The sequence below is a fragment of the Sporosarcina sp. P3 genome (genome assembly GCF_002743415.1).
GTDB lineage: Bacteria > Bacillota > Bacilli > Bacillales_A > Planococcaceae > Sporosarcina > Sporosarcina ureae_A.
Genome location: NZ_PDZE01000002.1, coordinates 346,029 through 403,699, shown reverse-complemented (window position 1 = coordinate 403,699; position 57,671 = coordinate 346,029). Strand labels below are relative to the sequence as shown.

At 42.0% G+C, this 57,671-nt stretch carries 60 protein-coding genes and 1 other RNA gene (1 of these 61 only partly in view); 9 read left to right on the top strand and 52 right to left on the bottom strand.

The features are described from left to right. The first annotated feature begins 157 nt into the window (after positions 1-157). A complete protein-coding gene (locus tag CSV61_RS04165; protein ID WP_099638211.1) occupies positions 158-616 on the top strand; it encodes a chemotaxis protein CheX in 459 nt (152 codons plus the stop codon). Positions 617-675: 59 nt separating this feature from the next. Here CSV61_RS04165 and CSV61_RS04160 read toward each other — a convergent pair whose 3' ends face one another. The 3 genes from CSV61_RS04160 to rnpB form a co-directional block, all read right to left on the bottom strand. Further along, the gene (locus tag CSV61_RS04160) at positions 676-2,577 is read right to left on the bottom strand and encodes an ATP-dependent DNA helicase (RefSeq protein WP_099638210.1); all 1,902 of its coding nucleotides are present in this window, start codon (positions 2,575-2,577) and stop codon (positions 676-678) included. Positions 2,578-2,639: 62 nt separating this feature from the next. Further along, on the bottom strand, positions 2,640-3,767 hold the full coding sequence (locus tag CSV61_RS04155; RefSeq protein ID WP_099638209.1) for a THUMP domain-containing class I SAM-dependent RNA methyltransferase: 1,128 nt from the start codon (positions 3,765-3,767) through the stop codon (positions 2,640-2,642). A gap of 141 nt (positions 3,768-3,908) precedes the next feature. Next, positions 3,909-4,284, bottom strand: an RNA gene (gene rnpB, locus CSV61_RS04150) — RNase P RNA component class B. A gap of 483 nt (positions 4,285-4,767) precedes the next feature. Here rnpB and CSV61_RS04145 point away from each other — a divergent pair. Both CSV61_RS04145 and CSV61_RS04140 read left to right on the top strand, forming a co-directional pair. Continuing rightward, positions 4,768-7,032 (top strand): ATP-binding cassette domain-containing protein, encoded by a 2,265-nt coding sequence (locus CSV61_RS04145; protein ID WP_099638208.1) that lies wholly within the window; start codon positions 4,768-4,770, stop codon positions 7,030-7,032. A 39-nt stretch (positions 7,033-7,071) separates the two neighbouring features. Further along, complete coding sequence (locus CSV61_RS04140; protein ID WP_099638207.1) at positions 7,072-7,746, top strand: DNA-3-methyladenine glycosylase family protein; 675 nt, start codon at positions 7,072-7,074, stop codon at positions 7,744-7,746. Positions 7,747-7,805: 59 nt separating this feature from the next. Here the strand turns inward: CSV61_RS04140 and gpsB are convergent, their stop codons facing one another. The 3 genes from gpsB to CSV61_RS04125 all read right to left on the bottom strand — a co-directional run bounded on the left by gpsB (position 7,806) and on the right by CSV61_RS04125 (position 9,961). Next, positions 7,806-8,105 (bottom strand): cell division regulator GpsB, encoded by a 300-nt coding sequence (gene gpsB / locus CSV61_RS04135; RefSeq protein WP_083036176.1) that lies wholly within the window; start codon positions 8,103-8,105, stop codon positions 7,806-7,808. 77 nt (positions 8,106-8,182) lie between these two features. Then, positions 8,183-9,457, bottom strand: coding sequence for a ribonuclease H-like domain-containing protein (locus CSV61_RS04130; protein WP_099638206.1), 1,275 nt, complete (start codon positions 9,455-9,457; stop codon positions 8,183-8,185). A gap of 282 nt (positions 9,458-9,739) precedes the next feature. Beyond that, positions 9,740-9,961, bottom strand: a complete 222-nt coding sequence (locus tag CSV61_RS04125) for a transcriptional regulator (RefSeq protein WP_099638205.1) — start codon at positions 9,959-9,961, stop codon at positions 9,740-9,742. A gap of 126 nt (positions 9,962-10,087) precedes the next feature. Between CSV61_RS04125 and CSV61_RS04120 the strand changes: the two genes are divergently transcribed. Further along, on the top strand, positions 10,088-10,534 hold the full coding sequence (locus CSV61_RS04120) for a DUF4385 domain-containing protein (protein WP_099638204.1): 447 nt from the start codon (positions 10,088-10,090) through the stop codon (positions 10,532-10,534). 311 nt (positions 10,535-10,845) lie between these two features. Here CSV61_RS04120 and CSV61_RS04115 read toward each other — a convergent pair whose 3' ends face one another. Further along, positions 10,846-12,135 (bottom strand): DUF2254 domain-containing protein, encoded by a 1,290-nt coding sequence (locus CSV61_RS04115; protein WP_099638203.1) that lies wholly within the window; start codon positions 12,133-12,135, stop codon positions 10,846-10,848. A gap of 182 nt (positions 12,136-12,317) precedes the next feature. Here CSV61_RS04115 and CSV61_RS04110 point away from each other — a divergent pair, with 182 nt between their 5' ends. Then, positions 12,318-12,521, top strand: coding sequence for a helix-turn-helix transcriptional regulator (locus CSV61_RS04110; protein WP_099638202.1), 204 nt, complete (start codon positions 12,318-12,320; stop codon positions 12,519-12,521). Further along, positions 12,521-13,201 carry a DUF3169 family protein gene (locus CSV61_RS04105; RefSeq protein WP_099638201.1) on the top strand — a complete coding sequence of 227 codons (681 nt, stop codon included), beginning with the start codon at positions 12,521-12,523 and terminating at the stop codon, positions 13,199-13,201. Before CSV61_RS04110 ends, CSV61_RS04105 begins: the two co-directional genes overlap by 1 nt. A gap of 73 nt (positions 13,202-13,274) precedes the next feature. Here CSV61_RS04105 and CSV61_RS04100 read toward each other — a convergent pair whose 3' ends face one another. The 8 genes from CSV61_RS04100 to CSV61_RS04055 form a co-directional block, all read right to left on the bottom strand. Beyond that, positions 13,275-13,643: a DUF488 domain-containing protein gene (locus CSV61_RS04100; RefSeq protein WP_099638200.1), complete on the bottom strand. Its 369-nt coding sequence runs from the start codon at positions 13,641-13,643 to the stop codon at positions 13,275-13,277. Between the two features lie 231 nt (positions 13,644-13,874). Beyond that, on the bottom strand, positions 13,875-14,228 hold the full coding sequence (locus CSV61_RS04095; protein WP_099638199.1) for a hypothetical protein: 354 nt from the start codon (positions 14,226-14,228) through the stop codon (positions 13,875-13,877). Positions 14,229-14,937: 709 nt separating this feature from the next. Further along, positions 14,938-15,126: a DUF4177 domain-containing protein gene (locus CSV61_RS04085; RefSeq protein ID WP_099638197.1), complete on the bottom strand. Its 189-nt coding sequence runs from the start codon at positions 15,124-15,126 to the stop codon at positions 14,938-14,940. 325 nt (positions 15,127-15,451) lie between these two features. After that, positions 15,452-15,634 carry a hypothetical protein gene (locus tag CSV61_RS04080; protein WP_099638196.1) on the bottom strand — a complete coding sequence of 61 codons (183 nt, stop codon included), beginning with the start codon at positions 15,632-15,634 and terminating at the stop codon, positions 15,452-15,454. Between the two features lie 89 nt (positions 15,635-15,723). Next, a complete protein-coding gene (locus CSV61_RS04075; protein ID WP_099638195.1) occupies positions 15,724-15,921 on the bottom strand; it encodes a hypothetical protein in 198 nt (65 codons plus the stop codon). 679 nt (positions 15,922-16,600) lie between these two features. After that, positions 16,601-18,796: a 5'-nucleotidase C-terminal domain-containing protein gene (locus tag CSV61_RS04065; protein ID WP_158233776.1), complete on the bottom strand. Its 2,196-nt coding sequence runs from the start codon at positions 18,794-18,796 to the stop codon at positions 16,601-16,603. A gap of 166 nt (positions 18,797-18,962) precedes the next feature. Continuing rightward, entirely contained in the window at positions 18,963-21,227 is a 2,265-nt protein-coding gene (locus CSV61_RS04060) for a DEAD/DEAH box helicase (protein WP_099638192.1), read from the bottom strand. Continuing rightward, positions 21,220-21,597, bottom strand: coding sequence for a YppE family protein (locus CSV61_RS04055; protein ID WP_083035617.1), 378 nt, complete (start codon positions 21,595-21,597; stop codon positions 21,220-21,222). Before CSV61_RS04055 ends, CSV61_RS04060 begins: the two co-directional genes overlap by 8 nt. A gap of 201 nt (positions 21,598-21,798) precedes the next feature. Between CSV61_RS04055 and recU the strand changes: the two genes are divergently transcribed. Together recU and CSV61_RS04045 are read left to right on the top strand one after the other, a co-directional pair. Then, positions 21,799-22,410: a Holliday junction resolvase RecU gene (gene recU / locus CSV61_RS04050; RefSeq protein WP_099638191.1), complete on the top strand. Its 612-nt coding sequence runs from the start codon at positions 21,799-21,801 to the stop codon at positions 22,408-22,410. Positions 22,411-22,434: 24 nt separating this feature from the next. Continuing rightward, positions 22,435-25,155, top strand: coding sequence for a transglycosylase domain-containing protein (locus CSV61_RS04045; RefSeq protein ID WP_158233775.1), 2,721 nt, complete (start codon positions 22,435-22,437; stop codon positions 25,153-25,155). Positions 25,156-25,203: 48 nt separating this feature from the next. Here the strand turns inward: CSV61_RS04045 and CSV61_RS04040 are convergent, their stop codons facing one another. From CSV61_RS04040 to CSV61_RS03975, 14 genes are all read right to left on the bottom strand, one after another. Continuing rightward, positions 25,204-25,539: a YpoC family protein gene (locus CSV61_RS04040; RefSeq protein ID WP_099638189.1), complete on the bottom strand. Its 336-nt coding sequence runs from the start codon at positions 25,537-25,539 to the stop codon at positions 25,204-25,206. Beyond that, positions 25,536-26,183 carry an endonuclease III gene (nth, locus tag CSV61_RS04035; RefSeq protein ID WP_083035613.1) on the bottom strand — a complete coding sequence of 216 codons (648 nt, stop codon included), beginning with the start codon at positions 26,181-26,183 and terminating at the stop codon, positions 25,536-25,538. Before nth ends, CSV61_RS04040 begins: the two co-directional genes overlap by 4 nt. A gap of 8 nt (positions 26,184-26,191) precedes the next feature. Further along, a complete protein-coding gene (locus tag CSV61_RS04030) occupies positions 26,192-26,899 on the bottom strand; it encodes a DnaD domain-containing protein (RefSeq protein WP_083035612.1) in 708 nt (235 codons plus the stop codon). 44 nt (positions 26,900-26,943) lie between these two features. Beyond that, on the bottom strand, positions 26,944-28,137 hold the full coding sequence (locus tag CSV61_RS04025; RefSeq protein WP_099638188.1) for a pyridoxal phosphate-dependent aminotransferase: 1,194 nt from the start codon (positions 28,135-28,137) through the stop codon (positions 26,944-26,946). A gap of 34 nt (positions 28,138-28,171) precedes the next feature. Further along, positions 28,172-28,651 (bottom strand): hypothetical protein, encoded by a 480-nt coding sequence (locus tag CSV61_RS04020; protein ID WP_099638187.1) that lies wholly within the window; start codon positions 28,649-28,651, stop codon positions 28,172-28,174. Positions 28,652-28,693: 42 nt separating this feature from the next. Next, entirely contained in the window at positions 28,694-31,495 is a 2,802-nt protein-coding gene (gene dinG, locus CSV61_RS04015; RefSeq protein ID WP_099638186.1) for an ATP-dependent DNA helicase DinG, read from the bottom strand. 301 nt (positions 31,496-31,796) lie between these two features. Continuing rightward, positions 31,797-32,180, bottom strand: coding sequence for an aspartate 1-decarboxylase (panD, locus tag CSV61_RS04010; protein WP_083035608.1), 384 nt, complete (start codon positions 32,178-32,180; stop codon positions 31,797-31,799). Further along, on the bottom strand, positions 32,173-33,054 hold the full coding sequence (gene panC / locus CSV61_RS04005; RefSeq protein ID WP_369824281.1) for a pantoate--beta-alanine ligase: 882 nt from the start codon (positions 33,052-33,054) through the stop codon (positions 32,173-32,175). Before panC ends, panD begins: the two co-directional genes overlap by 8 nt. Beyond that, positions 33,051-33,890, bottom strand: coding sequence for a 3-methyl-2-oxobutanoate hydroxymethyltransferase (gene panB, locus CSV61_RS04000; RefSeq protein ID WP_099638185.1), 840 nt, complete (start codon positions 33,888-33,890; stop codon positions 33,051-33,053). Before panB ends, panC begins: the two co-directional genes overlap by 4 nt. A gap of 246 nt (positions 33,891-34,136) precedes the next feature. Beyond that, complete coding sequence (locus tag CSV61_RS03995) at positions 34,137-35,120, bottom strand: biotin--[acetyl-CoA-carboxylase] ligase (RefSeq protein WP_099638184.1); 984 nt, start codon at positions 35,118-35,120, stop codon at positions 34,137-34,139. Then, a complete protein-coding gene (locus CSV61_RS03990; RefSeq protein ID WP_099638183.1) occupies positions 35,098-36,270 on the bottom strand; it encodes a CCA tRNA nucleotidyltransferase in 1,173 nt (390 codons plus the stop codon). Before CSV61_RS03990 ends, CSV61_RS03995 begins: the two co-directional genes overlap by 23 nt. Continuing rightward, positions 36,267-37,406, bottom strand: coding sequence for an N-acetyl-alpha-D-glucosaminyl L-malate synthase BshA (gene bshA / locus CSV61_RS03985; protein ID WP_099638182.1), 1,140 nt, complete (start codon positions 37,404-37,406; stop codon positions 36,267-36,269). Before bshA ends, CSV61_RS03990 begins: the two co-directional genes overlap by 4 nt. A 25-nt stretch (positions 37,407-37,431) precedes the next feature. Continuing rightward, positions 37,432-38,232, bottom strand: coding sequence for a 4-hydroxy-tetrahydrodipicolinate reductase (dapB, locus tag CSV61_RS03980; RefSeq protein WP_099638181.1), 801 nt, complete (start codon positions 38,230-38,232; stop codon positions 37,432-37,434). Continuing rightward, positions 38,229-38,567, bottom strand: a complete 339-nt coding sequence (locus CSV61_RS03975) for a nucleotide pyrophosphohydrolase (RefSeq protein ID WP_199173579.1) — start codon at positions 38,565-38,567, stop codon at positions 38,229-38,231. Before CSV61_RS03975 ends, dapB begins: the two co-directional genes overlap by 4 nt. 175 nt (positions 38,568-38,742) lie before the next feature. On the opposite strand from CSV61_RS03975, the gene CSV61_RS03970 reads away from it, so the two are divergent. Then, complete coding sequence (locus CSV61_RS03970; protein ID WP_099638180.1) at positions 38,743-39,615, top strand: YitT family protein; 873 nt, start codon at positions 38,743-38,745, stop codon at positions 39,613-39,615. A 38-nt stretch (positions 39,616-39,653) separates the two neighbouring features. Here CSV61_RS03970 and CSV61_RS03965 read toward each other — a convergent pair whose 3' ends face one another. From CSV61_RS03965 to spoIVA, 23 genes are all read right to left on the bottom strand, one after another. Then, positions 39,654-40,328, bottom strand: coding sequence for a zinc metallopeptidase (locus tag CSV61_RS03965; protein ID WP_099638179.1), 675 nt, complete (start codon positions 40,326-40,328; stop codon positions 39,654-39,656). 60 nt (positions 40,329-40,388) lie between these two features. Next, positions 40,389-41,000 carry a lipoprotein heptaprenylglyceryl N-acetyltransferase LhaT gene (gene lhaT / locus CSV61_RS03960; RefSeq protein WP_099638232.1) on the bottom strand — a complete coding sequence of 204 codons (612 nt, stop codon included), beginning with the start codon at positions 40,998-41,000 and terminating at the stop codon, positions 40,389-40,391. 91 nt (positions 41,001-41,091) lie between these two features. Continuing rightward, positions 41,092-41,859 (bottom strand): menaquinol-cytochrome c reductase cytochrome b/c subunit, encoded by a 768-nt coding sequence (locus CSV61_RS03955; RefSeq protein WP_099638178.1) that lies wholly within the window; start codon positions 41,857-41,859, stop codon positions 41,092-41,094. Positions 41,860-41,910: 51 nt separating this feature from the next. Further along, positions 41,911-42,585: a menaquinol-cytochrome c reductase cytochrome b subunit gene (gene qcrB, locus CSV61_RS03950; RefSeq protein WP_081244540.1), complete on the bottom strand. Its 675-nt coding sequence runs from the start codon at positions 42,583-42,585 to the stop codon at positions 41,911-41,913. 22 nt (positions 42,586-42,607) lie between these two features. Then, positions 42,608-43,111 (bottom strand): Rieske (2Fe-2S) protein, encoded by a 504-nt coding sequence (locus tag CSV61_RS03945; protein WP_099638177.1) that lies wholly within the window; start codon positions 43,109-43,111, stop codon positions 42,608-42,610. A gap of 351 nt (positions 43,112-43,462) precedes the next feature. Beyond that, entirely contained in the window at positions 43,463-43,912 is a 450-nt protein-coding gene (locus CSV61_RS03940) for a DUF2487 family protein (RefSeq protein ID WP_158233774.1), read from the bottom strand. A gap of 85 nt (positions 43,913-43,997) precedes the next feature. Further along, entirely contained in the window at positions 43,998-44,558 is a 561-nt protein-coding gene (locus CSV61_RS03935) for a ReoY family proteolytic degradation factor (protein ID WP_083035596.1), read from the bottom strand. A gap of 1 nt (position 44,559) precedes the next feature. Then, positions 44,560-45,822 carry a tetratricopeptide repeat protein gene (locus CSV61_RS03930; protein WP_099638176.1) on the bottom strand — a complete coding sequence of 421 codons (1,263 nt, stop codon included), beginning with the start codon at positions 45,820-45,822 and terminating at the stop codon, positions 44,560-44,562. 27 nt (positions 45,823-45,849) lie between these two features. After that, positions 45,850-47,145: a 3-phosphoshikimate 1-carboxyvinyltransferase gene (gene aroA, locus CSV61_RS03925; RefSeq protein ID WP_099638175.1), complete on the bottom strand. Its 1,296-nt coding sequence runs from the start codon at positions 47,143-47,145 to the stop codon at positions 45,850-45,852. 15 nt (positions 47,146-47,160) lie between these two features. After that, positions 47,161-48,273 (bottom strand): prephenate dehydrogenase, encoded by a 1,113-nt coding sequence (locus CSV61_RS03920; RefSeq protein ID WP_099638174.1) that lies wholly within the window; start codon positions 48,271-48,273, stop codon positions 47,161-47,163. A gap of 12 nt (positions 48,274-48,285) precedes the next feature. Next, positions 48,286-49,377, bottom strand: coding sequence for a histidinol-phosphate transaminase (gene hisC, locus CSV61_RS03915; protein WP_099638173.1), 1,092 nt, complete (start codon positions 49,375-49,377; stop codon positions 48,286-48,288). 28 nt (positions 49,378-49,405) lie between these two features. Next, positions 49,406-49,771 carry a chorismate mutase gene (gene aroH, locus CSV61_RS03910; protein ID WP_083035591.1) on the bottom strand — a complete coding sequence of 122 codons (366 nt, stop codon included), beginning with the start codon at positions 49,769-49,771 and terminating at the stop codon, positions 49,406-49,408. Then, on the bottom strand, positions 49,768-50,874 hold the full coding sequence (gene aroB / locus CSV61_RS03905; protein WP_099638172.1) for a 3-dehydroquinate synthase: 1,107 nt from the start codon (positions 50,872-50,874) through the stop codon (positions 49,768-49,770). Before aroB ends, aroH begins: the two co-directional genes overlap by 4 nt. Position 50,875: 1 nt before the next feature. After that, positions 50,876-52,057 (bottom strand): chorismate synthase, encoded by a 1,182-nt coding sequence (gene aroC, locus CSV61_RS03900; RefSeq protein WP_099638171.1) that lies wholly within the window; start codon positions 52,055-52,057, stop codon positions 50,876-50,878. Positions 52,058-52,080: 23 nt separating this feature from the next. After that, positions 52,081-52,854, bottom strand: a complete 774-nt coding sequence (locus CSV61_RS03895) for a CheR family methyltransferase (protein WP_083035588.1) — start codon at positions 52,852-52,854, stop codon at positions 52,081-52,083. A gap of 115 nt (positions 52,855-52,969) precedes the next feature. After that, positions 52,970-53,416 (bottom strand): nucleoside-diphosphate kinase, encoded by a 447-nt coding sequence (gene ndk, locus CSV61_RS03890; protein ID WP_029053042.1) that lies wholly within the window; start codon positions 53,414-53,416, stop codon positions 52,970-52,972. Between the two features lie 90 nt (positions 53,417-53,506). Beyond that, on the bottom strand, positions 53,507-54,481 hold the full coding sequence (locus CSV61_RS03885; RefSeq protein WP_099638231.1) for a polyprenyl synthetase family protein: 975 nt from the start codon (positions 54,479-54,481) through the stop codon (positions 53,507-53,509). Positions 54,482-54,507: 26 nt separating this feature from the next. Then, entirely contained in the window at positions 54,508-55,203 is a 696-nt protein-coding gene (locus CSV61_RS03880; protein ID WP_099638170.1) for a demethylmenaquinone methyltransferase, read from the bottom strand. Between the two features lie 36 nt (positions 55,204-55,239). Further along, entirely contained in the window at positions 55,240-55,953 is a 714-nt protein-coding gene (locus tag CSV61_RS03875) for a heptaprenyl diphosphate synthase component 1 (RefSeq protein ID WP_099638169.1), read from the bottom strand. Between the two features lie 30 nt (positions 55,954-55,983). After that, a complete protein-coding gene (gene mtrB / locus CSV61_RS03870) occupies positions 55,984-56,205 on the bottom strand; it encodes a trp RNA-binding attenuation protein MtrB (protein ID WP_029053045.1) in 222 nt (73 codons plus the stop codon). A gap of 65 nt (positions 56,206-56,270) precedes the next feature. Beyond that, the gene (folE, locus tag CSV61_RS03865; protein ID WP_083035585.1) at positions 56,271-56,840 is read right to left on the bottom strand and encodes a GTP cyclohydrolase I FolE; all 570 of its coding nucleotides are present in this window, start codon (positions 56,838-56,840) and stop codon (positions 56,271-56,273) included. 178 nt (positions 56,841-57,018) lie between these two features. After that, complete coding sequence (locus CSV61_RS03860) at positions 57,019-57,291, bottom strand: HU family DNA-binding protein (RefSeq protein WP_037561579.1); 273 nt, start codon at positions 57,289-57,291, stop codon at positions 57,019-57,021. 216 nt (positions 57,292-57,507) lie between these two features. Then, positions 57,508-57,671, bottom strand: the 3' portion of a protein-coding gene (gene spoIVA / locus CSV61_RS03855) for a stage IV sporulation protein A (RefSeq protein ID WP_099638168.1). It continues 1,315 nt past the right edge of the window; the window shows 164 of its 1,479 coding nt (coding positions 1,316-1,479); its start codon lies beyond the right edge, outside the window; it ends in the stop codon at positions 57,508-57,510.

Genomic DNA, 57,671 nt, shown 5'->3' with positions numbered 1-57,671 from the left:
TGTGCACTTGTTCTCTACGTGTTCGTGTTGGCTAATATGGAAGGATGCGAATGAATAGTGACTGTTTAACTATTCACTGAAAATTTAACTAGTCTTTTGGACATGATTGGTGATATGATTGAACTACCAACTTATTCGCGAAAGGGCGTTTCTTTAGATGGATACAGCAACAAATGTACAAAAAGTGTTAAATGCAACGATTGCTTCCCTTACTACTGTAGTCCCATTAAAATTCCAAGTACTTTCCCCTGCCCTTATACAGCAACCTTATGAACAACGTGAAATCAGTGTATTGATTGGTTTAATTGGGAATATTAAAGGCCGTTTAATTGTAGAGCCTACACAATCCATTGTCAGTGAAATTGGTCTAGCTATGTTCGGTATGCAAATCGAAGGAGAAATGGCTGAGTCATTCACTGGAGAACTCGGAAATATGATTGCAGGAAATCTCTGTACGGTTTTAGAAAAAGAAGACCTGACGTTAGATATTTCGCCACCCACAGTCATGACAGGGCAAACTAAATTTTATGGCTTTAAGCAAGCGTTTAAAATTCCCGTGAAATTTGAAGATGATCAGATTCTGAACTTGTTGCTCACTATTGACGAAGAACGATAACAGTCAAAAAAACGTGTAGACATCGGAATTCCGACGTCTGCACGCTTTTTTCTATCTTGTTACGAGAACGGTACAGGTAGCACGCGTTCAATAACCGGCAGTAATTCTATATTCTCCGGCTTGACAAATAAATGAATCGAACCGTGATCATCGCTCGTTCGAATCAAACGACCAATTCCCTGTCGCAAACGCAACAGCATAAACGGTAGTTCAACTTCATCAAACGGATCTTCCGCATATTCCCTTCTAGCTTGGAATAATGGATCATGCGGTGGAAACGGCAAATCGAAGATGATGACACGAGTCAACGCGTCGTTCGGTAAATCCAGACCTTCCCACAAATGATACGAGAAGAAGACAGATACTTTACGTTGCTGGAAGTCTTTCACTAATGAAGATAATGAACGTTCCCCTTCATATGTCACCATGACGCTTTGTTCAAGCGGTAATTGATCGTATGCTTCCATCATTGATTGCTTGGAATTGAACAATACCAATGTCTGTTCCTCTTCTTCCAATAACTCAGAAAGGCGTGCGATATTCTCTTCCGTCTTCCCTTGTTCCAAATGAATTTTCATGACATTTTCATAGTCGAATGGCGATGCGATAGAAAATGATTGATAATCTACGATCCCTAAACTATATGCTAAGTAATCAAAAGATTTCTCAACTGACAATGTAGCAGAGGAGAAGATAATGGGCATCGTGCCTGTAAATAATTTTTCTTTCAAAATGGACGTGACCAGTCGCGGCATAATGAGCAGCGTACTATCTTCGCGACGATTTTCAAGCCAATCTACTGCGTCATTGTCGCCTGCAAATAGCTCCATTGAATAAATGTACTGCTCCAAATACTCTTCGACAATTTTTAAGTCATATTCAGGAATGACATATAATTCGCCTTCAAAAACAAATTCTTCAAGAAGTTCATTGGATAATGCGACAGCTGTTTTAGCTAGCTTCATCATCTCCGGATTCTTTTCGATCGTTAACCGTTCATTGTCATTTTGCGTCGCATTACTTTTCAACTGTTTGAAAAACAGTTCATGGGTCTCAAGCAATTGCTCCATTAACTGCAAGGTGTTCTCTCGGATGCCATCCACCATAATCCGTTCAAGTAAGTTGATAATCGTTTGTTCTTGCACTTCATATGTCAACGCACGCTGAGCGGAATACTCCAGTAAATGTCCTTCATCAAAGACGACCATCGATACTTCTGGTAATAAAGGCAATTGACCTTGTCTTACGCGAGATTCTTTCGTCCACAAATGTTCCATATAGAAGTCATGTGAGCAAATGATTAAGTCTGCAGCTTCACGATAGTGATTACGATGAATCGTTTGACCGCAACGATTTCGGATATCACAAGCCGCACATTGCATGATCGGGTGGTAATTGATCATTTCCCACTCGTCGTCAGCCAAATACGGATAATCTGAACGCTCGCCATACGGATATACCGATTGCAATGAACGCTCCGCATGCACGAATTCCGGTAATTGATCTTCGACTAGATCAACAAAATCTTCGTTCGTCTTCATACTCGTTTCTTCCAAACGTTTTAGACAGATATACTGATTACGCGCTTTCGCCAAACGGACGTCCACGGTCATATTGAGTGCCGTACTCAATTTCTGAATATCGCCTTCTTCTTTGATCAATTGATCAATCAATGTTTCATCCGCACAAGAAATTACGGCAGGCTTCCCTGTATAACGCGCATACGCAATAGCCGGCAATAAGTACGCAATCGTTTTTCCGGTACCTACTCCTGCTTCTGCAAGTAAGACGTTCTTTTCTTTCAGCGCTTTTTCTATTTGAAATGCCATATAAATTTGTTCATCACGGCATTCGAATCCTTTTTCTGTTAAATCATCATATAACGTATCCCCGAGCCAATCGTTGAGAGATTCGTAAAATGTTTGCCCTTTATCCAACTCAAATGGAATTTTTGTACTCATACTAACTCCTCCTGAATGCAAGCGAAAGGAAGAGGGATCTACTCCTCTTCCTGCCCGTCTAATTATGAACGCTGTCCCCAGAACTGATACAGATCAGTACGGATGAAGCCGTTAAATAGTTTACGTTTTTTTGTTGCACGTTTGCCGTACATCGTTTCATAGTTTTCAAGTGAAGATAAAATATAGACAGACCAAGATGGATAGTGTTTCATAATCTCACCAAGTGTCTCTGCAATCTCTTCCGCTTCTTCCACTTCACCCAGTCGTTCACCATATGGCGGATTGGCGATTAACACTCCATTTTGACCTTCCAATATCAAATCACGTACGTCTCGTTGCTCGAAAGAAATCAAATCTGTAAATCCTGCTTCCATCGCATTTCGCTGTGCCACAGAGACGATATTGTGATCTACGTCAAAGCCACGAATATCAAGTTCCAAATCGTACTTCGCAACATCTTCTACTTCTTCGCGCACACGATCCCATACGTCTGCTTTCATCCAAGGCCATTCTTCACTTAAGAATGAACGATTATAACCTGGCGCTAAATTTTGTCCAATCATAGCCGCTTCGATCGCAATCGTCCCTGAACCACAAAATGGGTCTACAAACGGACGATTTGGATTCCACTTAGAGAGTTTTACGAGTGCAGCTGCCATCGTTTCTTTCAGTGGCGCATCCCCTTGCGCCATTCGATAGCCGCGTTTATGCAAACCTTGGCCACTTGAGTCTATTGTCAACGTTACTTTGTCTTTTAAGATAGATACTTCTAGTTTAAAAAGCGGACCTGATTCACCTAAGAACCCAGTACGTTTATACGCGCTATTCAATCGTTCCACAATCGCTTTTTTCACGATGGCTTGACAATCAGGTACGCTGAATAATTTGGACTTGACCGATTTACCAGACACAGGGAACGCCGCATCGACCGGCAAGAACTCTTCCCATGGCAAAGCTTTCGTACGTTCGAATAATTCATCAAATGTAAAGGCTTTGAATTCGCCCACGATAATTCGTACACGGTCGCCTACGCGCAACCACATATTCGCCCTCGCGATAGCTTCTTCATCTCCCGTAAAGTAGACTTTTCCGTTCTCTGTTTGGCATTCATAGCCAAGATCTTTTATTTCAGACGCGACGATGGATTCAAGTCCCATCGCAGCGGTTGCTACTAATTTGTATTCACTCACGTATCAACACTCCATTCTTTGCTTCAGGTCAATATATCCTTTCCGATTTTTGAAAGGGTTATGTATGCGTTCATTTCTATAAAAAGAAAAACTCTCCCAAAACTGTAGGAGAGCTAATTGTAAGGTAAATGCCATAGAATATTCTGTAAGCCATGTTTTGTTCTTCGGTACTCAAACGGCTCACGCCTCGTACTTGAAGTGGTAATCATCTATCTACAGACCATTGCCTGTTCCTTCCTCCATTGAATTCTTTCGGAAGAACGCCCCTACCATAATTTGGGTTTCTCACTCGTGGGGTTTACCCGTTCCACTCGACATGTTTCCATGCCGACTACGTCACTGTGGCACTTTCAGGGAATCTAGTCCATATCCGAAGACTTAGGAGTTATTCCCGCCATCAATGCATATGCATTGCCCCGGCTTATTTTTTCACCGAGCACGAACACTACGGTCATCTCAGATCCGTGTGAGCATGGACTTTCCTCTACAACCGAAGTTGCAGCGATTACCTGAATACTCTCTATGGCACTCCTGAGTATACACCATATCCGTAAGTTACACAATGAATTTGATTGGAATGAGTTAGATTTACTGTTGGAAGTGAGTTGGAGAGCGAAGTAGTTGGATATCGATCACGTACTGGCGGTCATTTAGTGTGGATATCGAGTGAATTGAGCGGTTGGATATAGTTTATGAGCGGTTAACGTTTGGTATAGAGCGGATACGAGTGAAGTATGAGCGCCCGAGCGAAGTAATGAGCGGGAGAAGCCAAAGTATGAGCGCTTGAGCGAATTAATGAGCGCAAACGAGTTCGCTTGCGTGAATTGATCACTTTTCCAATTAAAAAACAACACCACGTAGATCGGATCGCAATTGCGGGGCGTTGAGAGTTAGTCTGTCTCTCCCCCTTCCCTTCTATAAATTACTTAGTGTAACTTCTGTAAAACAGGGAATTCATCTAGCAAGACTAGTATTTATGGTGTAAAGGAGGGCTCTCATTGTGAAGGATAGTAAAGATGAGATTGTTTTGCGTGGATTACGAGAAAACAATTTGAAAGATATAGATATAAATTTGCCTAAGGAACAGATTACGGTGTTTACTGGCTTGTCTGGATCAGGCAAAAGTTCGGTAGTGTTTGATACGTTGGCAACGGAGAGTAGACGGCAGATGACGTTGAATTACCCGTTGTATGTACGTAACCAAATGCCTCGCTACGAACGGCCACGTGCGGATCTGATGCGGCATTTGAGCCCTGTTATTGTGGTAGAGCAAAAGCCGGTTGGCGGAAATACTCGCTCGACTGTTGGGACGTATATGGACATTCATCCATTGATTCGTCTATTGTTCTCGCGCATCGGTACACCCGCAATTGGCTCGGCGACGGATTTCTCCAGTCAAAGTTCGTTTGGTAAATGTCCACAGTGTAACGGTTTCGGTGAAGTGGTGTACCCTGATTTGCATAAAATCATCGACTTGGACAAGTCACTTCGAGAATACGCTGTAAAGTTTAAGCCGTTGTCCCCTTCCGGTTGGCAAGGTCGATGGATGATGACAGGCGGATTATTCGACCCCGATTTACCAATTAAAGAGTATCCGCAAGATCAGTATAATTTATTGATCTACGGACCACCTGAAGGCGAGAGAGTGTTTGCGCCATTCCATACGAAAGATGGTCCGCATGATCATGAATGGGACGGTTTATTACCGAGGTTTGTACGTCTATATATTAATAGAGATATTACGAAACTCAAACAAACGTCTCAAGAAGATGTACTGGCTGTATCGACACATACATTATGTCCCACTTGTGATGGCTCAGGATTAAATCCAGAAGTGTTGAAGAGTAAAATCAACGGTTTCAATATTGCTGAATACGATAAATTGGAACTCACAGAGCTTCTGCCCGAACTAGAAAATATCCAAGATCCTCTTGGTGAGTCTATTGCACAGCAAGCGATTCCCAATGTGCAGCAATTGATTGATTTGGGACTCGGCTATTTAAGTCTGTCACGAAAAATGGGAACTCTTTCTGGCGGTGAAGCGCAACGAGTAAAAATTGCACGCCATTTAGGGAGCAGTTTAAACAATATTAGTTATATTTTCGATGAGCCAAGCGCAGGTCTTCACCCGGAAGAAGTCGATATGCTTATTCAGATGCTCCAAAGCCTGAAAGCTAACCACAATACCGTCATTGTGATTGAACATGATTTATCTGTTATAAAGGTGGCGGATGAAATTGTGGAAATGGGTCCCAGTGCAGGTGCAGCAGGCGGTGAAATCGTCTATCAAGGGAAGCCGGCTGGATTAAAGAATGCTTCTGCATTAACGAAACTGGATCACAAAATAGAAATCAATCAGCACCCACGCGAATCAAACGATCATTTTGTCGTAACTAGAGCGAATCAAAATAATCTTAAAGATGTATCCATTGATATTCCTAAAAACGTTCTTGTGTCTGTCTGTGGCGTATCAGGTTCAGGTAAAAGTTCTTTACTATTTGAAGCGTTTTCGGCAAAATACCCCGATATTATTAAAGTAAGCCAAGGCCGTATCGGAATTTCCAGCCGTTCTACGCTAGCTACATATATGGGAATCATGGATGACATCCGGCAGATTTTGGCAAAAGAAACCGGACAGCCAGCTGGTTTATTCAGCTTTAATTCGTTAGGTGCTTGTCCAGTATGTGACGGGAAAGGTGTCACCACTCCAGATGTGGCGTTTGCGGACCCGGTAACCGTTGTATGTGAAGCTTGTGAAGGATTGCGCTATTCGGATGAAGCTCTTTCTTATGTATACCGCGGGAAAAATATCGCAGAAATCTTGGAATTGACAGTAGACGAAGCGAAAGAATATTTTGTTATGCCCAAGATAGTAAAAAGGATGGATATGCTCGATGAAGTCGGTTTACATTACCTTACGTTAGGACAAACGACGAGTTCATTGAGCGGTGGAGAAATACAGCGACTTAAACTGGCGAGCCACTTACAGAATGAAGGGCAAATCTATTTGTTAGATGAACCTTCATTAGGATTGCATATGAGTGACAATGGTAAGCTACTCGAGTTGTTCCAGAAGATTGTAAACAAAGGGAATTCAGTCATCATCATCGAACATAACCTTGACTTCATTGCAGCTAGTGATTGGGTAATCGAGCTAGGTCCGGGCGGTGGAAAACGTGGAGGAACCATTCTCTTTGAAGGCACACCGCAAGAGATGCTGTCTGCTGATACATTGACGGCAAAATGGTTGAAGGATGGTGTGTGATGCCATTTCCACACAACTTAAAAACTAGAGGTGAGCGATTTGGAAATACTTCACATAACTACACAGGATCCAGCAGTTCAATCTATTTGCGCAAAAGACCCTAAGCTGAAACAGTTGATCTCGCTAGTTGGCGATATGGAAATACCTTTACGAACAGATTATTTATCGTCTATTGTTCGATCCATGATTGGGCAGCAGATTTCAGTACAGGCAGCGAGCGCGATCTACGCTCGGTTGCTCGATTTGCTTGGAGGGCATATAACGGTTGACGGGTTGATTAAGACGTCAAAAGAAGAGTTAAGAGAAGTAGGCTTAACTATGAGAAAATCTGAATATGTCAAGGACCTTGCGGATAAAATAGCAAATGGTGATCTGGATCTTCTACATATCGCGGAATACGATGATGACGCGGTTCTCAAACAATTAATCAATGTCAAAGGCATCGGTAAATGGACAGCAGAAATGTTTTTGGTTTTATCACTTGGCCGTCCAGACGTGCTTGCTGTCGATGACGTAGGAATCCAGCGAGCTGCACAGTGGCTGTATGGAGTGGAAAAGTCCGAACGACGTCAGCTACTCGTTGAGAAATCACCACTTTGGGCACCTGAACGTTCCATTGCGTCCCATTATTTATGGGAAGCCATTCATTTAGACTTTGTTCAAGATTATACATCGCTGGAGGAATTAATCCAAACGACAAATGAACGTAAATGAACTGAAAAAGAACCGCCACATTCACACTGTGGCGGTTCTTCTATTTCAAGTTGTCATTTTTACTGTTCGGGCTGAACCAGTTTGTCGCCAAATACTTCTCTTTCAAGATTCGCAATGCGCTGAATAATATCAATGTTCGTCGTTTGAGGGGCCGGTGTTTGAGAACGTCTTTGAGAAGAATTGACTTCTGACTTCAATCTCGTATTTTCTTCTTGTAGACGTGCAATTTCCTTTTTAAAAGTTTCATAGTCTTGAATGACATCGTCCAAAAACCAGTCCACTTCCTCTTGTTTATACCCTCGAATGGCTTGTTTAAATTCTTTTTCTAAAATCGTTTTCGTATCCAGCTTTAATTCCATGACAAAACGTCCTTCCGTCTGTGATTCCATAAGGTCATTATAGCATATGTTGTCATTCCTTGTCTTACCGAAAAAGACTATTGTTCTTCTCGTGGCGCTTCTTGCGCTTGCCCAGGAAATAGTTTTCTATTCACTCGCATTTCCCGTTTTGCTAAAGACTTCTTCATCCGGTGACTAAAACGTGAGGTAAATTCATCGGATTGTTGCAATAATTGATCTGCACTTAGTATGCGCGCATATGCAAGCGAGTAATCCTTTACTTGATGTTCATATAACTTTGCTAGTTCCTCGTAAGCTAGTACTTGTTCTCTGCCAGTGCCATACGTTGCAACGATTTCAAATGATTGAATGGCTCGATCGAATTCTTTATGGCGCTTTAGTAAAAAACCTAAATGATAATGCGTCATAGGATAACTCGTCCCGTACTCTTTTGCAATTCGTTGGAGTTCGATATAACTATGATCTTTCAAACCGAGATCTTGAAACCATTTGGCGATATTCGTTGCGATTTGGGCATTTGACTGACTAGTTTCTTCCATGACCAGATCAGTGGATAGGCTAAACAGTGTCACAAGCGATAGGATATCCCATTCATTATGCCACATGACTTTCATCAAAATTTCTGCGCGACCATTTTTCACCGCATCTTGATAAATAATAGGCGCCATATGGCCAGGTATATCATCTTTCCGGTGAAAGCCTAGCTGCGTTCGCTCTACTTCGGTCAACTTGAATGATTCCATCTGCCCTTTCCAAATTCGGCGCGATCCATGTAACAAATCAATTTGATGCGGGATAGGCAGTGGCGGCAACAGTTTCCGATGTAAAGACCAACGTGTTTGGAGTTGAGGGAAATCAAAGCTTTTCCCATTATATGTGACGAGTGTAAGTCCTTCTTTCCACAATTCTGATGCATAAAGAAATGCCGCTTCATGATCGGGATTCGGCAACACATACTGTGTCATGATGAATTCATCGGACTGTAATTCCAGTAGCCCAATGAGAAAAATGACAGCTCCAGCGCCTTTTAAACCGGTCGTCTCCGTATCGAAAAATAGCAGCTTACCGGCATTTGGGGCTAATGGATGCAAATAATCAGCTTCAGACCATTTCATCAGCTTTTGCTTCACATCTCCCAAACGAAAATCACCGTGCATCGTATCGAGCGGATAATGAATCACCCGCTTATAGACGACGCCAAATTCATTTTCTATTTTCTCCATGCCTGTTGTTAACCAGCGTTTTTCATAGCTTGGTGCGGGTGGTGCCTTGAAAGTCTCTTCCACTTCCTTGACCACTGTCGTCTTTTTCAACAGCGACTTCATCGCCATCAGCTTTTGCTCATATGACATGACGATTCAACTCATCTATCTGTTCCCCTATTTGTTGGCTATCCACTATATGTTGAACCCCTTGTCTATAGAACGGATGAATTTTTATATGTGTTACATTCTGGTCTATCATAACTTCACCTCAGAAATGATTGTCATGCTTTAAATTATACATGATCTCTCTAGTTTTATATGAAATTTGAATTTCTGACGTTTCATTATTTCATACTTCGAACAATAGAAAAAGCGATATATCCTACAAAAACAGGACAAATCGCTTACGTTCATTCTATATGATTTCGATTAAACTACAACCGCTTCTCTCACCTTTACAGGAACAACTGCCAGTACATGATCGATCAGGAAAGTTCGTTTGGAATTACGCAAAAAACAGTATGCTGTAAATGTTTTGCCATGTATATTCAGTACACGGATTTTTCGTTTGCTAATGGAACCATCTTTCGCTTCATACATCACTTCGAGAATATCACCATATCGTAACGCCTTTTCTAATGAATACCGCACACTCGTTCCCTCCCTTTGTTCCAGTATAAAGAATGTACGTTCGATTGTAAAGTATTTTACATAATGTATTCTCACGTTTTTCACCATTCTATCAAGGGTACTATAGAAGAAAAAGGATGTGAGTAAATGCCTTTCGATTATGATTTGGATTACAGTACGTTAGATTTACGTAAAAACCCCGAATTATATAGAGTAGGAAAAGGTGAACAAGGCGTGTTGTTAGTTGAGCCTTACAAAAGTGAAATTTTGCCTCATTGGCGTTTTAAGACGCCTGAAATTGCGAAAGAGTCCGCAGATCAAATTTGTCAGCTTTTTGAAGAATATCGAAAACAGGATGACTTTGTCGGCATGGACATGGCACGTAAATTCATTCAAATGGGCTATACACGCGCTCGTCGTTACGCGAATCATAAAAGTGGACGGAAATATAATGAAGACGGAACGGTAAAGGCCCGCGATATAGATCCAATCAAGGCAGAGTCTGCAAAGATTTTCAAAGAACGATGGGATGCAATTCGTGAAGATGAAGATTATAGTAAGCGAAAAAAAGCACATCAGAAAGCATATGGATAATACTCTATAAAGTGAGGCTCTTATATAACTATCTCGCCCCGTTTCCCTGCAATCCGAAAGGCACGCTTTCCGAGGGGCGTGCCTTGAGCCAAGCGAATAACGTAGGGTTCGCTTTGCCGTATTTCTGTGTACTTTGCAGAAATTAAGGCACCTGTCCAGGGTCTCAAGACGCACGCTGATCCCTCAGGAGTCGGCCTTTCTCCGTTCCGGTACAATCTGATACTCTAAAAAATATTTACTGACAAGAACAGATTAAAAGCGTAAAGGACTCATTCCTAACGTTTTTTTCTGTTCTGTCCCAACCTCTTCATTTACTTCGTCAGTTCGTCTATCACTTGACGTTTCTCTTGCAACCGCGAGCTATCCAAGGGCTCAAGTACTGAATGAGTGAAATGGTTCCACGCGTAATTGGTCATCAGCAAAACGAGATTTTTCGTCTTTTCATCCTCCGAATTACGGGCAATATACAGAAGAGCGTCCAATAAAGCATTGAGAATACTTGCATCTTCTTTACCGTAATAACTAATTTGGCTGAACGCCGCATAGAAATAGTCTTCTGAACTTGGATACACCGTCACTACACACGGTTTGTTCTCCTCCGTATACGTCACCGCAATTCCTCCAGGTAACAAAGTAGTGCGCTGCAACACTTCCCCTATCGAATGAATACAACGGACAGCAGTATTCGGGTCATTGATTCCTGGTGATAGCGCTCGCAATGCGATTTCTACAATTTTTTCGATCCCATACTCTACATCTTGTAAAATCGAGCGTTCTTCACCTAATACGAAATGCGACGACAGATTGTCGGTAGAAAGTTCTTTCTGAGAATATACAGTAGCAATACTCGTATGCGTTCCACAAAATGCGCCGATTGGCTTTACTACATCCACAATCGCTTGGTGATCAATCGCCCATTTCGTCAATTTCTCATATTCGATATATTGTATATAGCCATATTTTTCACCCCTCACTTCCGTAACAAAAGGAAAACTTTGTGCGAAAAAAGGCTTTTCGTCGCTCCAGACGACGCGGTTTCTTTTCATTCCATTTCTTTCACTGTTGAGCGATTTGAGAACATCATCGGTTAATTCACGAATAAGTCGACTTACTTGAATCGAAGTTCCGACGTTATGTATGAAAAATGCGAAGAATGCTAAACAAATCACTGCAAGTACGACTCCGACAGAAGCAGATATTACTTCATGATTGATGGATGCTTTACGCATGAATAGTAACGACAGTATGGTGTAGACAAAGCCCCCCATAAAGATACCTAACACACGTTGAGTAGATGATTTGTTCAAGAAATTCTGAAGTGCTCGTGGTGAAAATTGTGAAGAATACATCGTCAACACGACCATGATCGTCGAAAACGTGACGGTTGTCATAGTGAGCAATGCGCCTGATAACGTACCTAAAATCGTTTGCGCTAAATCTACTGTCGTTCTGAAGTAGCTAGGTATGTATTCTTTCAGGTCGTTATTATACTTTGTGTCGACTAATACCGTAGCAAGCGCAAAAATGGATGCAAGAATCGTATACACGCTTGGAATGAACCAAATACTTTCACGCATCTTTAATAGTAATCGTTTGAGCATGGACCTCGTCCTCCAATCCTTGTATCAAGTGATAACTATATTTACTATACCCTGTATGGCTGATTAAAAACGGTAACGAATACACTATACATCGTAGAAAAGACTTATAAAATAGTCAAATTGACAACAATACTTGTCATAATGAATATCATACGTTACAATACAATCAAGAGGTGAGGTTAGTGAGAACAAGAGTAAAAGAATTACGAGCGCGTGACGGGCTCAATCAAACGGAACTTGCCAAGCTGGCAAAAGTATCCAGACAAACGATTAGCTTAATTGAAAGGGAAGAATTTGTGCCTTCCTTGCTTATTGCGAAACGGATTGCACATATTTTTGATGAGACAATTGAAAGTATTTTTATTTTTGATGAGGAGGAACTATAATGAGAATGATTATTTGGACACTTGTCGGTGCAGTAGTCGGATTCTTTGGAATGTATGCTGCGTTATCTATTGATTTCAAAGCAGGCTTTTCACCTATTGGATTTGAATTAAATATAGTATTGATCGCTATCACTTTACTGCTCTTTGTCTTCATTGCGGTCAGTTCTACGCAAATGAAAAAGAAAGCTGGTCTTACACTGACGGGTGTTGACGAAGACGAACGGGATGTGTGGCAATATAAAAAATTCAGTGACCTGAACTTATGTAATACGATCGCACTGATCGTAAGTATTGTGGCACTAGGCGTCTCGATCATCACCGATCAGCCGGCATGGTTATTACTGACTTCCGGTGGAATTTTACTACTATCTATCGTGTTTTCCATGTTGGTGCCCGGTTTGATGAAAACTGTTTATCCCGACCGCGAGCTACCATCAGCTTCCGAAAAAAACTTTGCCAAGAAGCTACTAGACGCTTCCGATGAAGGCGAGAAATTCGTCATGCTTCAAGGCTATTATAAAACGTTTAACACGATGAATCTGTCATTGATTATCGCATTGATGTTATGTATTCTGTACTCTGTGGGCACAGGTGACTCCCAGTTATTCTCTATATTCATTGTAGGTCTCATACTGATTATAACGAATGCACAGTATTTGCTAACCATTCGAAATAAATGACAGATAGATCAATAGAATCCTAATCGCTGTTCAAGTACTTGTTGCTTTGAACAGCGATTTTTGTATTCACTCATCACACTTGCTGACGATCCAGGATTTCTTTTAAAACTACAGCTTGATTATTTTTTTCATCCTTTGCACCAAACACTAGCGTTATGTCCTTCTTATGTTCTATCGTCCAGTCCTTCAGCTTCTCTAACTCTTCTTGCTGTTCCTCATTGCTCTTTAATTCTTCTTTATACTTTACTTTGAATTGATCAAATTTATCAGGATCATGATCAAACCATTGACGAAGTTCTTTACTTGGTCCTATTTCTTTTAACCATTCATCCACTTGTGCATCTTCCTTGCTCATTCCACGCGGCCATACGCGATCAACTAGAACTCGCATTCCATCTGCTTTCTTCGCCTCTTCATAAACCCGTTTAATCTGAACTGGCATATACATCTCCTCCTATTCGTCTCTCTTATTTCATTTACCCTAAATTCTACACTTTAACATGTGATTTGTTCTTTTAAGTGGCACATAAAATATGCAACGTCGAGATTCATCTCGACAATATCTTTATTCTTTCTTTACTTAAAGTACATTGGTTATAGGTTTGCCTAGTATGGATTAATCCATTTGACCGTTTCGAGTACATCCGACGTTTCTATTTGTGCCGTAATCGTTTCAATCTGAAACGTCCAGCGTACCATTTTGTGATAGGAAGATCGGTTTCGTATAATCGACACGATACCATTTCGTTCTATCAATTTTCATTTTATTATACGAAGAATTAGAGATTAGATAACCTTGGGATTCTAGACTGTAAATAGTACGTCGAATTTTATTGAGTGACCAAAATGGGATTTCCTCTTTCCAATCGTCATACGTTTTGTACACCCACTTATATCCATCACGTTCATTTTTGGATATGAGTGAACGATAATGTAGATGTTGCAGTAAAAATGCTTCATTCAATCCAATTTCCATAACTAAAGTCGTTTGCAATCTAAAAGATGGTTCATCGAGTAATAAGTACATAGTATTTCCTCCTAAGGGAATCGAGTGTAGAAGATTTATTTTCATCTCCTCACATGCTATATAGAGGCATAATGTAGAAAGGATACACCTACTAAAAAAATTTTTTTACTACAAGAGTGGGAACGTGTCAGCTTAATGGGTTCGATTGATCGGGTAAAACACATTCCATTATTCACTACAATACTGTGTGATTCGTGCTAGAATGGATGATTGAAAAAACAATAAGAAAATGCCCAGGCTTTGATGCCTGAGCATTTTCTTATTCTGTTACTGTCCTTTAGTTGGATAGCGGTGTAATGACGTTGATTTCTGTTCCTGGCTTATGCTATTCCTGCAGGAGTCACTGCCTTCCGCTCCAATCAACTTAGTGACCTCAAATAAAAATTGTATGACAATCGCGCCCATGTGCCATTTAGTATATTTAAGTGGATTTATTTCTTTGCGAATTAAATATGATACTGGCTATACCTACACCAGTAACAGGAAGTATTATTAATAAAGTGCTCAATATATGGGCTTGTATGTAATGATAGAAGAGCAGAAAACTTAAAAATGCTACTACAAAATAAATGGGTATAAACTTTTTTGACCACAAAACGGAGTTTTCCATTCTAATCATTCCTCCCTTTGGCCCTGATATGGCACAAAGGGCGCAAATATTTATGCTGCAAACGCTCGCTATTGCAGTATAGTATTTAAACGTAATTCATTACTTCACTTTACGCTTAAATATTAATTCAAAAAAGGAAGGCATTCCATATTGTTGTATGCCCGGTGCAAAAATTTGCACTAGCTCCCATCCTTCTTTTTCGTGTTCATAAACAATTAAATGATAGTCCTCTTTAGGGCTGCGTTTGAAAGAGGATAAATCAACCTTAACAAACTTATGTTCATACATAAAATAACCTCCCTATTATTTTTTCTTATTCATGAATTTGGCCCTTTAATAGCACAATCGCTATTACAGAATTGCGCCCGATAGCTAGATAGTGGTCTGAAACCGTTGATCTGCGCTGCAACCGGACGCTTTCTGGAGGGCGGGCGGTGAAACACCTAGCGAGCGCAGCGAGGAGTGTGGTTCACCGCCTGCCCATAGGACACGCGTGCGCCGGAACGCAAAGCAACAGCTTGCACAATGCGCACTTTGGCCCGTTTTCTTAACAGGCGCAAATCCCTGTTCAAGAATTTCACCCTGTTGATGGGGAAAGTGAAAAAATTACAATTCACTTCCGAAATTTACTTGGGTCTTCAACCCTTGTAGACACAACCTCTCCGCAATTCAGGCAGAAGGTCAATATTTTATTCGAACCTAGTGATAACTTTTTATCTAATGGCTTCACTGCCATAAAATCCGTGCCTTCACTAAATTCAGTTCCGTTACATTTCGGACATACCTGTTTATTCATTCGTAACATCTCCCTTATATGTAAAATACAACCGGGCTCATTAAACCAATCCAGAGGGCAACGCTTGTGCAGGAAACGCTCTCAATTCGTTAACCTGTGGAATCAATTTTCTTATTTCTAACGAATCCCCAAATTACTAAACTGATAAAAATTACGGATAGCGATGTGAATATAATTCCATATGCTATTTCTTGATTAGAATAACTTCTATAAGCATACAATGCCCACGTTATGGAGGTAAAAGTTATGGCTAAAAGTATGATTGGATTAATTTTAACTTTAGTCATTTTCACTCCCCCTAACTTATACCATTTAGTCTGATTGAAGAATACTTTGCCAAGAAATCGCACCCGTTATTTAATTGAATACCTAAAGCAAAATTCATTACTTTTATGCAGAATTCCTTTGTTTAATTAGTAAATCTGCAACTACAAATGACACTACCGGAACTAATGGCAACAAAATTATCCAATTTCTGAAACCAAAATAAAGTAAGGGCGCAATAAAAGCAATAACGCCAAAAAATATAGTTAATCTGGATTTTTTCTTTAGCCCGAGAAAAAGAAAAATAAGTGATATACAAATCATTACTCCCAAGAAAACATGTAACAAAACATCCACCCTTTTCGACTTTACATGGCGTAGTTCGTTGAACAAGCCATCCTCTTATAATCTACTTTATCATAAAATACTTTGTTCCCTCCAACATTTTCAATTATTTCAGAACTATTAAAAATTATTTCGATCGTCAATTAACAAGGACATATAAATTTATATGCCCTTGTTAATTCTTATGTCAATCGCGGTACCCATTCATCAATATGTAGCATCAAAGTGTTAATGCAACGTCAAAAAAGGACGCTAATTCCTATACGAATTGCGTCCTCATTGGCTATGCTTTTTCATGTTTTCTTCCCATGTCCCGAACCCATTCGGTTAACTTCTAACTCTTTCAGTGAATACACATTACGTATTCAAATCAATAATTCGACCTTCAATCTCAGGCTTGACTGTTCCAAGCTTGATCATGTGATCGCGCAAGTTCACCCAATCATCCAAACCAAGATCAGTCACTCGGCCATCTTCATAGGCTTCTCCAAGCACTTCAAAACCATCTCCGCCTCTTGCGGTAAAGGCATTTGTTGTGATCACGTATTCTTTATCCATGTCTACATCTTCGTATTCACCATTCACTTTTACTTGCATAGTCTGAATGCGTTTGCCCACTTCTTTACTGCTATCGAATGTCATTTTCATGCCTGACATATGCAAGAAGCCACCCTCTTCATTAGGTGAGTTCCGCACACTATGCTCAAGCGTGTTTTTAATTTCTGCACCTGTCAGTGTAACCAGAGATAATGTATTGCCGAATGGAAGTACTTCAATTACTTCTCCAACCGTAACTTGTCCTTTATTCAACTGGTTGCGAATTCCCCCACCGTTCTGCAGGGCAATCACGGTATTCGGATCGTATTCTTTTGCTTTTTCTAGCATTCCATCCGTTATTAAGTTACCGAGTGCGGTTTCATTCGCACGAACACTTTCTGTTGGATTCTCATCTCCACGACTTCTTGGATTTGGCAGATCTACTTCTAACGTTGCACCGATTTCTTTGCCAAACGTTTCATCAATTTTTCCGGAATATTTGAGAAGTGCTTCCGCTGCTTCTGTATCATTCTCTTTGTCCTGTAAGCTGATTAACTCGCCAGCATGTCCTGTAATGACACCTTGATCATCAAATTGTACGTCCAACGTTCCTAAATGAGTCAAATATTGATCAGCTTGAACTATGACTGTAGGATCTTTGCTATCTCCATTTGCATTTTTATCAACCAGTACTGGTTCTGACAGTTTCGTATGTGAATGCCCGCCCACGATAATATCGATACCTTCCACCGCTTGAGCAAGAAGTAAATCATTTCCTACAGATGGATCACTGTCAAAACCTAGATGGTTTACTGAAATAATTTTATTGACACCTTGGCTCTCAAAGTACGCTACGGCTTTTTCAGCTGATTCTTTATAATCCAAGAACTCTACGGCTCCCGGACTAGCGACGAATGCTGTGCTTTCAGTCGTCAATCCAAAAATTCCAACCTTTTCGCCGTTCACTTCTTTAATTAATCCTTTATGAATTTCTCCTAGTGCTGGCGTACTCGTAAATTCTGTTTTGCTTACTAGATTTTTGAGGTGAGGGTCCTTAGAGAAATCTATATTGGCACCGATTACAGGGAAATTAGCACCTTTCACAAAATTCGCTAGTGATTGGTGACCATTTTTACTATCGCCTAAATCAAATTCATGATTCCCAAATACCATGGCATCCAGACCCATCAAATTCATCAGTTCTAGATCAGCTTGTCCTTCAAACTCCGAGAAATATAAGGTTCCCGAGAACACATCTCCGCCATGGAGAAGCAAGGCATCCGGCTTGTCATGTCGAACTTCTTTAATAGCGGTTATAGCTTTCGGCATTTCCGCAACGCGAGCATGCGTATCATTCATATGCATCAATGATAATGTAAAATCGCTTGCTTTTAGCTGATTGGCCCGATGAATGAATGACGAGAATGCGCCCCGTGTAACGGGCTCATTTGGCCTGAAATCATTTAGTTGATCCGTCAATCCAAGATTGGCAAGGATTTGTACACCTCTTCTATGTGACTCGCCTACATTCGATAAATTGATTGTTACTTTCTCACCTGTATCGTATTTCTCAAGATCCAAAGCATTCACTAGTACGTTCGCCATTTGTTGACGTGTAAGAGCGGCTGTTGGTTTGAAATTCCCATTTGCATCCCCTTTGAATACATTCGCATTTGCTAGAGTGGCCATTTCTTTTGCGTAGAAACTGTCACCAGAAATATCTTTAAACTTCTTTAATACATCCGCCACATTCGTTGGTTCTTCAAAGTCCCCTAACTTTGCCAAAATTAACGCTGCGTGACGACGCTCGATTGAATGCCCAGGCTTGAACAGATTTTCCGAGTAGCCACGAATGATTTGTTGATCCGTTAACGCTTTTATGGCTTCATAATGGGTGTTGTCTTTTGATACATCGGTATACCATTGCTCTGCCGCACTGACAGAGCCTCCCGCCAATACAATCGCGCTAGCAACAGCAAATGTTGCACCAAACCTATGCACTTTTCTTTTATTCATCTTTTTACCCCCCACTGTAATAGTCTGATAATTGTACATATTCATACTACCAGAATATACACCTATTTTGATAGAGTTCCAGTATTTTTTTGGAAGTTTCTGATGCACTTAGCTACTATTTATTTCCACAAAAAAACGAGTCGAAGTGATTCGCTTCGACTCGTGATTATTTTGCTAACTCTGCTAGCAAGCTATGCGCTCGATGTTTGTTGTTTGTCTGCCCTGCTTCTTGCGCTCCAATACAAACGGGACAGCCGTATTCACAACGACATTCCGCCACATGATCGGCTGCCAGCATCAACAAATCTCTCCAGCGGCTGTAAATATTCTCACTCAACCCAATCCCACCTGGATAACTATCATAAATAAAGAATGTCGGCCGCTCCATATGAATGGCTTTCACTTGTGGTACGACATGGATATCACTGCGATCGCATTTGATGAATAGCGGTACCAACGATTGAATCGCATACGCCGAAGCACTCATCGCGTCAGTCAAATCGGATTTCTCCCAGCCTTCAGGCACATCGAACGTTAACCACGTCCCCGATGTATGCATTTCTTCGGCAGGTAACGAAATCGGACCGGATCCAATATTGTCATGCGTATCAAATTTAATTTTCTTAAAAATTGTCGGTATGGCGAGTACCGCTAAGTCTCCATAAGCTAGCGTCCGCTCTCCATCTTCCATTCGCTTATCTTCATTGATGACTTTCAATTCCACTGCGAGATTTGCATCGGTGAAATAATCGACATCGACGACGGTCACGTACGCTTTCTTTTCTTCCCAATCCAGTTCTTCTACTTGATATTGCGTTCCTTGATGTAAATAGATCGCCTCTTCATGCAACAACGTCATCGCACTGAAGCGGTCCATCTCGCCAATGACACGCGTTTCTTTCGGAAATGATTGGTCAATGATGATGACATTTTCTTGAGAAGCGGAACGTAAGCTGATTTCTCCAGCCGGAAAACGATCGGTCATCCAATGCCATTTATCCGATGTTTGTAACAAAACACCTTCACTTTGCAAAAACGCCAATAGTTCCTGTACTTCAAATTCACCATACGTCTCAGTAGAGCTAAATGGTAGTTCGAATGAAGCACATTTTAAATGATCCATTAAAATCAACATATTATCGGGATGAATATGAATTTCTTCTGGCTGCCGTCCGAGCAAGTATTGCGGGTGTTGAATAATATATTGATCAAGCGGCATCGATTGTGCTACATAAATGATAAGGGCGTCTTCCTGGCGTCTACCCGCCCGACCTGCTTGTTGCAATGCACTCGCAATATTTCCCGGGTAACCTGTCATGATACACGCTTGCAATTGCCCGATATCAATACCCAGTTCCAAAGCGTTCGTACTGACGACAGTACGAATATCTCCATTTTTCAATCCACTCTCGATCGTTCTACGTTCTGATGGTAAATAGCCGCCACGATAGCCCATAACAGTTTTATCGAATAATTTTTTCTTTGTTAGTTCTTTCATATACGTCACGAGCATTTCCACGCGCACTCGACTTCTCGCAAAAATGATCGTCTGAATATGCTTTTGATATAAAAATGCACCCAAATCTCGGACTTCAAGCACTGCACTTCTTCGTATACCAAACACATCATGGACGATAGGCGGATTATAAAAAACAAAATGTTTCTTGCCGCGTGGTGCTCCGTTTTGGTCAATCAACACCATATCTTTATTCGTCAGATTATCTGCCAATTCCTTCGCATTTGAGATCGTTGCAGACGTACAAATAAAAATGGGGTCACTTCCGTAAAATCGACAAATACGTTGTAATCGTCTTAACACATGCGCCACGTGACTGCCAAACACACCTTTATACGTATGGAGTTCATCGACCACGATATATTTCAAGTTCTCAAACAATGAAATCCATTTCGTATGGTGAGGTAATATGGCAGAGTGAAGCATATCCGGATTCGTTAATATAATATGGCCCGATTTTCTCACTTTGGTCCGCAAACCAGGCGCCGTATCTCCGTCATAGGTGTGACTTAAAATCGTTTCGCCACTCGCTTCAATCAAATCATGCAAATCTGCTAGCTGATCTTGAGCCAATGCTTTCGTCGGAAATAAATACAGTGCACGCGAAGATGGATCATCTAAAATCGATTGCAATACCGGCAAATGGTAGCATAATGATTTCCCTGAAGCTGTCGGAGTGATCGCCGTAATCGAGTGACCTTCACGCACTTTGTCAAATGCTTGTCGCTGGTGACTGTATAATTGCGAGATCCCCTTCGTTGCCAGTGCTTTACGAATCGACGCATGCAATACAGGAGGAAACGCCGCCATGACGGCCTCTTGCTCTTTAAGCGTTTCGATATAAGCGATATTCGGGCCAAAGCGTGAGTCCGCGAATAGTTCTTGGATGGTATCGGCTATACTTCGTTTATTCATTCACATCGTCCTCTTCTCGGTCTGCGTTCATTGCGTCCAAAACCGTTTGCAAAGTATAGCGTGCTGCGCGGATCGATAGAATAAAACGCTTCTTTCCAGTCTTTTTGTAGAAAGACTGTACGACGAATTGAGTCATGGAATCTTTTAAAGAATCTACTTGCACTTCATGCACATAGCGTGGCTTTTCCTTTTGTATCCACACCTTCATCTCTTCGGCCCACTGCGCAATCGCCTGATGGCTCACGTCGGCATACGGCTTCACTTCTTCAAAGAAATCCGGTTCATGATCTGTCTCTCTCATATGATAAAATCGCTGTTCACATTCATCACAAATCGTCAGCAATAACTTTGTGTCTTCTATCTTGCTCATGTATATAAAACTCCTTTAGTATTCATTGTAATAAAACACCCTATCCTTCATTTTATCAGATATTCAACTACAGCTCCACTTTCTACGAACAAACATTCCAAGCCGTCACCAATTTGACTACTTTCAATGCATGGGAAACTTTCTTTTTGGTAACTCGTCTAATAGTCGGTATGATATGATGTAGAGTACGAGGTGGTCACATTGGCGATACGTTATCCAAACGGAAAAAAGTTCAATCCTTCCGTGTCTTCTACGAAAAAGAAAACCTATGACTACTCCTTCAGTAATCGGGGTAAATCATTAGAAGACGAACTCAACGACACAAATGAATACTATTTGGCACATGGTCTTGCCGTCATCCATAAAAAGCCGGTTCCCATACAAATCGTCAATGTCCGCTATCCTGCAAGAAGTGCTGCAGTGATTACCGAAGCGTATTTCCGTACACCTTCGACAACAGACTATAATGGGGTGTGGAATGGATATTATGTGGATTTTGAAGCAAAGGAAACGAAAAATAAAACTTCATTGCCACTGCAAAATATTCATTTGCATCAAGTGCAGCATATGAAGCAAGTAATCGACCAATCCGGACTTGCTTTTTTTATTGTCAATTTCACAGTATTGGACCGATATTTCTTACTGCCTTTCGAGGAATTTTATCCTTTATGGAAGCGCATGGAAGATGGTGGAAGGAAGTCCATTACGTTATCTGAAATAGAAGAACGATCAATCGAAATCAATACCGGTTTTCACCCTCGGCTAGATTATATACAAGCCGTGGCGGATTGGATCAAGCACAAGACAGATTAATGAAAGCGAAAGGCAGGAAATATGATGAGTGATAACATAAACTCGAGAACGGAAAGAAGAAAGAGACAAGTGACGGAGCAACCAAAGCGTCCTCAGAAAAAGCTTCCTAACGAACTATGGAAGAAGATTCTTCTAGGTATCGTAGCCCTATTCCTTTTAGTGCTAGTTGGCGGAGCTTCCTTATTTGCTTATTATGCAAGTACAGCACCTGACTTAGATGAAGAGTTGTTGAAAGATCCCCTCACCTCTAACTTCCTAACAAAAGACGGCGATATATTCATGAAGTTCGGTGCAGAGAAACGGGAATTCGTGCCGTATGAGGAAATTCCAGAACAAATGAAAGATGCGATACTAGCTACGGAAGACATTCGTTTCTTCAAACATGGTGGAATCGATTTTTATCGTCTTGGCGGCGCCGTCATTGCCAACTTCCGTAGCGGATTTGGGTCACAAGGTGCTTCGACATTAACACAGCAAGTCATCAAAAATTCCTTCTTGGAAAATGAAAAAACATTGAAACGGAAAGCACAAGAAGCTTGGCTTGCGCACAAATTAGAAAAAGAATATACAAAAGAAGAAATTTTCGAGATGTACTTCAATAAAGTTCTTATGTCCGGTACACGCTACGGGATCGGCACAGGTGCAAATTTCTTCTTCGGTAAAAAAGTAGACGAACTGAATTTACCTGAAATGGCCATGCTAGCAGGTATGCCACAGTCTCCAAACGGCTATAATCCGTTTAAACATCCAGAACGTGCAGAAAAGCGCCGGAATATTGTTCTCACACTGATGGAACGTCATGGCAAAATCTCTACCGCTGAAATGAATGAAGCAAAAAAAGTTCCCGTCACTTCTACTCTATTGGCTGAAGAAGATCGTGAAGTGTTCGGCAAATATCCTGCGTACGTAGATGCGGTATTGGACGAAATCGAAGAAGCTGGTTTCACCGATCTTCTATCTGAAGGAGTTACCGTACAAACTGCTTTGGATCCAAAAGTGCAAGAAACAGTAGAAGCCGCAATCAATGATCCAAGCTATTATGAATCGGATGAAATGGAAGCCGGCATGACAGTGCTCGATACTAAAACTAGTGCAATCGTCGCTATTGGCGGCGGACGGAATTTTTCGGGGCGAAATTTGAATTTTGCTGAAGTCAAACGTGCACCAGGTTCTAGTATTAAGCCCATATTATCGTATGGCCCAGCAATTGAAGAACTAGACTGGTCCACAGGTCAAAAGGTAGTAGATGAACCTTACAGCTATACAGATTCAGGTAAATCCATCGGTAACGCAGATGGTGATTTCCTTGGAACATTAACTATGCGGCAGGCACTGTATTGGTCCAGAAACATACCTGCAGTGAAGACCTTTGAAGAGGTAGGACCGAAGAAAGCTGAAGCCTTTGCTAAGAAACTTGGGTTTACGTATGATGCGATAAATTCAAATAATGCACTTGGCGGCGGGGAAGAATTCTCGACAGTGCAGATGGCGGGTGCTTATGCCGCTTTCGGTAATGGTGGTATTTACACCAAACCCCATGCTGTGAAAAAGCTAATTTTGCGTGACGGCAAAACGGAAAAGAATTTACGTCCGGACCCTGTAACCGCAATGAAAGATTCCACCGCTTACATGATTACAGATGTATTGCGTGATGTACTTACTGAGTATAAAGCAACGGGAAGACGAGCAAACATTGAAAATATGGACATTGCAGGTAAAACAGGCACAACGAATTACCCTGCGAGCATTATGAAAGAGCATAATATGAAAGACCATTATGTTCCGGATACATGGTTCACAGGTTATACAACAGAGTATACAATCTCTACATGGGGTGGATATGCGAAATATACCACACCGATCACAACCTATGAACAAGGACGCTATGTACCACAAAATCTTTTCAGAGATGTCATGAGTAGCATCGCAAAAGACCCAGGTACATTCGTTCAACCAGACTCCGTCGAAGAAGCGGCAATTGTCAAAGGTAGCGACCCTATCATGCTTGCCAGTTCATTCACGAACAGGAATAACGTCAGTAATGAATTATTTGTCAGAGGTACTTTACCCAAAAAAGCATCGATTCCTGAGAAAATTTCCATTCCAAGTCCGGATGGATTGACTGCACATTTCGATGCGAATTCCAATGCGGTTCAATTACAATGGAATTATGATGTGCCAGATAAATACAGCAGTCTCGGAAGCCCTACATTCAACGTCAGTGTCTCTGTTGACGGTGGTGGCGCACAAAACATCACGACGACTTCCGATAAACAAACGACATACTCTGGCGTGGAATACGGTAAGAATTACACATTCCATGTAAGTGCCAACATGGGTGGCTATACAAGTGGTTCGGCTACCACTTCCCTTTTGATCAAAGGTGCGGATGAACCGGTCATTGAAGATGAACCGATCGTGGATCCTGATGAAAATCCGGATGATCACAACCATCACGATGATGAACCGTCAGATACTGACTCAGATGACGACAATGATTCCGATCATGAAGAACCAGGTCAATCGGATCAAGATGGTTCGGACAATCAAGATGGCAATAACTCCACTAATGGCCAGAACAACCAAGATCAGAATTCGAATCAAGGGCAAGGGCAAGGGCAAGGGCAAGGCCAGTCTAACCAAGGTCAAGGAAATCAGGGGAACCAAGGTAATCAAGGAAATCCAGGACAAGGACAAAACTCTAATGATGGCGGCGATACGTCATCTGATTCCTCTACCAATTAAAAAAGAGCGATTTTACACGCAAACTACGTGTAGAATCGCTCTTTTTATTTAGTGTTGAACGCGTAAGCGCGCTGCTTTCTTTTTCATTTCATCATATAGCATGGTCAATTGAATGACAGCATAATGACTGCTTTTTTGACGTTTGATGAATTCGATTCGTTCCTCGTAATTATTTGGTGCAAGTACGTGATGCAGTTTACCTGTGTGAGGATTTTCCACTCGCTCACTTTGCTCGATTAACGATTCGAGCTGCTGAATGGCTGGCTGTATTACATCCAATTTACGCGAATCTTTTACAGCGTATGCTTTTTCCACTTCAGGCTTTTGCTGTTCCCATATATCGAGTACTTGCTGTACGTTTTCCTTTAATTGTTCGTAGGTCATTTCGCTTTCATCCTTTTTTGGCCTTCGCGGCATAAATCCAGTAACGGACATTCGGGACAGTTCGGATTTTGCGCTTTGCAATGATAGCGACCGAAGAAAATCACTTGATGATGAGTCTGTGTCCACTTTTCCATTGGCGTCCAACGCATGATTTTTTCTTCTACATCAATCGGACGATCTTTCCAGCGATTCATACCTAGTCTTTTTGCTACACGTTCGACATGTGTATCGACAGCTAATGCCGGCACGCCGAACGCATTCGACACGACGACATTGGCTGTTTTCCTACCCACGCCTGGCAATGTCATCATGACATCTCGATTAGGAGGTACTTCTCCACCAAATTCTTCAATCAGGCGGAGGCTAAGCGCTTGGATGTTTTTGGATTTATTACGGAACAAACCGATTGAACGTATGTCTTGCTGTAATTCCTCAATAGGTACGGCCAAATAATCTTCCGGTGTCTTATACTTCTTAAACAGTTCTGCAGTCACCCGGTTGACTAATACGTCCGTACATTGTGCGGACAATAATGTCGCAATCAGTAATTCAAAGGCATTCTTATGCACGAGTTCACAATGCGCTTCAGGAAACATCTCATCGAACGTTTGCAGGCATGTTTGCCACTGTGTTTTTGTCAGCATAGTTTCACCTACTCCCGTTCTTCGAGCCAATTATAGAAAGGCACATCCTTAATCGCTGCATTCAACTGCGGTGTGGTCGCTACCGTTGTTGGTCGAAACGCTTTAGTTTGTTTTTCTACATCGCGCATCGTTTTAACGTTTTTCTTTTTCCATTCAAATAGAATTCGGTCTATATAGCGCAAACTCATTTTCTGTGCTAATACGGCTTCTCTTAATGCCGCGCGAATGATTTCCGTTGAATGACCATCTTTATCAATCCACATACCGATAGTTTCAAATTCCATAGGGGACAAGAAACGGCCGAATTCTTGCTCGAACAACGAGAAGATTTCTCCCTCTTCTTGCTTGACTACTTCTTCTTCGGTTTCCATCGACTGTTTTTCGACTTCATCGATCAATCGACTCCATAACGGATAAAAAGAGAATTGCTCATGCAATACTTTATTTTCGTCGGTACTTTGCTCAATAGAAAATAATCCTTTTTGCATCATACGTTGTAGACAATTCGTTACCTCTTTCTCTTGCAGTTGCATGCGATTCGCGATATCGGTAGGGGTCGGGAAATAGTTCCCCGCTTCCTGAAATGCGATTAAATGCAATAATACCATGGCGTCACTATCTGAAATCAGCAGTTGTTTATAATGTTGAAAAAAGAGCTGAGAAATAGACACATTTCCCTGCTCCATCCAAATTTTCAGCCGCTCATCTTGTTGCATAGTTGAAACTTCCTCTCATCAGCAACTTGTCGGTTGCTTCTGTTTTACGCTTTCCAATGATCTCTTACAAACTGATCAATACGTGCAATTCCTTCTTCCAACTGATCGATCGAAGTGGCATAAGAAAGACGGATCGTAGTATCAGAACCAAATCCAGTGCCTGGAATGACAGCTACTTTAGCTTCTGTCAGTAATGCTTGCGCGAAATCATCTACGTTTGCGTAGCCCGTTTTCTTAACTGCTTCTTGTACGTCTGGCAATAAATAGAATGCGCCTTGTGGCTTTAATACATCAAAACCTGGGATAGCAGCAAGTTTAGGGTACGCCTGATTCAAACGGGATTCAAAGTCTTTTCGCATGACTTCTACAGTGTCTTGAGGTCCGTTATATGCTTCAATTGCTGCATATTGCGAAGTCGTCGTTGGATTGGATGTAGAATGGCTTGCAAGATTCGTCATCGCGCTTACTACTTCTTCGTCGCCTGCGATATATCCTATTCTCCAGCCCGTCATAGAATGGGATTTCGATACACCATTAATAATGAATGTACGATCTTTTGCATCGTCTGATAGCTGTGCAATCGATACATGTTCTTTACCATCATAAACAAGCTTCTCATAAATTTCATCTGAAATGATCCATACATCTTTTTCACGGCAAACTTCCGCAATCGCTGTGAGTTCTTCTTTCGAATAGATCATACCCGTTGGATTACCCGGTGAGTTAATGATGACCGCTTTTGTCTGATCCGTAATGGCATCTTTAATTTGCTTGGCTGATACTTTGAACTGCTCTGCAGCTGTTCCTTCAACGAAGACAGGTGTACCTTCTGCGAGCTTCACTTGTTCAGGATAACTCACCCAGAATGGCGAGGGGATAATGACTTCGTCGCCTTTATTCAGCAGCACTTGGAAAAGTGTATAGAGCACATGCTTCGCTCCAATTCCCACTAACACTTCCTTGCGCGTATAATCCAATCCTTGGTCTCTTTTCAATTTGTCAATTACGGCATCCTTGAGTTGCGGAAGACCACCGGCCGGAGTATATTTCGTCTTGCCATCCTTCATTGATTGATACGCTGCTTCTAAGATGTTTTGAGGCGTATTATAATCCGGTTCGCCAGCTCCGAGTCCGATCACATCGATGCCGGCAACCTTCATTTCTTTCGCCTTCGCTGTAATCGCTAATGTTGTAGATGGTGATAAAGTATTTACTCTGGACGCTAATTGCTTTTTCAAATTGACCGCTCCCTTTTAGTCCTAATCCATTTTTCTATAGTTTTGAAATTCGCTTTAACCATTTTCCATCTACAAAATTCAGATACGCGTAGTGTAAGAAATCCTCGTCATCCAGATAACTCACTTCCCAAAACGGAGTGTCATTTTCCATGCCTAATGCGGCATTGAGGATCTTTTTTACGTTTTCCTCTTTTTTTACGATGTCCTTGGCTTTTTGCTTTGTAATACCATCTTTAATTGAAATAGCTTTCAGAATCTTCGTCGTTTCTTCTTCCACGAAGATGATTTTTTCAAGATCATTTTTATCTGTGCCATAGACGGTAATCCATGACGTTTTCCCATGATAATGATCCATTTTTTCTACTTTTTCTAGAACATTATTTGCTAATACGGCTTCTTTCACTACTTTTTCAGATGCAGCAAACGGCTTCCCCGCTTGATAGAAAACGATAAAAGTAATTGTGAACCCGAGCGCAAGTAAAAATAGGAATAGAAACTTAATCCAATTGAGCAAAAGTGCCACTTCCTATCGAATGAACCGCTAATTGTTTTCGATTCATTTTCTGACCTGCTTTCTATTCGTACATCCATCATTATAACAATTTTCGATCTCCTTAACTAGACCTTCTAACGATACTTTTTTCACCGATGATTTAGGTAAAGCTTGTAAAAAGGATGTACCGTAGGATTTCGTATCAATACGTCGATCCAATATGATGAAGAATCCCTGTTCATCTGATGAACGAATCAATCTACCGAATCCCTGTCTGAAACGCAATATAGCTTCCGGTAAAGCAAGATCGATGAATGCATTTTTACGTTCCGCCACTAGAGCTTCTGAACGAGCTTTAAATAGAGGTTCCTCAGGTGATGTAAACGGTAAACGAACGACCACTACCGCGGATAATTGTTCACTGGGCACATCCACACCTTCCCAGAAGCTTGTCGTGCCGAATAAAACGGCTTTCTTTTGCTGTTTGAACGTCTTCAGCAACTTATGACGGCTTCCTGAGCTGACGCCTTGTGCGATCAACATATAATCTTCTTGTAATGATTCACTGTCGATTACGGCTTGATGCGTCTTCTTCAACATATCATGAGACAAGAACAACGCAAACACGCGTCCTTCAATCGCAACGGCTGTTTGGATTAACGCATCTGCGACCGCTTCGATGTACTCTTCATTTGAAACTTGCTGAATATCTGGCATATCTTCCACAATCATCGTATGAGCACCTTCATAGAAGTTCGCTGGGGCATCAAAAGTGTATAGCGGCACGCTGGAGGGCAATCCTGCTTGGTCTAGTACAAAGCGGTCCTGTTGCCCTGCAGTTAACGTACCGGACGTCCAGACGACGCCTGCTTCCCCTACAAATGTATCCATAAAATCGCGAATTACTTCTGAACCGTTGATCGGACTTTTCTTGATTTGTAAACTGCCAGGCAAACTTCGGCTGTCTTTCTCCATCCAAATGGTCGTACTGGATTTTGGCTGCTCCAAAAATAATTCAATCCACTCACCAGCTTTGATCTTCATTTCATTGACCCAATACAACCATTCATTGAGCGCTGCTTGCTCATGCAGTGTCAATTCATTCGGCAAATTTTGAATCGGCATCGCATAGTTTTCGGTTACACCGATATATTCATTCATTTTACGCAACACTTTATCGAAAATTTCATTCGACCGAAGACGTTTGGACAATGGCTTCACCGTTCTTGTCGACTGTTTATTATCATAGTTTGAATTGGAGTTCATCAGCACCAACATCGACTCATCAAATGCAAGCATGAATTCATTGAATGAATGCTGAAGCCGTTCAGTTGAAAGTTCATGATTGAAACGAAATCGCTTTAAGATATCTTGAATATCAAACAATAGTTGGCAGCTGCTTAAGCCGTTCAATTGACTCATCACATATTTCCATTTCGTATAAGAAAACACTTGTTGGTGCGTCCGAATTGCCGCTTGATTCATTTGATGGGCTTCATCGATCACCAACCCACTGATTGAATGAAACAACGGATCATAACGTTGCTGGTCGTTCACCAACATTGAATGATTCGTCAATAGCACCATCGACTGCTGACAGTTATTTAATGTATGCGTATAAAAGTCCGCCACGCGTTCGTCTTTCTTCACGCGCATCGAACGCTTCCGGATGCGATCGATAAACAACTGACCGCCACCTGATACATTGACCTCATCTAAATCACCAGTAGTCGTTTCGGTTAACCAAACCAATAACTGCATGATCGTGATCGAATCATCATACACCTCATCATTAAAATGCAATAGTTCCTCAAATTTCCCGAATGAAATATAATTCGCCATGCCTTTAACGACAGTCGTTGGGATCGTCATTTGCAAAGCCTTTTCAAGCTTCTGGACTTCCTCCGCAAGTGTGTCGACCAAGTGGTTCGTATACGTACTAATGACAACAGGCTGCTTCGTTTCATATGCGCGGATTAAAGCAGGCACTAAATAACCGATCGTCTTGCCAGCGCCAGTTGGAATCTCCACAGCGATTTGCTTCTTTTCAACAAAAGCTTGCCACGTCAAATCCATTAACTGGGCTTGACCTTCTCTAACGTGATAAGACGGATGAATTTTCTGCATGACTTGATCTTTCGCCAGATCATCGGCAGGAAATTCTATCGGCTTCGGCCAGGATGTAGTAGTGGGCTTTGATTTCAAATACGGGATTCCACGAAATAATGCATAGTCGCTAGACGTTTCCTTGCCACGTACATGCTTCAACGCTTCATAAAATAATGTGGATACATCCGATTTCATGGCGAATGAACGCTCATGCATACGATTCAACGTCTCTTTAGGTAAGGTTTTAATTTTTTCAATAGCCTGCAACAAAAACAATGCAGTCGCTTCTGCATCATCATCCGCCCGGTGAGCTTGCTTTAACGAAATATTTAAAGACTCGGCAATATCTTGCAATCGATAGCCAGGCAAAGTAGGATACATAATCTTCGCTAATTCTACGGTATCAATAGTCTTGCCATGCCATTTTGACACACCACAGCGAACCAATTCTTTTTGTAGAAAGGATACGTCAAAGTCTGTATTGTGCGCGACAAAAATACATCCCGCAAGCAAATCTGCCACTTCTTCCGCAATCTTTTCAAAAGGAGCAGCATCCTTCACGTCTTCATCACCAATCGATGTCAGTTGGTGAATAAAAGGCGGAATCGGGCGCTGCGGATGCACGTAACGCATATATGTATCTATTATTTTATGATTTTCAATAAAAACAATCGCAATTTGAATGATCCGATCTCCATTTGAAGGCGAATGACCAGTCGTTTCCAAATCGACAACTGCATATTTGCTTGTAGACATACCATCATCAACTTCCTATTTGGTTTCTAAAGCAAATTGTATCACACTTACCACAACGACTCACGTCTTGCATGTGGTCAAATCATATACCTTTTGAACGAACAAATAATAAAAGTAATTTAAGGAGTAGTTCCGCGTGGAAGCTCTAGCTAGAGACCGTTTCCCAAAGGCACAGCTCACGATTGCTCCCCCTTGAAAGCGTCCATTTGGAACGAAGATCAACAAAGCTACCTCACTGCGCTTATTTTTTCTACAACTGAACCCCCATTCGAATAATTCTCAAATGGGGGTTCAGTACTCTTTAGAATATAGCGACGCCTGGTTTTTCCGTGATTACTTCCTTCACACGATTCTGCTCATCCATAATCAACACAGTCGGCTGATGCGTACGCGCCTCTTCATCCGATACATACGCATAAGAAAGAATGATAACAATGTCACCCGGCTGCACAAGACGTGCTGCAGCTCCGTTGACACAAATTACTCCACTGCCTGGCTCTCCTTCGATAATATACGTTTCGAAGCGCGCACCGTTATTATTATTAACGATCTGCACTTTCTCATTCGGTAACATCCCCGCAGCCTCTAACAGCGCTCCGTCGATTGTAATGCTCCCTACGTAATTCAGATTGGCTTCCGTTACAGTGGCGCGGTGTAATTTTCCATTCATCATCATTCTAAACATTTTTCTCATCCTTTATAGTTGACATAATAATATTATCTATCAATCTTGCGTGAGTAAACTGGACTGCGGCTGCTAAGATTACTTCATCCGTATCGTCGATCTTTTCTTCCAGAGACGGATACGCAAGTACTTCGACGTAATCAATTGTACCGGATGTTTCTTCTTCAATCACTTTGCGCACAATCTTCGCTACTTCTTGAAGTGGCACGCCTTCATAATAACTGCGTTTCCCTTGAGATAGTGCACGATAGATGGCACTTGCTTCATTTCGTTCGTGTTCAAGTAATCGCACATTACGTGAACTTTTCGCAAGCCCGTCTTCTTCACGCACAGTAGGTACACGTGCGATCGATGTGCGAAGATTGAAATCTTCTACAAACGTTTCAATAATCGCTAGTTGTTGCGCATCTTTCATGCCAAAATACGATTCATCTGGATCGACGATATTGAATAATTTCAACAGAACTTTCAATACCCCGTCGAAATGTCCTGGTCTTGAAGCACCACATAGACGCGACGCTTGTTCTCCAGGTAGAATACTGATGCCGCTTTTACGAGGATACATTTCATCAACAGATGGAATAAATAAATAGTCGACTCCTGCTGCGGAAGCCAATTCTGCGTCACGTTGTTCATCGCGTGGATAGGCTTCGTAATCTTCTCCAGGCCCGAACTGCGCAGGGTTGACGAAAATACTCATGACGACCATATCATGGTCTCTTCTAGCTTCTTTGACTAATTCCATATGACCTTCATGAAGGAAACCCATTGTCGGTACGAAACCTACAGTGCGCCCTTCACGTTTTCTTGTGTTTAGGATACTTTGTAATTCCGCGATCGATCGAACTATTTGCATGGTGTCACTAGTACTCATAGCGTCTTGCCTCCATACAATGCTTCAAGTTCTTCTTCCTTCATCGTAAATCGATGGCTTTCAGAAGGAAACGATCCATCCTTAACTGCCAAATTATAAAGTCTCATCGCACCTTCGATATCTTTACCAACTTCCGCATAACTTTCGACGAATTTTGGTAATTTATGATTGCCATAGCGCACCATATCATGGAATACGAGTACTTGGCCATCTGCTTCAGCACCCGCACCGATTCCAATGATAGGAATAGATACTGCCTCCGCAACTTCTTTTGCCAATTGGAAAGGAATGCATTCCAGTACAATCATAAACGCACCCGCTGCTTCACAAGCTTTAGCATCATCGATCAACTGTTTAGCTGCAGCAGCCGTTTTCCCTTGAACTTTGTATCCACCACTCACTCCAGCAGACTGCGGAAGCAATCCTAAGTGTGCACATACTGGCATGCCAGCTGTCGTCATCATCTTGATTTTATCGATAACCGCGCCACTGCCTTCGACTTTCAGTGCATTCGCAGAAGTTTCTTGGAATAAACGTAAAGCATTCTGTAAAGTGGTATCAGCCGATCCATGATACGTACCAAATGGCATGTCAACGATTACGAATGTATCTTTTGCACCTCGTCGAACCGCTTTACCATGGTGACTCATTTCATCGAGCGTTACATGTGCTGTCGAATCATAGCCTAGCACGACCATACCAAGGGAATCCCCAACAAGAAGTACATCAATACCTGCTTGTTCTGCAATTTGCGCTGTCGGATAATCATATGCGGTCAACATACTGATTTTTTCACCATTTGCTTTCATTTTCGAAAAATCTGTTGTAGATTTCATTGTTCATCTTCTCCTTTACGTCTGATTTCAGCAGGCGTTTGGTAGGCAAAAAAACCAAAAATAAAACCCTACTGATCCAAATTTGGACAGAAGGGTTGCGTAAGCGTTTCATCATGCTTCCTCCGTCCCTGTCTAAATAGATCAAGGCAGAACTTGTATATAATTCATTTGCCAAACAGGTGCAGCTCTCAAATCGATACCGCCCTATGCGTACACTATATCAAAACAGTCAGTTTATGTATAGTTTTAATTCTTAACTTCGATGTCTGCGGAATAAATTCCACGTACAGTACCATCTGCCAGTTGTAGTTCTAACATACCATCATGGGAAATACCCAGCGCAATCCCTTCAACTGTTTCATGGACCATGCTGGCTTTAATTCTCTTACCCGTTATCGCAGCATAGCTCTCCCATAAAATTTTAATCGGTGCAAATCCTTTTTCGACATATAAATCTGTATATTGCTCGAGGTACTTCAGAATGGCCGCCACTAATTGTGCACGGTCAATCATCTCTCCCTTTTCAATGCGTAATGAAGTCGCAATCATTTGCAGTTCTTCAGGGAAATCAGACTGCTGCTGATTGGCATTGATCCCCATCCCTAAAATAATCGCTTTGACACGATCAGGATCGGACTGAAGCTCTGTCAAGATACCTGTGATTTTTTTGCCGTTGAGCAAAATATCGTTCGGCCACTTAATAACCGGCTGAATATCTGCCACTTCTTCAATCGCACGAACAATTGCGACGGCTGCAACCAATGTCAGTTGCGGTGCGTATTGAGGTGCCAAATCAGGACGAATAATCAAACTCATCCAAATACCCCGATTTGCTTTTGACTGCCACGGTCTCGCCAAACGTCCTTTGCCGGCTGTCTGTTCTTCCGCAATAATCAATGTGCCATCTTCCGCTCCATTTTGCGCGTCTTCATGTGCAATGGTCTGTGTAGTAGGCACCGATGTGAAATATTTAATGACTCGACCATAGCGTTCGGTCTTTAAATATTCGGTAATATTCCCTTGATTCACTAAATCGGGTGCATCGATTAAGTAATAACCTTTTTTACGCTGTGACCCAATTTCGTACCCCTCTTCTTCAAGCTCTTTAATATATTTCCAAATCGCTGTGCGCGATAGACCGAATTCATCGGCAATATCTTGACCCGATATGGGTTCACCTTGTGCAGCAAACAATCGTTTCAATAATTCACTTTTCACGGGAGATTTCATTTATAAACCATTCCTTTATCGCCAGTGCGTCATTTTCAATTTGTCCGTAGACAACTGCTCGTTCAATTTTCATAATCCAATCACTTGTCCATTTGCCACCGCTTTTTCCAGACCATTTCAATAAGTCGTTACCGGTGAAAGCCAAGTCTGTGCGTTGCGAAATCGATAATTGGTTTTTATACTGTTCAATTTGCTGATTGCTTAGATCATGACCTTCATGATGTGTGCTATAGATTTTCCCTACTACTTCCAGTACGTCGGTTGGATAGCTATAGAAATCCCATGGATCAAACGCTCGTTGTATACGTAGAGCAAGGGCTTCTTCACACTGTTTCAGAAAACGTTTTTCTTCATTAGACAATTTGAAGTACCTAGCCAGTTCCGTTGCGGTCGTGTCCGTCACTGCAAGCATCGCCGCGAAGCCATGGCGTGCGTGAAGAAATGGTGTATAGCAATCCAATGATTCAAATGCTGAAAATAACTCGGGAAACCGTTCTGGCAAGCCAATTTCACGGCCATACTGAAACGCTCGAGAAGGATTCTGCCCTTGAAACAATTTATCCATTTCTGTTTTGATCCGTTCCATCGCCACATGACGCAATGAAGGAGCTAGCGTTTTCATCGTCTGCAATGTCTCGGAATCGATGTCGAAATTCAAGACGGAGGAAAAGCGCAAGGCACGGAAAATACGCAGTGGATCTTCTTTTAGACGTTCTTCCGGGTTTCCGACGGACCGAATAATCTTTTGCTTCAAATCTTTCAGTCCGTCAAATACATCAATCAATTCTCCATCCACTGTCATAGCGAGCGCATTGATCGTAAAGTCACGGCGCTGCAAATCAGCTTGCAAGGAAGGGACAGAATGACGCTGGTCGCTGTATGTAGCTTCTGTACGGTATGTCGTCACTTCAATTGGTTCACCATGCAGGAGCACCAAGATCGTACCGTGTTCAATACCTATATCAATAGTATGTCTGAATACTTCTTTGACTTGATGAGGAGTCGCGGAAGTCGTAATGTCTATATCCAACGGTTTTTTACCGAGCTGGGCGTCACGTACTGCACCGCCAACAAAGACAGCTTCATAGCCTGCTGCGTGTAACTCTCTAATTACTTGCCGGCTTGCCGCCGAACCAAATGAAGTTGTCATTTCATCGCCGCCACTTCATAATATAATTCTTCATATTGCGCTACGATGGATTCGGAACTGAATTCTTTTTGTACCGTTTGCCTAGCATTTCTCTTCATTTGTTGATGCAGATGAGAATCACTCAGCAACTGTGTCACACGATTTGCGACGGCTTGTACATCACCTAGTTCTACTAAAAATCCGTTGACTCCATCTTCTACAACTTCCGGGATTCCACCGATCGCATTGGCTACAGCTGGCACTCCACAAGCAAAAGCCTCAAGCAACACGAGACCGAATGCCTCTTTCTCAGACAGCAATAACATCACATCGCTGAGGGATAATAAATCCGGTAGATCATCACGTTTTCCTAAGAATAAAATATCGTCTTGCAATCCATTGTGCTCAACAAATTCTTCCAAGCCAAATTTCTCAGGACCTTCACCGACTAACAGCAATTTCGCCTTATGCTGCTGATCAATTAAACGGAAGCTTTCGATAATATCTGGAATACGCTTCACTTTACGGAAATTAGATATATGGATTAATACTTTCTCATCTGGCGCAATACCGAGTTCTTCCCGAAGTCGTCCAACTTCACGTGGATAATATTTTTCTTCATCGATGAAGTTATAAATCGTTCGAATTTCGGTCGTCGGTTGCAACAACTCGATCGTCTCATTGCGTAACGAGCGCGAGACAGCCGTTACACGATCGGATTTATTAATACCATAAGACAATGTATTTTTTAATGCAGGGTCGTGACCCAGAATCGTCACATCGGTGCCATGTAGAGTCGTGATGATCCCAATAGATGATTGCGCCATATCTTTCGCCAGAATAGCGGAAATTGCGTGTGGCACTGCGTAGTGGACATGCAGCAAATCCAGCTGTTCCGATTCGATGACTTGCGCGATGCGGTTGGCAAGGGCGATGTCATACGGAGGATATTTAAAAACTGCATATCCTTCAATCGTCACTTCATGAAAGTGGATATTCGGATGGATATCCAAAAAACGAAACGGTTTACTCGACGTAATATAATGCATTTCATGACCATTATTCGCCATTTTAAGCCCTAACTCCGTCGCCACTACACCTGATCCTCCAAGTGAAGGATAACAAATGACACCTACTTTTAATTTTCTTTGTTGCATACATAAACCGCCTCACTGCAAAAGTTTAATCTATAATTTTTTCAAGGCCGTAGATGAATCGTGGAGTAGAAACAGATTCACGAACCGCTAGTAGTATACCCGGCATAAAGGACTTCCGGTCGAATGAATCATGACGGATCTTGAGCAATTCCCCTTCACCGCCAAGTAGTACTTCTTGGTGTGCGAGTAATCCTGGTAAACGAATACTGTGAATCTTCATACCTTCGATATCAGCCCCGCGTGCGCCTTTAACTGTCTCTTGTTCTTCTGGGTGACCTTGGATGTGGGCTGCACGTACTTCACGGATCATCTCAGCCGTTTTGACAGCTGTTCCAGACGGTGCATCCAATTTCCGGTCATGGTGCATTTCAAGTATTTCAACGTCTCCTAAATAACGGGCAGCTTGTTGAGCAAATTTCATCATAAGAACGGCACCTATCGAGAAGTTCGGTGCAATAATACAGCTTTTCTGCTGTTCAGTAGAAAGGTTCTCTAAATCTGTGAGCATTTCGGCAGTCAATCCCGACGTGCCGACCACTACGTTCATACCTAGCGACAATGCTTCGCTTGCGTTAGCGAACACCGCATCAGGATCTGTCACATCGAGTAATACATTCGGGTGGTGTGCAGCATACAACGCTGCAAGTGATGTATAAATCGGTATCCCTTCTTTTGTATCGGTTATGGCTCCATTATGTAGGTATTCTCCATCATGTTTATAATCCAGCACGGCTACGATCTCAATATCCGCTGCTTCCGTCCCTGCTACTATAGCAGTTCCACCCATTCTTCCACGTGCACCTGCTATCGCTAATTTAATCGTCATTCTGTTTCCTCCTTTTTAGTCCAACGGTCTTTATCCCTTGTGTTGAATTTAGTCAATACCGTATCAAGCGCTTCTGATAAATTAATTTGTTGTGAATTAGCAAAACAGATGAGGACGAATAATAGGTCACCTGTTTCTTCTTCCAACGTTCGTACAGCTTCAGTAGATTTTTTCTTCTTCATACCGTAGCGATCTTGCACTTCACGGGATAACTCTCCTAACTCTTCTGTCAGCCGTGCGATCAGTTCCATCGGAGGAAAGTATCCTTCTTTAAAACCAGTTATGTATGTGTCCACATCTTGTTGCAATTGTTCCATCGTTTTAGTCATCACCATCAGCTCCCCTTCCTATCGTATGCATTCTTTTGGCTATTGTCAAAATATAATATTTAGCACATACTATGTATATTGTACGTATCATCGGATGATAATACGCGCGTACATGGGACAAGCTACATAGAACAAGAAGCTCAATTACACCAAGGATCGATTAACGGAAGGAGTGTTGTGTTTGTTCGCTGGAATTCGTGTACGAAATATTTTATTGATTATGTTGGGTGCTGCGTTATTTAGTTTCGGACTCGTGAACTTTACGATCCAACATGAACTTGCAGAAGGCGGATTTACCGGGATTACCTTGATCTTGCTGTTTGCTTTCAATTGGGACCCTGCTTTAATGAACTTATTACTGAATATCCCGATGTTTTTAATAGGGTGGAAGATGCTTGGCAGACGCTCCTTCATTTATACCGTCATTGGCACAGTGGCAGTGTCGATCTTCATTAAAATCTTCATGAAATATGAAGTGAGTATTCATATGGAAGGGGATTTGTTTTTAGTCGCACTGTTTGCAGGTGTATTCATTGGTGTAGGACTAGGTATTATCTTTAGAAGCGGTGGAACGACAGGTGGCTCCGATATTATCGCGAGACTTGTGCATAAGAAATATGGAGTGACGATGGGGAAAACAATGTTTGTGTTTGACGCCGCTATCATTTTATTATCATGGGTTGTCTATTTAGATTACCGCTCGATGATGTATACGTTGGTTGCATTATTCGTCGGCGCACGGGTGATCGATTTCGTACAAGAAGGAGCCTATTCTGCGAGAGGTGCATTCATCGTTACGAACTCGCCCGATGAAATCGCTAGTAAAATTGCAGATTCAATGGAAAGAGGCGTGACAGTGTTTAAAGGATACGGTCATTTCTCAAAAGAAAATCGTGAAATACTGTATTGCGTTGTCGGAAAAAATGAAATGATTCGATTGAAAAATCTTATCACCACTGTAGATCCTGAAGCGTTTGTCTCCATGATGGAAGTACATGACGTGATGGGTGAAGGATTCACATTAGATGAACAAAAACGACCTATCGGCGATTAAAAAATCCTTCTGCATGAGCAGAAGGATTTTTTCCTTAATTAGTCGCGGCTTGTAAAGATTAAAATCAAACGCACTAGTTCAAGTACTGCTACTGCTGTTGCAGCAACGTATGTCATCGCGGCTGCACTCAATACTTTTTTCGCCTGTGGTTCTTCATCGTTACGAATGATACCTAGTTGAACGATTTGATCCATTGCACGTGATGATGCGTTAAACTCTACCGGCAATGTGACAATTTGGAATAGCACCCCAACTGCCATCAACAGAATCCCGATCCCTAGCAAAGAGTTCATGCTAGAGAAGATGATCCCGATCATGATAAATACCCAAGATGCATTAGAAGTTAAACTTGCGACCGGCGCCAATCGGTGACGGAAACGCAAGAAGGAATAAGCTTCTTTGTCTTGAATAGCGTGGCCCACTTCGTGCGCTGCCACCGCTGTACCGGCTACAGATGATTCGTGGTAGTTACTTGTGGACAACGCCACGATTTTTGTCATTGGGTTATAGTGATCCGTTAAGAATCCTTGGCTTTCCACAACTTTTACATCATGTAAACCGTTTTGATCCAGAATGAGTCTCGCTACTTGAGCACCGGTCATCCCAGAAGTAGAACGAATCTTTGAATACTTTTTATATGTGCTTTTCACTTTAAATTGCGCATAGATAGGAAGCAATAAAATGACACCAAAGTAAATCCAGAACACGTCTATCTCTCCCCTTTCTCTCTACCCTTAATTTTATAATGTTTACTTGCTTACTGCAACTTTTAACTATGCTTTCAAAGCCTGTAGGTCTAGTCTTGACTTATAATTCCACATCGCAATAGCTATACAAGCAATAGATAACCAAAATGTGAAATAACCGATCTGAGGACTGTATTGCGTAAGGTCATGATAGATCGGCATTTGTCCAAAAACATAGTCGATTACGTCATTATGAAGTGTCCAAATGGAGGCAATAAGTATATGCCAAGCTTTAAATTTATATTTCGGTAAATATAAGATTCCTTGTAATGCCATCGCAAAGTGAGAACCAATCAACATCCAGCCTACCCAGCCGATTGAACCCGTTACAACGAGTGTTAACACATTCATAACGACAGCCCATAAACCATACTTTACTAAAGTAATGAGTGCAAGAGCTTCCATCAATTTGAAGTTTCGATTGAGTAGCCAGCCTATTATAGCGATACAAAAGAACAAAGTGGCTGTAGGACTATCCGGTACAAAAATCCAGTATTTTGGCTCTGTGATTTCCAGTTGCCACATATACCAATCATATCCATAGACCGAGCCTAATATATTAATGAAAAGAAGGATCCATAAGAAAGATTTATGAGAAAGGATCATCCAGATTTGTGTCCATGCCATTCGCAAAAACATCACCACTTTCACCGAAATATTTTACTCCTATGTATTATATAGTATGGATAAATATATAGAAAAAAAGAGTCAGTTTCCTGACTCTTTTTTCTTACTTCGTTTCTAGCTCAGCTATGAATTCAGCAAGTACTTGAAGATCTTCATCTGAACCTTCCCATGTACCAGGAGGCATAGCTCCTCGGCCGTCATGAGCGATTTCGATAATTTCATCAGCAGTCATGCCTGTGTTAGTTAACGGTAAGCCCAATCCACCTTGGAAGGAGTCACCGTGACAGCCAATACAGGAAGAGCCCTGATAGATCTCATACCCTTCAGCTGTTTCATCGAATTCTACTTCATCTACAATTGCACCTTGAACTTTTGCTGCTTCCCAGTCGTGGTTTTCGACTGATTCCCAAGTCAAGTAGAAGATAGCCAAGAATGAAAGAATCATGAAGCCTGTTGGCAATGGACGCTTGAATGGACGTCTTTCTTTCGTAGTATCCATGAAAGGAACTAGCATTAAAGCCATAACTGCCAATCCAGGAACTACGATCGCACCGATCACGTTATAAGGACCGGAAGCGAATTCATATTTCAATAACTGATACATGAATAGGAAATACCAGTCTGGAACCGGTATATACATTGTATCCGTCGGGTCCGCTTGACGTTCAAGCGGTGACGGGTGTGCAAGAGTAACGATTAGGTAGCCGATTAAGAAAACTGCTCCAACCATCCACTCTTTTAATAGAAAGTTTGGCCAGAATGCTTCGGTTTTACCCGGATATTCTGAATAATCCTTTGGTGTATTCGACATCTTGCCTGAAGCCTTGATGCGCGAATCCCCAACAAATTTCATCCCTTTTCCGCGGTGCATGTTATTCCCTCCTTCTTAAATTTCAGATGACCCTAACCAAAAAATTGGTTCTTATAGTGGTCCGGAAATACCTTGTCTTCTGATCATGATAAAGTGTGCTGCGAGCAACCCAAGCAAAGCAGCCGGTAGGAAAAATACATGAATCGCGAAGAATCTTGTTAACGTCTGAGCACCTAGAATCGTGGAATCACCCGCGAGAAGGATTTTAATCTGTTCTCCGATGAAAGGTACTGACGCGGCAATCTCAATCCCAACTTTTGTTGCAAATAGAGCTTTCATATCCCAAGGTAATAGATAACCTGTGAATCCAAGACCTAGCATGACGACGAAGATTAGTACTCCGACGATCCAGTTCAATTCACGAGGCTTCTTATACGACCCTGTAAAGAATACACGCAAAGTATGTAGGAACATCATTACGATAACTAACGAAGCTCCCCAGTGGTGCATCCCTCGCACAAGTTCACCGAATGCAACATCGTTTTGAAGGTAGAAAACTGATTTCCATGCGTTTTCAATATCCGGTGTGTAATACATTGTCAGGAACATACCAGACAAGATTTGGATAACCGTTACGAAAAACGTCAAACCTCCGAAACAATAGATGAATGCAGAAAAATGATGTGCAGGGTTTACGTGCTCAGGTACTTCGTGGTCAGCGATATCTCGCCAAATTGGAGTGATATCTAACCGTTCATCCACCCAATCATAAATTTTATTTAACACTGCGTTCGTACCCCCTTACCCTTTAGACTAATGTGTTCGGTATTACTGCACCAAGATAGACAAATCCGTCGATGATTTCTACTTCATACTCATCAAGCGGCCCAAGCGGCGGTGTTCCTGGAATGTTATCACCATTTTTTTTGTAACGTCCAGCGTGACAAGGGCAGAAAAACTCGTTTTTATGCTCGTCGCCTTCCCAGTTTACTGTACACCCTAAGTGTTTACAGACTGGAGAAAGTGCTATGACTTTGTCGCCTTCTTTGTAGACCCAAGCTGTGTTAGATTCGTCAGAAGTATACCATGCATCTTGTCGATCTTTGATTGTATAGTCTACACGAACCGGTGTTTCTGTAAGATCGGCTTCTTTTTGCGGTGTTGGAATCATATCCGAACCGCCAGCACTAGCCAGTACAGGATCAATTGCGAAACGAATCATCGGCATCAGCATTGCAGAGGCCATGAACCCACCAGTTCCCATTAATGTATAACTTAGGAACGTGCGTCTTGACACTTTATTGCTCATCAGTAATTTCCCTCCTCTTACTCCAAAGTCAGTCCCACGGACATTCTTTTGCTAATTGTAATACTAGGACATATCTATGATATATCAATATGAAACTAAATTCAATAATGCTTTTAGTAGGTGCTTAAGTTTGTCGACAAATATTAAGATTTGGTGACAAACGACGAACTACCTTTAAATAAGTTCCAACTAGTGCTTGTATCCTTTCTCAGACGGTGTTTAGAAAGTCTCTGTACTGATAATGACATGAAACTAGATGGACTTCAAGTTCTACACCGAAATGAAGTGGCACTTTTATGTCAAATGCGCCTTCGCAGCGCAAATCCTCTACTTTTAGTACTCCACGTTAGACTCTCACTGCACGTTCCAACTCTCCATAAAGTGTGTCAGAACTTGTCGTAGCTGATCTTCCATGATGGTTTGACGTAGATGGTTGTCCATCGTTTCTAGAGGGATAGACGGCAGCCAAACGACTTTACCTTCCACCGTCACGCTCGTCCACTTAGGGTCCGTTGTTAGATAGAAGACATGCGTAAAGGATGACTTCTCCAAGTCCTTTGACAACGTATCCGCTAATTGCTGCAAGTCAGTTGACTGCGTGTACGAAACAGGCGGCATGAACATCATACGCCCTTTAAATTGCTTTTCTATGAACATCGACAGATTCATCAAGAATTCAGAAGAAGAAGCGCTGTTTTTCATCGTGTCAGGTCGTGTGTCTATAGCTATTAAAGGCACAACGACAGTATCAATATATTCTTTCTGATTTATATACGTATCCACGTCTTTTGGAACCCAGTTCATTGTCATTCCTCCTTGGATCATCCAGTAAAGTTTAGCTTATATTATCGCGCAACGCAAACCAATGATTCCACCGCGAAGGGCGAAATCATTGGCTGACGTCTTTATCTTTTTTCATCTCATTCAACATAGCTGTCAGACTAATAAACAGCTCACGGTCACCATTATCTAGCGCTTCGTCGATCCTTTTCAGCAACATGTCATTTGTCGTTAATGTGAAACTTTCCTCTAACAGCTTTTCCGCTATTTGTTGGTCTTTCTTTTTCTTTAGAAGATCTTCCGGTAAATAAGGATTCTCTTCCGCCACACTTGCGTACTCAGGACATTTGTTGCTGTTTTTGAAATTCAGTTGGATAAACATATCCTCGTCAGGATGCAGTCTGAGGTCATGAAATGACTTTTCCGCATCAGCTGTCATCAAATTGCCCTTGTAGAAGCGAAATGGGATACTGTCCACTTCTGTAGTTGAAATGATCATGGCGCGCGGGCAATGATGCGCTTCATTTGTAAAATGAACATTTGTTAATAAATGTTCGTTGCTGAGAAGATAATTTAAAATCCATACACATTCCCGCCGCTTTAATCGATAGCGCTTTAAAAACCACCTTAAAAATTCTTTCTTGGCAGCTACAGGAACCATGGCCTTCATCTTACCCCTCCTCTTCAGATTGCGCGATGTATGCCGTCCATTCTTCTTCATGCGGAGCGATTCTTACCAACTGCTGAATGATGGATAACGCTTCATCACGCTTACCTTCTTCCAGCAAGAATCGTGCATATTGATCTAAGAAAGTAGCATCCTCGTTCATCCCATCATATGCTCTGAAATACATTTCATACGCTTTTTCGTAATCTTCTATACGTTCATAGGCGTATGCGAGAAAAGCATGAAGTAAAGGAATTTCTAATTGATCTGCTTCAGAGTACGTTAGCAAGTCAATTAACGCTTCATCTTCTTCCTGATTTTCATACACCGAAGCAAGTGTTACCAGTGCATCGATATACTCTGGATCTAAAACGAGTGCTTCTTTTAAATGCTCTTCTGCTTGTTGTGGCATTTGCAATTTCAAAGCAGATTTCCCTGCCGCTAGTTGCAATTCTTTATCGAACTCATCCCGTTCAATACCTTTTTTGAAAAGCTCTAGCGCTTTGTCGTCTTCATTTTGTTGCGCATAGCTTTGACCCGCAAGCATATAAGCGGAAAAATAATCTGGATCCATTTCTAACAACTGCTCAAGACGCGTGACTGCTTCCGAGTAACGTCCAGTTTGATAATAAGCCAAGCCTAATCCAAACAATTCTTCAGGGTTCGCTTCCTTATCCAGTAATGCCTCATAGAAAGGAATGGCTTCCTCATACGCAGCCCCTGCACTGTACGCTTCCGCAAGCCGTGAGGATAGACGAACGCCTGCGACCTCTTCAGTTGTCTCATGAAGCTTGCTATAAATTCTCACAGCTTCACTGTATCGTCCCGACTCCAAGAGCAGCTCTGCTTCTGCAAGTTGGATGACCGGTTCGTGTGGAGCCAATGTTGCCGCTTCACGCACTTTAGATAATGCCGTTTCGGCAAGTCCGAGCATTTGATAATAATCCGCTTGTGCAAGCAAAGCTTGTACATACTCTTCCTCGTCCGGTGAGATGTCCGTCAGCAATAACAACGCTTCGTCCTCTTCACCTAGTTCCAGTAAAGCCGCGGCACGATCTATTTTCAACTGGGCTTCATCAGGGAATACTTGCATCAACTGAGAGAATATATCATCAGCTTGTCCAATGAATCCATAGTCGATCAATAGATTTGCGACATTATATAATGCGTCATAGTCGTTAGCAGCTTGCAGTTTCTGTATTTTATCTTGTAGAGCATCTACATCTCCATCGAGTACGATTTGCTCTAATTCCTGCAATTCATTCATTTTTTCACCTGAGCTTTCTATTCTACTTTATGGATTGACTAGCTCCGATAGGTCTTCGAAAAAGTGTGGATAGGAAATCGCGATACAAGATGGATTGTCGATTTGAACAGGACTTGATGTAATCAATCCCGCTACCGCCGCCATCATACCTAAACGGTGGTCACCGTATGATTGAAGTGTGGCACCCGTTAGTGGCGTCGGCCCATTAATGATCATGCCATCCGGTGTGGTCTCGATATCCGCTCCAAGTTTCCGTAATTCCGTAGCGACAGCTTCAATTCGATCCGTCTCTTTGACACGAAGTTCTTCTGCATCTTTAATGACGGTCTGTCCATCTGCTTGCGTTGCCAATAAAGCAAGCACAGGAAGTTCATCGATCAATCTCGGAATTAACTCTCCGCCGATTTCGGTTCCTCGCAATTTCGAATGCTTGATTCGGACAGTGCCATAACGCTCTCCCGAAAAGCCTTGTTCATCTGAAAGTTCCATTTCAACACCCATCGCTTCTAGTACATCTAGTATACCTGTTCGAGTAGGGTTCAATCCAACTTTCAGAAACGACACATCGCTGTTTTCCACTAATGCCGTCGCTACCATGAAAAATGCAGCAGAAGAAATGTCGCCTGGTACGACAACATTCGTTCCAGTCAGTTGCTGACCGCCTTCAATCCGGATTACTTGACCCTGTTGTTCTAACTTTGCACCAAACTGTACAAGCATACGTTCCGTGTGATCCCGTGATGTAGCTATTTCTGTAACGGACGTAGTGCCTTTCGCTTGGAGACCTGCAAGTAATACGGCGGACTTTACTTGCGCACTAGCAACCGGCATTAAATAGTCGATTGCTTGCAACGTTTTACCGGTGATTGTCAGTGGTAAATAATCGGCTGTTCCTTTGCTTGTAATGTCTGCACCCATTTCTTCCAAAGGGTTCGTCACACGTTTCATCGGACGCTTAGATAAATATTGATCTCCGCACATTTCAGATGTTACGGGGGAACCGGATAATATGCCCAACATTAAACGAGCAGTCGTTCCTGAATTACCCGCGTCAAGTGCTGTAGCGGGGGTCTGCCAGTTCGCAATGCCAGGACTTTCTACCGTCACATTCGTTCCGTTACGAGTAATCTTCACCCCAAGCTGTTTGAACATTTCAATCGTGCTCAAACAATCTTCACCATCCAAAAAACCACTAATAGTCGTTTTGCCTTTCGCAATGGATCCCAACATAACTGCACGGTGGGAAATGGATTTGTCTCCAGGTACTTGTAAAGCGCCGCGAAGAACCGGCTTTTCAAATGAAACCGTCTGTTGTTCTGACATTACGCTCTCCTCCTCTTAAAGTACGTGCATAGAGTAATCAGTTTCTGCTGTCAATACTTGACGAGCTCTCTTACGTTCTGTAGCTGACTGGAAACTGACAACTAAAATACCGTACACATCCGTTCGTGTTTCCACGATACGTATATTGGTTAAGCTAATATTGGCTTCTGCCAAGATTTTTGTGATTTCGGAAATGACCCCCGGATGATCCGGTACATCGATGTGTAAATCAAACGTCATATAAAGCGCCCCTTGAAGTGCGCCTTCATTTGTAGAAGGAAGCTGATCGCGGTATGTTTTCGCCTGCGCAAAGAAGTCAAATATATGATCAGGATTATTGTCCTCTAGCATAGCGCGAATGCTATTCATTTCGGCAAGCCAGCCATCGACTTGTGACAATAATTCTTCTCTGTTTTGGATCGTAATATCACGCCACATGACAGGATCTGCTGAAGCAATACGTGTTAAATCGCGGAATCCACCTGCAGCGAGCTTTTTCACAAATGGTTGTTGCTCTTCTTGTGCAGCCAAACGTCCAACTAATGAAGAAGCTACAATATGCGGGAAGTGGCTGATGATTGCTGTCATACGGTCGTGCTCTTCCGCTTGCAGGACAATCAATTTGGCTTTTGTTGCAGATAACCATTTTTCCATAACCTCGAGTTGTTCTTCAGTCGTTGATTCATCCGGCGTAAGGATGTAATACGCGTTTTCAAAAAGATGCTCTATCGCAGCAGATACACCACTTTTATGGGAACCCGCCATTGGATGGCCCCCTATGAAGGTAATCCCTCTTTCTCGTAAAATCTTCGCAGCATCCATAATTGGCTTTTTCGTACTTCCTGTATCCGAGACGATGACATGTTCTTTGAAGTCCCAGTTAACGGCTTCTTCAAAAAGAGCAACCGTCGTATTGACAGGCGTCGCGAAAATAACAAAGTCAGCCTGTTCACAGGCTGATTTTGCGGAAGGCGCTACCGTGTCAATAATCCCTCTACGAAATGCTTCATCTGCAGTCGCATAGGAACGGTCAAAACCTACAATCTGAATTTCTGGATTTCGTTTTAATGCTAGACCCAGTGATCCTCCGATCAATCCGAGTCCAATTATACTTACCGTCGTTTTCATTGTCATCTATCCTTATTGGTTAGTTAATAGTTGATCAAACGCTTTAAAGAAACCTGTATTTTGCTCGTGCGTTCCGATCGTCACGCGAACAAATCCTGGTGTGCCCAGCAGATTCCCACTGCGGACAATGTATCCGTTTTGCAATAACACTTCGCATGCAGCATCTGCGTCTCCAGGTACCGCCATTAATACAAAATTTGTAGCTGACGGATAGATCGCCAATGCATGCTGTTTCGCATAGTCTGCATACCGTTTTCGTTCTTCATCATTTTTAGTTACACACGTTTGAAGGAATTGTTGATCCGCAAGAGCCACTTCGGCTACTGCTAATGCAAGTGAGCTGTTGTTGAAAGGATTCCGTACTTTATTAAGTTCAGAAACCACGCTTTCGTTGGCAACGCCATAACCTATACGGAAACTCGCCAAGCCGTATGCTTTTGAAAACGTTCGAAGTATGATCAAATTTTTATAATCATGAATCCACTGCATGGCATCTTGCTGTGCTGGATCTGTTACAAACTCGAAGTATGCTTCATCGAGAACAACAAGTGCTGTTTCAGGTACTCGATCCAAGAAGTTTATTATCGATTCACTCGACAATAAATTACCTGTCGGATTATTTGGATTACACACCCAGATGACAGCTGTATCTTCATCAGTCATTTTCAAAAAGCCTTCTAAATCATGATCGCCGTTTTCTAACATAGCTACTTCACGAATTTCAGCACCTTCTATTTTTGCATTATGTGCGTACTGAGGGAAAGTTGTAGAAGCCATGACCGTATTAGTCCCCGGTTGTAGTATTGCACGGGAAATAATGGTGACAATCTCATCTGAACCATTGCCGAAAAGAATTTCATTCGGATCGATTTGATGGAATTCCGCAAGTTTTCCACGTAAGCCAGCAGTGTAAGCATCTGGATACATCTCAAATTGGGCTGCCTTTGAGCGTAAATATGCTGCGACTTCAGGTGATGAACCGTAAGGGTTTTCGTTTGAAGCGAGCTTATGTACTTCTTGCAAGCCATATGTACGTTTGACATCTTCTAATGAACGTCCAGGTGTATAAGGTTTCATCGTGTGTAATATTGGTTTCCACTTCATTAGATAGCTCCCCCTAACTTCCGCTATATTATTTTTGTAAATCAGGTCGTAATTGAACGGCATTATTTTGATAAATATGTTGTATTTCTTCTTGTTTTTTAGATGTATGGACATTCATCATGACGCGTATACACTTACGCATAGAGCCAGGTACATCTATTTCGTGTGTACACATGACCGGTACATACGTCCAGCCTTCAATCGAGCGGATCGCTTTTGCGGGAAATGCCGCTTTGACATCTACTGTAGTGGAAACTATCACAGAACCAATATCTTCCGGTTTGAATTGATTCGCTTCTGCCATTTCGAGTACAAGTGATTCTGTCGCTTGTAACACTTCTTCCGCGTGATCATGTTCAACTGTTGTCGCACCCCTAATTCCTCTTACATTCATACAATTCCCTCGCTTTTCAATTTTCCTTTGAATTCTTCAAATGCCGATTGACACTCTTCTGAACTAATTTCTTTTACAAAAGGTTCACCGATTTTTTGCAATAAAACAAAATTCATCTTGCCGAATGAAGCTTTTTTATCCTTTTGCATATAGGATAATAACTCTTCAAAGCTATAAGAGAATACCGGCTTAAATGTATAGCCATTATTGTTGGCGAAGTGAAGATAGCGATTCGTGAATCCTTCAGGTAGATCACCGTATTTTTCACTTAGCAAGAAAGCGTAGCCCATACCAATCATGACACATTCACCATGACTGAGGCTACCGAATCCAGAGGCCGCTTCTACTGCGTGGCCAAAGGTATGGCCGAAATTCAGAAATTTGCGCGTAGAGTTCTCAAACTCATCTTCTCCCACGATATCTGCTTTTACCTTAATGCCTTGCAGCAATTCTTTTTCAAGCCATTTTATAGAAGGTGTAGAAAACTGTTCTTTTTCGAGTAATTGCTCCGTCCACAAAGGATCCGAAATAAAAGCGTGCTTGACCAATTCTGCTAAGCCAGAACGCATTTCTGATGCAGGCAATGTGTTGAATACATCCGTATCAAACAATACGGCTGAAGGTTGATGGAAGGACCCCACCATGTTTTTCCCTTCTGGCATATTGATAGCTGTTTTACCACCGACTGCACTGTCATGCGCAAGCACAGTTGTCGGACATTGAATGAAGCGAATTCCCCGCATAAACGTCGCTGCCACAAAGCCTGTTAAATCCCCACATGCTCCACCGCCAAATGCGATCAAAAGTGAGTTTCGTGTAAACCCTTCAGTCAGTAAGAACGACTGACAATCAACGTAGACTTCTGGCATTTTACACTTCTCGCCGCCAGGTACGATTTTCATCGATACCTCGCGACCAGAACGGACTAGAGCTTCATGCAGTAATGGAAGATGCAGTTCTGCCACATGTGCATCGGCAATAATTCCGATTTTATCTGTAGTACGTAGCAATTCTGCATATTCAGTCGAAAATAATTCATACGTATTCGAACCTACATAGACATCGTATTGGTGATCGCGGACGGAAACCGTTAACTTCTCCATCTTAAAACTCCTTTACATATTGTCTATATTGTTCAATATCCTTCTGTAAACCATCCATCGTATCTGAACGGAATTCCTCCATAATCGCTTTAGCCATTTCTGTAGCGATGACATGTTCAGCTACGACGGATGCAGCAGGAACCGCACAAGGATCGGAACGCTCAATCGTTGCAACGAAAGATTCCTTCGTATCAATGTCTACGCTTTCCAGTGGCTTATAAAGCGTGGGGATAGGTTTCATTACACCGCGAACTACAATTGGCATACCTGTTGTCATTCCACCTTCAAGTCCACCTAAACGATTGGATTTCCGGTAATACCCCAACTCCTCATTCCAGCCGATTTCATCATGTACTTCACTGCCTGGCATTTTAGCCATATCAAACCCTAAACCAACTTCTACACCTTTAAACGCGTTGATGCTCATCATAGCGCCTGCAAGCTTGCCATCCATTTTGCGATCAAATTGTACGTAGCTACCAATTCCAGGAGGACATCCTTCAATGATCACTTCCACTACGCCACCTAGTGTATCGCCACGCTTTTTAATATCATCTATAGCTTCCGTCATTTTGACAGACGCATCTTTGTCCGCACAATACACAGCATCTTCTTCTACGATCGCGCGTAGTTCTTCAATAGAAAGATTCGCGTAAGCTGCTGGGTCCGTTTCGATGCCACCAATTTCTGTCACATGCGCTATCGTTTCAATTCCAAGTTGACGCAAGAATTGCTTGGCTACCGCACCGATTGCAACGCGCATCGTCGTCTCACGTGCGGATGAACGCTCCAAAACATTTCGCAAGTCACGGTGACCATACTTCATACCACCGACTAGATCCGCGTGTCCAGGTCGGGGACGAGTGATCTGACGCTTCACATCTTCCGGATTTACGTCTTCAGGCAGGGGTTCTACACCCATGATGCCTGTCCAATGTTTCCAATCATCGTTGACAACTGTCAGCGTGACGGGCGAGCCCATTGTTTTACCATGACGTACACCTGATGAGATCTCTACACGATCCTTCTCTATTTGCATCCTACGGCCTCTACCGTGACCACCTTGTCTTCTCTTCAATTCTTTATTGATCATCTCAGCAGTTAGTTCCATCTGTGCAGGTAATCCTTCAATGATAGCCGTAAGCTGTGGACCATGTGATTCTCCAGCTGTTATATAGCGCATATTCCATTCCTCCGTAACGTAGTTTAGTATTTTTTTCTATAAAAGAATGTATCTACTGATTCAAAGTTGTATTTTTCAGGATTGAATATTTGTTCTGTGCTTCCAACGAACAGAATACCACCCGGTTTTAGTGCTTTGGAGAAGTTGGTGTAAATCTGATCTTTCGCTTCTTCCGTGAAGTAGATCATCACATTACGGCAAACGATCAAATCGTAGTTCGTATCGTAGCGATCTTCCAGCAAGTTGTGCTGTTTGAATGTAACGGTCTTCTTAATATCTTCTACCACTTGATAGGAAGCACCTTCTTTTATGAAGAACTTATCGACGATTGGCTTCGGCACCTCTTTTAATGCGCGTTCATTGTAAAGACCTACTTTGGCTCGATTCAATACACCCATATCCAGATCTGTGGCATAGATGGAGATATCACGCAATGGAAGATACGAGGATAGAACCATCGCAAGTGAATAGGGCTCTTCTCCGGTAGAACAAGCCGCACTCCAAATTTTTAAGCGAGTATTTTTCTCCAGTAATTGAGGAAAGATTTTCTTCTCTAAGACGTTCCAACGTATGGCGTTGCGGTAAAATTCTGACACATTAATCGTCATGCGGTCCAAGAATTCTTCCAATAAGTCTTTGTCCGTTTGAATCGCTAGAGAATAGTCTTTAAAATTACGAAAGCCTTTCTTTTCATATAGTGAAGTGAGTCTCCTCTTCATCTGGGCTTCTTTATACAAAGACAAATCGATTCCGGTTTTCTTTTTGACCCCTTGAATTAACATCGAATAATCAGACATTTCACAACCCCCTGTTGCCTTTTCTTTCTTATGTACGTTCTCATTATAGCGGAAAAAGTATGTTGTATGTATAAGAAAAACAGCCATGCGAAATTCGCTCGGCTGTTTTTGGCGATTAATTAATCCAGTTGTTCACTGTTTTGTCATAAGTCACAAGCTCTTCTTCTTTAAAGAACAAGTTAATCTCGCGGCTTGCTGACTCAGCTGAGTCTGAACCATGAATAATATTCTTGCCTACTGTTACAGCGAAATCTCCACGAATAGTTCCAGGAGCAGATTCTTTTGGATTCGTTGCACCCATCATTAAGCGAGCAGTAGAGATGACGTTCTCGCCTTCCCATACCATTGCGAAAACTGGTCCAGAAGTGATAAATTCTACAAGTTCTCCGAAGAATGGACGTTCTTTATGTTCTCCGTAATGTTGTTCAGCAAGTTCTTGAGAAATATTCATTAATTTCCCGCCAACTAATTGATATCCTTTGTCTTCGAAACGACCAACGATTTCACCTACAAGGTTACGTTGTACGCCGTCAGGCTTTACCATTAAAAATGTTCTTTCCATCTCCAAAACACTCCTTCGATCTTCTATAGGGATATTCCCTTTTAAATCGTAACATTGACGCCTTTTTCTTTCAACTATTAACAAACATCGTCAATATTTTCGTTGACCGATAAAATCAGCGATTTGAGTCAATGCTTTCTTCGACTTGCCATTTGGCAGACTTTCTAACTCTTTCAATGCCTTGATTAAGTACAGATCACTTACATGCTGTGCTTTTTCGATAGCACCACTCTGTCGAATATAGCGAAGCATCGCTTGTCTATCCGATTCTTCCATCATCCCAGTAAACGCACGTTTCATGTAGGGCATAAATTGTTCATCATCTTTTATGTATAAAACAGGCAATGTAATATGACCATTTAATAAGTCGCTTCCTGCCGGTTTCCCAAGTTCTGCATCTGTTGAAGTGATGTCCAAGATATCGTCGACAATTTGAAATGCCATTCCAGTGAAATACCCATATCTTTTGAGTTTCCGTACAGTTTGAGCATCCGCATCCGCACTAAGTGCGCCGAGTTCACAACTGGAGGATAATAGCAAAGCAGTTTTTCGCTTAATACGTTTCAAATAGTCGCGTAGATCTTGATCGGTTTGTTGTTGGAAATCTATCTGGATGATTTCTCCTTTACAGATCTCCAGCATCGTTTCTGCGAGAATCTGATGAACAGGTGCTTTCTCGATATTACCGATAGATGTCAGCGCTCGTGAAAAGATGAAATCCCCCGCATACATGGCTACCCGATTGTTCCACTTCGCTTTAACAGTTTCTAAACCGCGTCGCATATCAGAATCATCAATTACATCATCATGGACAAGAGATGCCATGTGGATCAATTCAAGAGATACTGCAATTTTTGCAGCGTTTTCCAGCGAATATGTTCCAAATTGAGCAGCCATTATAACGAAAATCGGCCGGATTCTTTTCCCTCCCGCTTTCAATAAATGCAAGGAAGCCTGACGAACAATGGGAGAAGAGGATTGCACGGAACGCTCAAGCTCTTTTTCAATATAGGACATATCTTTGCGGAAATCCGTATAAAGCGACATCAACTTAATTTTTTCCAACGCCATTACCTTCTCCCGTGTACTCATTATTTGTAAGCGATATGGCCTGCCGCCGCACCGCCACTGTAAGACTTATACGAAACTTCTTGATAACCCGCATCGACAAAAAGCTGTGCCAGCTCTTTCATGCCTGGGAAATCATTTGCTGATTCTTGAAGCCAAGAATATTCTTTATAGCTTTTTGCAAAAAGTTTACCGAACAACGGCATAATATATTTGAAATAGAAGCGGAACCCTTGACGGTAGACAGGTATTTTAGGTTGAGATGTTTCCAAACACACTGCCATTCCACCTGGCTTTAACACGCGTCGCATTTCTTTTAATACAGTCAAGTAATCAGGGACATTCCGAAGACCAAATCCGATCGTCACATAATCAAATGAATTGTCCGCAAACGGAAGTGACATAGCGTTACCTTGAACCAACGTAACATGCGGATAAGGCGCCACTTTGTCTCTGCCGGAATCTAGCATGTTGGCACTGAAGTCCAAGCCAATGACTTCACCAGCAGGTCCTGTAGCTTGAGCCAATGCAACTGTCCAGTCTGCCGTACCACAGCAAACGTCAAGTGCTTTAGCCCCTGGCTGTACATTCATGCGTATCATAATATCATTCCGCCATTTAATATGTTGATTGAAACTGATCACGGAATTCATTTTATCATAGTCTGTCGAAATTTTTTCAAAGACGTTATGAACTTTTTCTTCTTTTGAGACCGCCACAGTTCGACCCTTCTTTCTCCACTTCAGTTTTCTTCCTCATTGTTTCGTCATTTTCTGCAACTTTGCTATTACTTCAGTATGTAAATGAAAGCTGTTCTCTATTGTGTCATTCAGTTGTTGTTGTAATTGATCGATCCAACTTTGTGTATCATGCGTACTCGGTACAAGATGCGGAAATTTCATCCGATTCAATTCATGCTGTTTGCTGTCAAGCAACCAGACGAAAGGGAAAACCGTCTCAATAATGTGTGTGTAGCGACTAAAGCCGAATGTATCGAAGAATTTCACAATACATGCACTTTCCACTTCAGTAATTAACTGTAACCGCTCTTCAAGAGTGGACGGCGGCGCTTGAAGCAATGTCGTCTTGCATTCATTTACTCTGCCAATCGCCGATGATAAGGAACGAATGAGATGGAAGTTTGGAATCGACGCCAATAGCTTATAGTGAATACCGCTGAAGTGGTCGCCCGCAAGTACCATCAATTGCTGTTCTTTGGATGAAGCATCGACGATATCGATTTGATCATGGACGTCAAAGGCCGTGTGGATGGCACCGATGGCCAACGCTGCGGTTTGCATCTCATCTGTCCATTGCTCTCCGTTAAGTAAAGGCAATAGGAGCAACGAAGCTTTTCTCCTATCAATCGGAGCATGCCCGGCATCTCGTTCGACCACTGGTTGATAAATAGCGCGTCGCAAATGGTGTATATAATTGTCGACTTGGTCAGTGAATCCTTTTGTTTCCATCAGTAAGCTCCATTCCCGTAAGATATACGGTCATTCTTTTTCTTCGCTCGCAATTACACCGTGAGCTGTATGAATTTCAGCTTCACCCCGAATTTTGATAGCGGAGGTATGCTCAGTAAACTGTGCGATCATGACTTCTCCCCTATCTAGCTTTTCGGTATGGTGAAACTTCGTGTCATTGCCTCTCGTAAGCCCAATGACATTTACTCCATCTTTTTTCGCCTTGATAATTAGATAATCTGGTTGTGTCATTTTCGCATCTCCAGTCTATATATAATCCTAATGATAGCATATACAGCAAGCGCTCGGCAAAGACCTTAGTTTGTTCTAATTAGAGATAGAATTTCAGCACGCTTCACGTCATCATGTTCATAGATTCCTCTAGCAACGGTGGTGATGGTTTTGGCTCCAGGCTTTTTAATTCCTCTCATTGTCATACACATATGTTCAGCTTCAATGATGATATAGACACCATGGGGATTCAACTTTTCCATCATGGCATCTGCCACACTGGATGTAATGCGTTCTTGCAATTGCGGACGACGCGCTGCCGTTTCAACAGCTCTTGCCAACTTACTCAAACCTGCAACTACTCCATCACGCGGAATATAGGCTACATGAGCTACACCGAAAAACGGTACTAAGTGATGCTCACACATAGAATAAAATGGAATATCTTTCACCAGTACGACTTCATCATGATTCTCATGGAATACTGTATCGAAATATTCTCTTGGATCTTTATGTAAACCTTCAAACACTTCTTGGTACATTTTGGCTACACGTTTTGGCGTCTCAAGTAATCCTTCACGAGTCGGATCTTCACCGATTGCTTCCAAAATCATCGTAACTGCCTGCTCTAATTTATTTATATCTTGCTCTTTCATCACAGCATGTCCTCCTTGTTGGAACAAAACCTATTTCCCCAAAATACTAGCACATTCCATGCATTCCGTATAGTTACTTGTACTTCCTTATGTATACCATTAAAAAAACGGAAAGGAGTCCATCCATGGCCATCTGATGAACAGATTCGCTGGACGGACTCCTATGTAAAATCTCGAATTATTTTACTGCGTCTTTAAGTGCTTTACCTGCCTTGAAAGCTGGAACTTTACTTGCAGCGATTTCGATTTCTTCACCTGATTGTGGGTTACGTCCTTTACGTGCAGCACGCTCGCGTACTTCGAAGTTTCCGAAACCAATCAATTGAACTTTATCACCGTTAGCAAGAGTCGATTGAATTGTATCGAATACAGCTTCAACAGCTTTAGTTGCGTCTTTTTTTGTTAGACCTGCCGCTTCTGCCACAGAGTTAATTAATTCTGTTTTATTCACACCGTTCACCTCCTCTCAAAGGGGGATGCTATTGCTGTTAACACTGTAAAAAGAGTAACATAAGAAAAACCACGGTGCAACAATATTATCGAGCTTTTCCTTTATTCACGGCATTTCAAGCGATTTTGATCGAAAAGCAAAGAAAAAAGACCCGTATTTGACGGATCTTTCTTCATTACAAACTACATTTCCTACGTTACTTTCTAGCTTTTCTCCTCAAACAATAAACGTAATCATACCTTTATTTCCATCATTCACCATTTGCTCAATCGTTTCACGCAAGCGTTTTCTTGCCCGATCTGGAACTGCTGCAGTCTTAAAACGGATACTTTCTTTCATGACCTCATGAAGTGGTGTGCCAAATAATTGCGTTTCCCATA

What these genes read in the sequence shown, in the direction of transcription:
- CSV61_RS04165 (WP_099638211.1), top strand. Translation starts at nt 158, where the DNA reads ATGGATACAGCAACAAATGTACAAAAAGTGTTAAATGCAACGATTGCT.
- CSV61_RS04160 (WP_099638210.1), bottom strand. Translation starts at nt 2,577, where the DNA reads ATGAGTACAAAAATTCCATTTGAGTTGGATAAAGGGCAAACATTTTAC.
- gpsB (WP_083036176.1), bottom strand. Translation starts at nt 8,105, where the DNA reads ATGGAATTAAAGCTGGATACGAAAACGATTTTAGAAAAAGAATTTAAA.
- CSV61_RS04130 (WP_099638206.1), bottom strand. Translation starts at nt 9,457, where the DNA reads ATGTCATATGAGCAAAAGCTGATGGCGATGAAGTCGCTGTTGAAAAAG.
- CSV61_RS04120 (WP_099638204.1), top strand. Translation starts at nt 10,088, where the DNA reads ATGCCTTTCGATTATGATTTGGATTACAGTACGTTAGATTTACGTAAA.
- CSV61_RS04115 (WP_099638203.1), bottom strand. Translation starts at nt 12,135, where the DNA reads ATGCTCAAACGATTACTATTAAAGATGCGTGAAAGTATTTGGTTCATT.
- CSV61_RS04105 (WP_099638201.1), top strand. Translation starts at nt 12,521, where the DNA reads ATGAGAATGATTATTTGGACACTTGTCGGTGCAGTAGTCGGATTCTTT.
- CSV61_RS04100 (WP_099638200.1), bottom strand. Translation starts at nt 13,643, where the DNA reads ATGCCAGTTCAGATTAAACGGGTTTATGAAGAGGCGAAGAAAGCAGAT.
- CSV61_RS04095 (WP_099638199.1), bottom strand. Translation starts at nt 14,228, where the DNA reads ATGTACTTATTACTCGATGAACCATCTTTTAGATTGCAAACGACTTTA.
- CSV61_RS04085 (WP_099638197.1), bottom strand. Translation starts at nt 15,126, where the DNA reads ATGTATGAACATAAGTTTGTTAAGGTTGATTTATCCTCTTTCAAACGC.
- CSV61_RS04080 (WP_099638196.1), bottom strand. Translation starts at nt 15,634, where the DNA reads ATGAATAAACAGGTATGTCCGAAATGTAACGGAACTGAATTTAGTGAA.
- CSV61_RS04075 (WP_099638195.1), bottom strand. Translation starts at nt 15,921, where the DNA reads ATGACTAAAGTTAAAATTAATCCAATCATACTTTTAGCCATAACTTTT.
- CSV61_RS04065 (WP_158233776.1), bottom strand. Translation starts at nt 18,796, where the DNA reads ATGAATAAAAGAAAAGTGCATAGGTTTGGTGCAACATTTGCTGTTGCT.
- CSV61_RS04060 (WP_099638192.1), bottom strand. Translation starts at nt 21,227, where the DNA reads ATGAATAAACGAAGTATAGCCGATACCATCCAAGAACTATTCGCGGAC.
- CSV61_RS04055 (WP_083035617.1), bottom strand. Translation starts at nt 21,597, where the DNA reads ATGAGCAAGATAGAAGACACAAAGTTATTGCTGACGATTTGTGATGAA.
- CSV61_RS04045 (WP_158233775.1), top strand. Translation starts at nt 22,435, where the DNA reads ATGAGTGATAACATAAACTCGAGAACGGAAAGAAGAAAGAGACAAGTG.
- CSV61_RS04040 (WP_099638189.1), bottom strand. Translation starts at nt 25,539, where the DNA reads ATGACCTACGAACAATTAAAGGAAAACGTACAGCAAGTACTCGATATA.
- nth (WP_083035613.1), bottom strand. Translation starts at nt 26,183, where the DNA reads ATGCTGACAAAAACACAGTGGCAAACATGCCTGCAAACGTTCGATGAG.
- CSV61_RS04030 (WP_083035612.1), bottom strand. Translation starts at nt 26,899, where the DNA reads ATGCAACAAGATGAGCGGCTGAAAATTTGGATGGAGCAGGGAAATGTG.
- dinG (WP_099638186.1), bottom strand. Translation starts at nt 31,495, where the DNA reads ATGTCTACAAGCAAATATGCAGTTGTCGATTTGGAAACGACTGGTCAT.
- panD (WP_083035608.1), bottom strand. Translation starts at nt 32,180, where the DNA reads ATGTTTAGAATGATGATGAATGGAAAATTACACCGCGCCACTGTAACG.
- panC (WP_369824281.1), bottom strand. Translation starts at nt 33,054, where the DNA reads ATGAGTACTAGTGACACCATGCAAATAGTTCGATCGATCGCGGAATTA.
- panB (WP_099638185.1), bottom strand. Translation starts at nt 33,890, where the DNA reads ATGAAATCTACAACAGATTTTTCGAAAATGAAAGCAAATGGTGAAAAA.
- CSV61_RS03995 (WP_099638184.1), bottom strand. Translation starts at nt 35,120, where the DNA reads ATGAAATCTCCCGTGAAAAGTGAATTATTGAAACGATTGTTTGCTGCA.
- CSV61_RS03990 (WP_099638183.1), bottom strand. Translation starts at nt 36,270, where the DNA reads ATGACAACTTCATTTGGTTCGGCGGCAAGCCGGCAAGTAATTAGAGAG.
- bshA (WP_099638182.1), bottom strand. Translation starts at nt 37,406, where the DNA reads ATGCAACAAAGAAAATTAAAAGTAGGTGTCATTTGTTATCCTTCACTT.
- dapB (WP_099638181.1), bottom strand. Translation starts at nt 38,232, where the DNA reads ATGACGATTAAATTAGCGATAGCAGGTGCACGTGGAAGAATGGGTGGA.
- CSV61_RS03975 (WP_199173579.1), bottom strand. Translation starts at nt 38,567, where the DNA reads ATGGTGATGACTAAAACGATGGAACAATTGCAACAAGATGTGGACACA.
- lhaT (WP_099638232.1), bottom strand. Translation starts at nt 41,000, where the DNA reads ATGTTTTTGCGAATGGCATGGACACAAATCTGGATGATCCTTTCTCAT.
- CSV61_RS03955 (WP_099638178.1), bottom strand. Translation starts at nt 41,859, where the DNA reads ATGCACCGCGGAAAAGGGATGAAATTTGTTGGGGATTCGCGCATCAAG.
- CSV61_RS03940 (WP_158233774.1), bottom strand. Translation starts at nt 43,912, where the DNA reads ATGAACTGGGTTCCAAAAGACGTGGATACGTATATAAATCAGAAAGAA.
- CSV61_RS03935 (WP_083035596.1), bottom strand. Translation starts at nt 44,558, where the DNA reads ATGAAGGCCATGGTTCCTGTAGCTGCCAAGAAAGAATTTTTAAGGTGG.
- CSV61_RS03930 (WP_099638176.1), bottom strand. Translation starts at nt 45,822, where the DNA reads ATGAATGAATTGCAGGAATTAGAGCAAATCGTACTCGATGGAGATGTA.
- aroA (WP_099638175.1), bottom strand. Translation starts at nt 47,145, where the DNA reads ATGTCAGAACAACAGACGGTTTCATTTGAAAAGCCGGTTCTTCGCGGC.
- CSV61_RS03920 (WP_099638174.1), bottom strand. Translation starts at nt 48,273, where the DNA reads ATGAAAACGACGGTAAGTATAATTGGACTCGGATTGATCGGAGGATCA.
- hisC (WP_099638173.1), bottom strand. Translation starts at nt 49,377, where the DNA reads ATGAAGTGGAAACCAATATTACACACGATGAAACCTTATACACCTGGA.
- aroH (WP_083035591.1), bottom strand. Translation starts at nt 49,771, where the DNA reads ATGAATGTAAGAGGAATTAGGGGTGCGACAACAGTTGAACATGATCAC.
- aroB (WP_099638172.1), bottom strand. Translation starts at nt 50,874, where the DNA reads ATGGAGAAGTTAACGGTTTCCGTCCGCGATCACCAATACGATGTCTAT.
- aroC (WP_099638171.1), bottom strand. Translation starts at nt 52,057, where the DNA reads ATGCGCTATATAACAGCTGGAGAATCACATGGTCCACAGCTTACGGCT.
- CSV61_RS03895 (WP_083035588.1), bottom strand. Translation starts at nt 52,854, where the DNA reads ATGTCTGATTATTCGATGTTAATTCAAGGGGTCAAAAAGAAAACCGGA.
- ndk (WP_029053042.1), bottom strand. Translation starts at nt 53,416, where the DNA reads ATGGAAAGAACATTTTTAATGGTAAAGCCTGACGGCGTACAACGTAAC.
- CSV61_RS03875 (WP_099638169.1), bottom strand. Translation starts at nt 55,953, where the DNA reads ATGGAAACAAAAGGATTCACTGACCAAGTCGACAATTATATACACCAT.
- mtrB (WP_029053045.1), bottom strand. Translation starts at nt 56,205, where the DNA reads ATGACACAACCAGATTATCTAATTATCAAGGCGAAAAAAGATGGAGTA.
- folE (WP_083035585.1), bottom strand. Translation starts at nt 56,840, where the DNA reads ATGAAAGAGCAAGATATAAATAAATTAGAGCAGGCAGTTACGATGATT.